This window comes from Pseudoalteromonas sp. SR41-4 (assembly GCF_014163985.1).
Lineage (GTDB): Bacteria > Pseudomonadota > Gammaproteobacteria > Enterobacterales > Alteromonadaceae > Pseudoalteromonas > Pseudoalteromonas rhizosphaerae.
In genome coordinates, this window is the sequence record NZ_JACJEI010000001.1 from 377742 (window position 1) to 435412 (window position 57671).

Genomic DNA, 57671 nt, shown 5'->3' on the forward strand with positions numbered 1-57671 from the left:
GTTCATGGTTTCTGATTCATAGTTATCATAATCTTGAATCAAAAATTGGATTGGTAAGAAATCAAAAGATTGTGCACTTGCCGCACCGCTATCAGCAGCTACAACATTGTCGCGATCTGCACGTGGGCGAAATGCGGTAACATCTTGTTCGGCGTAGCTGGCACTCAATACCACACCAAATTCACCACCTGAGTCTAATTCCCAGTTATCCCCCCAAGCAGCTGATACACGAGGTTTAATTCCATCAGTTGATAAGCTGCTATCTTCACCTTGAATACGAAACGATCCTAGCGTGTCATCTAATTGCAGTGGGCGAATTGTACGTAAATTAATAGTTCCACCAACAGAGCCTTCGATTGTTTTTGCTTGTGGTGATTTAATCACCTCAACCGCAGAGATCATCGATGCAGAAACATCTTCAAAACTAATACCTGTACGTCCTGAACCTGAACCAACAGTCGATACCCCATTTATTTCTGTACGGTTGGCATTGGTACCACGAATTTGAACGCCTGTACCAACACCCGCTTCACGGGTGATCTGTACGCCTGTAATGTTTTCTAATACCTCTGCTAAGTTTTGATCTGGCATTTTACCAATATCAACAGCTTGTATAACCTCAACAAGGCTATCTGCTGAACGCTTCTCTGCTAATGCATTGGTGAGTGATTGTCTAATCCCTGATACTTCAATTATTTCGACATCATCTGCAACTTGTTTTTCTGTTTCTTGTGCTGATGCAACATTTAATGCCGTAGCTGAAAGTATCGCTAATGTAACGCTAGATAATTTGTGCTTCATAGTTTTTCCTGTGTGATCGAATGCTATGTTTATTTACTTGTTGTCTTGTTACCGCTTGCCTTCACAAAAGGTTAACCAAATAATTACACTTGAATGAAAAAAGATCAACCCCGTTGGTAATAACATTTTTAAATAAATATTAACCAGTAGTTATTACCAATGACAGAGTGGAGCAAGGAAAGCCAATAACCAGCTGATTATTAAAAGTAAACTAAAGTTTGTTTTTTCGTGGTGTAGGAAAAGTTTTCTATTATTAGACTAATGTAGCGGTTATAAAGGCTTCACCCTAAAAATTGGCTAACCAATTTTTTAGTTGTAAAAAAAAGGCGGTTACCCGCCTTTATTGTTTACTTTCAATTAATTAAAACTTGAAAGATACCCCAGCAAATAAGCGCGGGCCATAATCATTAACTTCACCTAGGTTACCTTCAGTAAAGTAGTCTTGAGATTTGGGCTGGCTAAATAAGTTAATTGCTTCGAGTTTAACTCTTACATGCTCGTTAACTTTATATGATGCACGCGCCTCCCATACACCAACCGCATCTACGTAACGCAAGCGCGTTGAGTTACTGGTGTAAGGTTGAAAGTATTCACTACGATATTTATAAATAACCGCAGTATCAAAGTCACCAATTTGATAGTACAACTGGCTGCTAAATACATGCTTTGAAAATCCAGGCACAGACGCTGGTTCAACAATACCAGCGGTTAACTGAGTTGTCTTGCCGTCTAAATCTGTAATGTAGGTATCGCCGTATAAGCTATCTTCGTATTCCATATCTGTATCGGCATAGTTATAACCAAGCTTAATACCAATACCACTATCCCAACGATAGGTGATTGAAGTTTCAATACCAAATAGGTCACTTTCTTCATCTGTGGTTACAGAGTTAGTAATTGGTAAAGTCACCGTTTCACCTTCAACAATAAAATCTTCTAAGACTGTTTGCTGCTGGAAACCACCTTGAAATTGCTTGTAGTATACGCCAAATGCAAAGATAGCATCTTCATTAGGGTACCATTCAAAAGCGGCGTCATAGTTCCAAGACATTAGCGGTTGCGTATCAGGGTTACCTGAACCATTAACACCGATAAACAAATCACCGAGTGTCGTTGGCGCTACTTCATCATCAGTTTGGAAAGTACGGCTGTAACCTAAGTTACCGGGATCAGGTCGTGACATACCACGGTATATACCACCACGAAGTAAGATGTCTTCACTATAATCTACAACAAGATTGAAGCTTGGTAACACTTCAGTATAACCACCACCGCCTTCAATCTTCTCAAGCGATTCACCAGTCACTAAAGTAAGTGTGCCATCATCATTAGTTACAACATTAAAGGTGTTTCTAAAACCTAGTGATGTTACATCAGTATCGACAACACGCACACCAAAGTTACCGCGAATGTATTTACCGAACATTTCTGTGTCATAATTCGCCATTAAGTAAACTGAAGTGGTTTTTTCGGTTACATCAATAGTACCTGCATTTTCATAATCAAGTTCTGGGTAAGCAAACGCACCGCTATTAGATGCTGCCAATGCTTGTGAAAAACAGACGTTGTCATAGGTTGCCCATGATGAACCTGTGCCGCTTGCAACTACGTTACCATCGCTGTCCACATGAGTCAGAATATCACCATCTGACACGCTTGATAAAAAAGCTGATTCAGGGAAATCAATTTGGCAGCTTTGTAGTACATCTAACGCAGGAGTGACACTCTCATCCAGTGTATATTCAGTACGAGAACCATTCCCTTGATTACCGCCATATTGTACAAACGTAAGCTCTGAGGTTCTTACACCACCTTGGATACTGGTAAATACGTCGTTACCTAATGTATATTCAAAATCAACGCGTGCACCGATGACTTCATTTTCACGCGCATTTTCGCGGTCAAGACGTGTACGTAGGCTATCAGTGTAATTTGAAATATCCGTTACATCAAAATCAGTAAGTGTGAAATGAGGAATATTTTCCCCCATATCCCAGCTAAAGAATGGACGGTCAACGGTTCTACCTCTATTTGATATTTGTAGCTCTTCACGTTTAGTTTGTGAGTAAGAAACATCAAAATTCAAATTTAGGTTATCTGTCGCTTGATAATCTACATTCAAGCCATAGCCTCGGTAATTTTCTTCACGAGAAAATTGCTCGCCTGCAGATTCAATTCGCTCTTCACCTTCCCAATGTAAAATACCGCCCGCTTGGTTAGTCACCAGCGAAGGGCCAGTTATGCCAGGTGTCGCACGTTTTTGTAAGAAAAGTAAATCATGGCGAGCTTCTGCTTGAGTTCTATCAGAAATCTGCGCATCTAAATTGATATCTAAAGCAGCTGACGGTTGGAACTGAACCGCCATAAAGATTGCATCACGTTCGTCTGATGTTTCATTTTGACGGAAGCTGCGGCTACTGCCGGTCCACGCGTAAGGTGTACCATCGCTTTCTGCTTTGCCTGTATCTGGATCAATCGCGGTCTGATAGCCTTGATTGCTACTTCCACTTACCTGATCTTCACAATCACCAGCACTACTGCGATAAAAACCTTCATTGGTATTGGTTGGATCGTTTAAACACGCCCATAATGAAGAGCCAGTTGGGCTTGAACTTCTGTATTCCGCTTCTGGTTGACTGATGTCTTGACGTTGCAAACCAAACGACACACCCACAGCTTGACCGTTATCAAACTCAAACTGGTCTACATAACTAAAAGTACCGCGAAAACCAACATCACTTTGTAATGAGTTATCAACATTGCTTTCATCAGGGTTATAGTTAACTTTAACTTCACCTTGAATACGCTGCTTACCAAAATCAAGTGGTTGTACTGTCTCAAGTGCAATAACACCTGCTACGCCACCTTCAATCATTGATGCATCTTGGGTTTTATAAATCGCTATTTTTTTTACTAACTCTGATGGAAACTGTGAGAAGTTTACTGAGCGATCACCACTACCATTAGTCGCTTCACGGCCGTTAATATGTGTTGCACTTAGAAATGGTCCTAAACCACGAATCGTAATTTCAGTCGCACCACCATTTTCACGATGCGATGCAGCCCCTGTGATTGACTCAAGTGCTTCACCGATAGAAAGCGCTGGTAAATCACCAATGTCATCAGCAGACAGACCATCTACTACGGTGGTTGCTTCACGTTTAATCGCGATTTGATTTTGAATCGTTCTACGTGAACCCGTTACACTAATAATTTCAATACCATCATCTTCAGTGGCCATGTTTTGTGCAGGCGCTTCCTGTGCATGAGCGCTAAATGCTAGCGAACCTGCCACACCGGCAAACATAGTGGCTTTAACTAACTTGGCTACCGGACAAAGTGCAAACCGAGTGCGTTCCTGTATTTGTAATTCAGTAATCTTTGTGTGTTCTTTGTTCAACGACATGTCGAGATCTCCGTTGTTATTATATAAGGTAGCTTGTCGCTACCTTTTTATGTTGTCTAAAAATAAGTGCGGAGCTTACTTAGGTTGTACTTTCCAAGTAGAACCAACACCCACTTCTGAGGCTTGAATATAGTGTAGGCCTTTAGCACCAGCTATTGCTTGAGCACCATTAGGGTCTGTTTCAGTTAGAGTGTTTGCTGCTGAAATTAGCTCTGGTGCTTCTTTACCGTTGGCAGCTGGGCCTTGATCTACTGCACCATCAGAATCAAAATTACCATTGCCATTTTCTTTTCTAAAATCCACCCAAAAATCGTCTTCAACATCACCTGAAGCATAACTATCAGTAAAACCATAGTTATTTGAGAAGTTAGAAACGGTGTGATTAATTAAGTCACAATCATATTCAAATGCATGGGCTGAGCTACTATCACCATTTGCTAAGAAGTATCCATTTTTAAGCACATCTTCATTGCTATCATCCACACCAACACCATTAGCAATTAAGTTCGCGTCAAAATTAATTTTAAAGAAGTTCTTCGATAGACCGTATAATGTAGGGTTGTCGGCTGCGGTTAAGTTGTCGCAATCCTCTGCGTTGGTTACTTTTTTATCAAGCTCAGTACTAAATACAATAGGTTGAATTGAGTTTAAAACCGTATTATTTTTAACATTCAGCGTTAAGTCTCCAGCATTATTGAGGATCGCTTGGTTGCCAGCATTTGGCACAATTCCATCATTTTGCGAAAAAGTATTTGAAGAAAATACAATGCCACCCGCTTCTTTATTCTCTGCGCGTGTGCCTGCAATATAGTTATTTGTTACACTGTGGCCAAGTGGTGTCAGGATAACGCCGCTTGGCCTGTCGTCTGAACTCTCTATTTTAGTAGTGCGTATGATGATGTTGTCAGTAACAGTATTAAAACCGCCATCCTCTAATGCAATTCCGCCTTTTGCGTTAATAATTGTATTTCCATGAATTTTCGCGCCAGATGTTTGCACGCGCATTAAACGTCGGCCAGATACAAAGTTATCAATTAAATTATACTGCACAGTGAAATTTGCGTTTTTAGCGGCGTCCGTACCGGTGGTACTACCTACATTTAATAACAATAAGCTAGAATCAGCATAATTAGGGTTAATACTCTCACCAAACAAATTGTACTGAACAATATGATTTGTACTCGATGAAGCCATTTTAATCACTGACCCTTTAACCGCATTATTACGATTACTAAAGGTATTACGCTCTACGAGTGCTGAGTTACCTTTTAACACAAGCCAATGATACTCAGTTTTATTTAAATCAGCTTGGTCGCCATCCATGGTGTTTTCAGAGAAAACAAAGTTATCACCTTCTGAATAGATAACCGCATTTTCTTCGTTAGAACAAAATGAGCTTGCTTTTGTATCTATGTTTTTAAAAGTAAGGCCAGTCACTGCGGCACCATCAACCCCCGCAGCTACATGGATACACGCTTCACCTAAAATAACCGGAGTTTGCCCTTCAACAGCACGAATAGTAACAGCGTTTGTTAATAGTATTTCAGCTGGATCGGCATATTGATTTGAGTTCAAACCAATCACTGCACCCGCTACCACACCATTTAATGCGGTAGCTAACTCAGCAGCGTTATTAACCACTTGCGTATAAACTAATGAGTCAAGTGAGCCTGTCACTGTTTCTGGGTAGCCATCATTATCAGTATAGCTTGCAGTTACAGATATTATCGCTCCTGCATAATCAGTGGGTGTAAACGTTTTACTGTTGCTGTTGGCAATCTCAACACCGTCAGCGGACCATGTATAAGTGACACTCGCTTCATCAAAACCATTTTGCTCAACTAATTCTGCGGTTAACACTGCGTTTGACAAATATGGTACGGAGCCAATAATATTGAGAGTCCCATCGATATTAACTGCATCAGCTGATACCGGTAATGATGGTGCTGATACATTTTCTTCTGTAAAACCATTGTCATCGGTATAGCTAACTTTTACCGTAATGACCTGGTCTTCCTGTGCTGCTAAAACAACATATTCGCTTGCTGTTTCACCACTAATAGCAACATCATCCGCGAACCATTGGTAAGTGATTGTGCCACTTGCACCATCTTCATCGCTAACTACTGCAACCATTGTATTACCAATAGTTGGTGTGCCATTAATTGTTACTATTCCTTGAGAGTTAACTCGCTCAACCGCATTGGTAGCAGCAGATGTTGCTGACTCACTGAACCCGCGATCATCTACAAATGTTGCAGTTACCGTGATCACGGCACCAATATGTGCTTCGGTTAATACCAGCTCAGGTAACACTTCGCCATCAATTTGCACACCATCAGCAAACCAGGCATAAGCAATTGTTTCACTATCAAAACCGTTTTGGTCACTGACTGTGGCTGTAAGGGTAGAACCAATCAATGCATTACCAGTAATGGCTACTGCTGCATCATAAGCAATTGCGGCAACCTCTGCGGTAGCGTTACTAACGCGCGATTCATTCGTGCCGCCATTATCGGTGTAGCTTGCCTGAACTGAAATCGCAAAGCCAACTTGTTCATCAGTAAGTGTGAATGATGCGCTGTTCGCACCTGCAATTAATTGACCATCTGCATACCAGTAATAATTGATATCTCCTGAGATACCATCAGCATCAGTAACAGACGTGTTTAACGTTTCGCCAGACAGGGGAGTACCAGTTAGAGCAATAGAGCCCAAAGTGTTATCATTATTTTTCGAGTCTGAATTACAACCTACAATCGCCAGCGCGACGGCACAAAGTGCAAAGTTTTTTAAGTTCATATGGCTCTATTCTCCAAATTCATGGTTTTATCTCTAATAGTTATTGTGTGTTATTACCAAAATACAGATTTAAATTATTACCAAAAAGTCAATTTTATAATCAATTGTTAACTTGTTTGGTAATATAACCATAATCAAAAAGAATTTACCACTATATCCACTCAAAAAACATAACATTTAATTCACACCACTGCTAAGAGTCAGAAAACTACTACAACAGCGGGAATAACCAATAAGCAGTTACAACTCACCAACAAGGTAAGCACACTGTTATTACCAATTAATATTAACCAGAATGTAATTTTAATAATGGGATAAAACACTTTTTGAACGGGTAGCTAAAAGGTAAACAGCGCACTCTGTACTTTGTTTACCTTTAGGAGGGCTTTTAGTGTTGGTTACTTAAATGATAAAAAGTAGCTTGAACATAATCTTGGGGGTTGCCTGTGTTGTTTTGGTTATAAACACCGGCTTTAAAGTACATATATTGATTGTTTTTGCTATACCCGCTATCACTCATATCCATAGATTTAGTAATGTTAGGCTTTCCTTGACGGATCAAGGTTACAAACAAAACATCATTTTCCACAGTAATTTTATAACTAAATTTTTCATTTAATTTAATACCGTCAGTGGGATCAGCCAAAGTATGGGAGCGGCTGCCAACAAGATCTACCCATACATCATCGCCGTCGTTGATCTCATGAGCAAAATAAATAGCGCCATGCTCATTGTCAGGTAGCTTGCGATAGTATAAGCGGATTGGTTCATCATCAGTCGCATGTATTTGACCAATAATAACGCGCCCTACTTTTTTTATGTCTCCAGTTACAGATACACGGTTAACAGCGAGCGTTGCTTCCAAGCTGCCTTCGATTGCCCCAGCTTTTCTTTTTATTGAGCTAAGAGCTGAACTAAATACCCAATTATTTTCGGTGATCCCTTGAGTTTTTACTCGCGTGTTACCTCGTCTGAGCATTTCACGTAATTCAGTACGGGCATACTTAGTGTTTTTAGAGGTTTTGGCACCTTGGTTAGGACAGGCAAATACCATTCCACCATCTGCAGCCGTGTAAAATAATGGCTCTAGTTTAAAACCATCACTTAATGGCTTTTCCCAAACGATATCGGCTTTTTGATCTTTATTAAGATCTGTGGGTAAAGTTAAATACCAATTAAGTAAATCAAAGTTTTCGCTTGGTGTTCTACTTGCATCTAACTTAGTGAAATCACCTAACAATACACCTGCAGTTAATTGCTGGTGCGACTGTGGAATAGCAGCTTCTTGCTGTTGTGCATTCACACCACAATGCCAAGCAACCGTCGCTAATAATGTTAATGCAGGTAGAAATATATTGTGTTTTATCATTGCATTCTCCGCGCGAATAAGCTGCTTTTGTTATTGCTCAAAAACAGCGTTATTGAAAACACTCACACTCGCAGGTGAGCCCATTACAACGGGTACACGCTGATGAAGGCTGGTCGGCTCTATGGTTAAAATTCGCTGACCGCGAGAGCTTGCTTGCCCACCGGCGTTTTCAATCAACATCGACAAAGGGTTGGCTTCATAGAGCAATCTTATTTTGCCATTTTCATTACCTTGTCGTTTATCTTCAGGGTAAAGAAATGTACCGCCTCTTGATAAGATTCGATGAACATCCCCCACCATAGCTGCACTCCACCGCACTGAACTTTTTTCAAATTCAGGGCTAGCATAAAGTACTTCATCAAAGAAAGTCTGGATCGTTGCATGCCAATAGCGGTAGTTCGCCATATTGACTGCAAACTCTTTGCTATCGGGCGCGACTGACATTTTTTCTGTTGTAAGTAAAAACCCACCGTGAGTTAAATCCAACGTATAACAACGAGTCGGGCCACCGGTACTCATCACTAGTAAAGTTGCAGGACCGTAAAGTACATAACCGGCACATAACTGCTTACTACCTGCTTGCGCAAACTGCTCATCACTGTCATAAGGCACATCATCACGTTTTTCGTAGATAGTAAAAATAGTCCCTATCTGACCATTTATATCAATGTTTGAGGAACCATCTAGCGGATCAAACGCGACAATATACTTACCGGCAGGGTTACCAGGAACAGCATGATCTTCTTCTTCAGATGCAACTGCTGCCACACAGCCCTCTTCAAGTAACATGTCTTTAAGTAGCTGATTGGCGATCACATCGAGCTTTTTTTGCACCTCACCTTGGATATTTTCATCCAAAGTCGACCCTAAAACCCCAGCAAGCTCACCTTGGCTTACTCGAAATGCAATTTCTTTACTGGTTGCTAAAATGGTGCGGATCAACATAATTAAATCGATTTCCACACCATCGCTTTTTAACACTGGAATTAGTCGTTTCATGATGAGTACCTGTTAACACAATTAAGATCAGTAAAACACTGCAATAATCGCATCGTCATGTTTTGCTCTGCGTGACTTAGCCAAACTCGCGGATCATAATATTTTTTATTCGGCTTATCGTCACCGTCGGGATTACCTATTTGCCCCTGTAAGTACTCTTTATTGTTTTGGTAATAATTCAGCACACCATCCCAACACGCCCATTGCGTATCAGTATCAATGTTCATTTTCACTACGCCATAGGTTAATGACTCTGCAATTTTATCTTGCTCTGAGCCACTGCCACCATGGAAAACAAAATTTAAACTATTGTGAGGTAAACCAAACTTCTGTGAAACATAAGCTTGGGAGTCTTTCAAAATGCTAGGGGTCAACACAACGTTACCTGGCTTATAAACACCATGAACGTTGCCAAATGAAGCTGCAATAATAAAATTCGGGCTAATTTTTCTCAATTTTTCATATGCATAGGCAACTTCTTCTGGTTGGGTATAGAGAGAAGAACTATCGAGGTGGCTGTTATCCACACCATCTTCCTCACCACCTGTGCAACCTAACTCAATCTCCAAGGTCATGCCTATTTTTGCCATACGTGCTAAATAACGTTCACAAATAGCTATATTTTCTTCTAATGGCTCTTCAGAAAGGTCGATCATATGCGAACTAAAAAGCGGCTTCCCTGTTTGCTGAAAATAACGTTCGCCTTCATCTAACAAGCCATCAATCCACGGCAGTAACTTTTTCGCTGCATGGTCCGTATGCAACATAACTGGCACGCCATAATGCTCGGCAACAGTATGAACATACTTAGCCGCACTTACAGCACCAAGCACAGCACTTTGTTGCTCAGGTAAGACAAGACCTTTGCCACAAAAAAACTGTGCGCCACCGTTCGAAAGCTGAATAATAACGGGGGACTGTACTTTTTTTGCCGCTTGTAAAGTTGCATTAATCGAAGATGTGCCGATCACGTTAACTGCAGGTAATGCATATTGATGCTCACGGGCATGTTCATACACCTTTGTGACATCATCACCAACAATGACTCCTGGTTTTACTTGTGCTAGTAGATAACCCATTCTGCATAGACCCTTACGCTTTATTCGCCTCAACACAGGCATCAGCGATCGCCTGCCAATTCTCTTGTTCAACCCACTCTTTAGGTGCTATCCACGTACCACCTACAGCAATGACATTATCCAAAACAAGATATTCGTGTTTATTTTGTGCATTTACGCCGCCAGTCGGACAAAAACTAACACTTTGGAACACAGTTGAAACTGCTTTTAAAAATGGTGCGCCGCCTGATAGTGAAGCCGGAAATAACTTTTGCTCTGTAAAGCCAGCTTCTAACGCCAGTAAAATATCAGCCGTATTTGATACACCTGGAACAACCGGTACAGGGCATTCTTTTAGCGCTGCTAGTAACGAAGGAGAAACAGCTGGTGTAACAATGAAGTCAGAACCTGCGTCAAGTGCTTGCTGTAAAATTTCTGCATTGATCACTGTGCCCGCACCAACTTTTAACGATGGTACGGCTTCTTTTATAGCTTTAATTGCAGCTAAAGATGCATCGGTACGCAGCACAACTTCAACCAACCCTAATCCTGCTGCTGCCATTGCTTTGGCTATATTAACGCCTTGCTCAGCAGTATCAGCTTGAATTAAAGGAAGAAGTGTTTGTCCTGACATGAGTTCAGAAAAGCGAGTCATAGCTATATCTCTCTTAATATTTATTATGTGTTGAGACGAAAAGGCCCCCCATTGAAGCCTTTTCGTTTAAATTCTATTACTGTGAGTCAACCATTGCCCGATTGAAAATATCTTTTGCGGTAATTGCGCCAGGTTGCTGAATAACAATGGCGGCGGCTTTAGCAGCTTTCCTTACAGCATCACTAACACAAGCTCCAGATAGTCGCGCACCTAAGTAAACGCCATTAAATGCATCCCCTGCCGATGTTGTATCTACTACATTTTCCACCGGTGTGATCTGATGACTTTGGAGTTGACCATCAACCAAGGTTAATACTGATTCGGGGCCATTTTTTACAACAATTTCGTTGATATCGAATTGACTCATCTGGGCTAACACATCGTCTACCGAGTTCATCCCATACAAAACCTGTAAGTCTTCAACGCCCGGCAAAGTGATATCTGCAGACTTAAATGCAAGCTCATATTGTTGCTTTGTTTCTTCTACAGATTGCCACAGCCTTGCTCTATAGTTGGGATCAAAAACTACTGTGACACCTGCCGCTTTTAAATCTTGAACGGTTTGCCAAAATATATCTCGTGCTCTAGGTTCAATCACGGCAAGAGAAATACCAGAGAAGAACAACATGTCACCAGAGGCGAGTTCATCAATGACTGCAGGATTGAAAAAATCAACAACTTTACGCGCTGCAGAATCGCCTCTCCAATAGGTAAAGCTGCGCTCTCCAAGTTCGTCGGTTTCGATATAATACATACCAGGCACTTTCTCTGGGTGAGCAAAAACTAATTGCGTTCCCAGCTGCTCAGCGGCAAAACAATGTCGCATTTTCTCACTGAGTACATCTTTACCCAGTGCAGTAACAATGACTGAATTAATTTTATTAAAACAACGTTTTAGGTATACAGCAGAGTTATACACATCACCAGCAAATGCTTGATTGAGAGTCGTATTATCAACCGCTCTCAGCTCGACCATACACTCACCTAAAAAGAATATTTTTTTCATTTTTTAACTTACCTTTGTTGTAAGTAAGCGGCAGGGTTTTGGTTGCTCTGCCGCTAAACGAACCGTTACTTAGGTTCTTTTAATGGTTCAATTTTTGGAATTAAAATCCACACAGCCAACATTGCTGTAATAGCTAATGAAGCACCAATAACAAACGCAGGGGTATAGTTTCCGCCAGCAGTTAAATAAGGAACTAATGACGTTAAACCAACAGCACCAAGCTTCGCTGCCATCCCAGAGAAACCAGACAGCGTACCGACCGCTTTCTTACCAAGTAGATCACTTGGTAAAGTCTGCACATTACCAATTGCGGTTTGGAAACCAAATAGAATCACAGCCATAATTAAAACCGCTACAACAGGTGCACCAGGGTTTGCCATAGCCAGTAAGGCTGGCAACATAATTAAACAACCAAGCGTAATCGTTAGCTTACGGGTTTTATCTGTACTCCAACCGGCTTTTAGACGGTTTTGCGCTAATAAGCCGCCAAACCACGCACCAAACATTGCACCAACATAGGGAACCCAGCCATAGATACCAATGGACTTAACATCCATGCCATACACTTCATTTAAGTAAATAGGGATCCAGAACACGAATAACCACCAAATAGGGTCAATAGCTGCCGATGCGATGATCACACCCCAACTTTGCTTACGGCTTAAGAGTTCTTTGGTTGAAGGGTTATATTCTTCTTCTTCCTGTCCTTCCTCATTTATTTCACGACGTTGGCCAGATAAAATATAGTGCTTTTCTTCTTCAGTAAGCCAAGGATGAGAGCCCGGTGGTGCTTTAACTAATACTAACCAAGGTACTAACCACAAAAAACCCATTGCCCCCACAACCACAAAAACCATTTGCCAGCTAAAATACACCGTTAAATAGGCAATGAGAGGAATAGCAATAATGCCGCCAATCGCAGCACCAGAGTTAAAAATCCCCTGTGCTAAAGCACGCTCTTTAGTTGGAAACCACTCTGCATTCCCTTTTGCAGCACCAGGCCAGTTACCTGCTTCAGCAACACCAAGAATAGCGCGGAATATACTTAAACTTAGTATCCCTTGTGCAAACGCATGAGCAACAGTAGCAAGTGACCACACACCTATTGATAATACAAAACCAAAGCGTGTACCGACCCAATCAAATATTTTGCCAAAAATAGCTTGGCCAAATGCATAGGCAAACACAAACACAATAGAGATATTGGCATAAATTTGTTTACGCTCTAATGCGGATTCGTCCGGAAATAAATCTTCTACAATATCAGGCCATAGAACACTTAAAGCCTGGCGATCGATGTAGTTAATGATGGTTGCAAGTGCAATTAATGCAATCACCCACCAACGTAATCCTTGAAGCTTCATGCTATTCATCCTCTAGAAAATCTTCACGAGCAGGACTAAACGTATCAATTAAAATCCCGCCCGTAGGACACGTTGCACCATGATCAGCATACGGTGGAATAAAACAACTGTCTCCAGGTTTTAAAATTTTAGTCACACCATCAATATTAAAGTGAAATTCACCTTCAACTACATAAGTAACTTGTGAATGACGGTGTGCATGGTTATAGCCAATCGCACCTTCTGCAAACCAAATTTTTACCGCCATTAGCTCTTCGTTATAGCCTAGCATTTGGCGCTTTAAACCATTACCTAGATCTTTAATTTCGGCTTCATTGGCAAATGTAAAATGCTCACTTTGCTTGCTCATCGCAACTACTCCTAAATGTTGTTAATCAAATAAACGCCTAAACGGCCGTTTAATGAATATGATTTATTTTGATATTTAAATGATTTCTTACTTGCAAGCTCAGCCTTGTTAATAGCGATCAAATAGTCCTTGTCGGCAATTTCCAGCTCAACAAATACCAGCTTACCTTGCTGTGAGTGTTTTAAGTTTGTCACTCTGCTTTGGGCCACTAAGGTATACTCTTTACTTGGGTTATATTCCCCATGCGGTTCAAGCACTGAAATAAACTGATGTTGCTTTGTATCTGACAGACGGCGGATGAAACTATGCTCATTACGTAAATTAAAATTAGGATCGTCAGCACCCAGTTGCGTGAATAAAAATGCTTCATCACCTTTAACTAAGCTGGTTAAAGTATAAAAACGGCCGTTGTCGTTAAGCCAAGACACGCGAGCAAGCCCTTGTTCTGGTTTTGCTGTGGCTTTTAACCAAAGATGCTGGTAACCATTTCTGTCACCCAGCGCCGATAACTGTTTAGTGTTGGCTTTGAGCTTAAAATTGGTATCAATAAGCTGCCCTTTATAATGAAGCGGTAAATCAAGTTGATGCGCTTTATCTGCAGCTACACTAAATAAATCTAGAACGACTGTGCTGTTCAACTCTTTTAGATTCACTAGTGCTAATGTACGCTCAAGCTCAACACTTTTATAAGCGGTGCTAATTTCACCACTTGATACTGTGCCGTACTCAGATGTTTCAAAGAAATTAAGTGTTGGTGCATTTTTATTGCCTACTTCTACGTCACCATTGAAGTGGCTTGTTTCATCAACCACCACGGTATTATGAGCAACTGTTTGCTTAGCGTAGCTATTATTCTCTGGCAGATATCGACCACCAAACTTAGCTTCAACATTTAAAAACCGCGCTGCGCCGTAGTCAGAAACAATCTCTTCGCCTTTATCATAAAATTGCCATGTTAATTTATCGAAATGGCCATGCCCTAAACCTTGTGCTGCAGGCTTAAATAACAGTGCTTGGTCACCATCAAGTTGGCTACGCATAATAACTAATGCGCCTTCTTTACCATCACTACCGTCACCAAATGCTACAGATTTAAACTTGTAAGGTGTTCCTAAACCTTTATCTAGCGCCTGAGCTACTTTTAACCCATCACCCGATAAAATAATTTGTCCTTGTTGTTTGGCAATATCTAAGTAACCAGTGTCATTCGTTAAGCTATACGCAACCGTAACACCATGAACAAGCTCAATGGTATCAATACCTTTACTCTTAATAGCATCATTAATTGGGAAGAATAAACCGTTGTAGCTAAGTTGAATGGTTGTATCAATTGCTTTTAGCAATACACCGTCACGGTGTTCTGCAATTTTTCGTTCTGGCTCATTGTGTGCAATCGCTTGTGCAAAAGTCACAAATGGTAGCAACGCAAAACGTTGATAATATGGACCTTCGTTATAATAACCTTGTGGTGAAAACAACATATCCAGTTGCTTTAAGAAACCACCTTCACCTGACTTATCTAAATCATATAACGCTTTTTCAACCCACTCAGGTTCATTCATAACGTAACCTGCCATGCCCACGCCAGCCGTAGCCCACGTACCATGGTTATGTACTTTATTGAACGTTGTTGGCTGCCCTTCCGATAAGAATAAAGCGACTGGACGAAGCAACTGCTTCTCAATGGTAGCACTTTGCTGATCTGTCAATGCATCATGGATCAGATCATACGCTTGAATGGTGTATACCAACCACATTGCCTCATTCAAGCTTTGCCAAAATAACTTACCTGGGTTTTGAGATTTTACTTTACGTTTAGGGTGAACATCTAAACTTGGGTAAAGCGCCGCATATTCAAGTAACATATCGCGAACATAATCAGCGTATTTTTGCTCTTGGCTAAGTTGATAAATGATCCCCGCACGATACATCAGTTGGTAATTTTTTTTATGACGTTCGTGAGTGTAACCGCCGCCACCATCTTTCGGCACAGGGACTACGATAGGAAAGGCAATTTCTTGATCAACTTGCGCTTTTAAACTGTGATAGCGTGCACTAAATAAACCTTTGCTATCAAGTGCGCCACGCATTTTGACAACATCATCTTCAGTGATCACTAAATTTGGGTGCACAGCTAAAGAACTAAACGTTGTAGCAGCAAGCGCAATTGATATTACACCTGCTTTTAATTTCGTTTGTAGGCTAGAGAATGACATCAACAACACTCCACTAATTCTTAATTATTTTATTGTTTTTTAACGTGGCCGTGTGCGGCCCTGCAGCTCTAAGCTCAGTAACACTTGGCTCATCAGTGCTATCGAAGGTATTGTTAATTATCATAGTGTTTGGCTCACCCACGGTATGCTCAATCACAATAGGTGCTGATTTAACAAAAGTATTGCTATCTATGTTAGTAACTTGAACACCATGTAGATAAACACTGGCATTACTTTTATTACGTTTTCCAAGTCCCACATTAGTCAAAGTATTGTTTGTCATTGTAAGGTGCGGACCAAACGTACTCTCGTCTGTACCACCGCGATAAAGTTTGATTAAGCTGCCACTTACATTACTGAAGTTATTATCAGTAAACGTGACGTAATCAGCATTGTAGATCCCTAGATCTTCAATCTCGCTATCAAGTCGTAAAATATCCCCAGAGACTTTGTTAAACTTATTATTGATGAGAGTAATTTCATCAGCGAGAGCACCTTTACCCGTAGTAAAAAAGTCAAAGGTATGATTAATATCTAAATCAACTAACTGACTATTCATCATTACTAAACGATAGTTATCAACCATTCCCCACTTCTTTGCTCTAACAACACTATTACCAGCAGAATCAGGGCTGCTTTCTCCAGAGATTAATAACCCATCAAGCTTTAAGCTTCCGCCATCATGAATTTCAAATAATGATGAGCGTTGAAAGGTAAGCGTTACCTTAGCTTGTTGGCGTGCTTTGATAGTGAGGACTTTATCGATAATGATCAGTTTAGACACATCGTACTGGCCAGCAGCAAGTTCTAACACATCCCCTGACGCTGCATTTTCAATAGCACTTAATAAAGCCTGTGCAGAACCCTTAACGGTATGAGTTTTACCAGAATCAAAAGCTATAATCGCAGGAACTTTTGGATACCAAGCAACACCGGTTTCAGCCTTACTAATAACTGTTAAGTCAGTTTTTGCGCCCGCTTTTACTTTATTTGAGGTCGGTAACAGTAATCCTACATCGTTACGCTTTAGAGATACTGCTTGCTGCTTAACACCATAACTAACATTACTCAACACCTTAGTATTGGCAACATTATTAGAGAATTTGATCCCACTTACATCGTCAAAAACAGTAAAAGGCTGCTGGTTGTTTTCATTAATAATTAAGTTGTTTTTCATTACGCTGTTAATTGGCACAGCACTTCGCTCAGCATCGCTGCCTGCTGCTAACTGGATATGACGTACATTAACAAACGTATTATTTTCTATCTGTGCGTTTTCTACTTGATGATAACGGTTAATTGATGAGTTAGGCACGCCATTCATCACTGTAAAACCACTGCCAAAGCGAAACCCAGTTAATCCCTCAAGGTAGTTGTTACGAATAATTTGATCTTTATTGATAACACGAATACCACCGGTATGTTCCACACCGTTACCAAAAAATACGTTTTCTTCAATTAAATTACCGTTACCATGGCGCATGGTAAGTGTGCCACGAGCTTCAAAAAACACGTTATTACGAATGATGTTTTTACCAGACTTAATTGAAATAATTTCGACTTCACCGTTGGTTTGCTCAAAATAATTATTTTCAACCAGAGTATGAGAATCCGTTAGAGAGTAATGGCTTGTACCAATACGCAGTGTTTCACCGCCATTAGAGCCAAAAGTAGGTCTGTAACCAAAGTAATTGTGATCAATCTGATGATAATTTTGCTGACTCTGCTCACTATTCAAGCGAACAGCTACTGTTACACCTTTGTTACGTTTACCTACTAAATGATTGTGATCAAAACGGTTACGTTGGCCATATAAAGCGACCCAGTAGTCAGATTCACGCTTGTCAGGATTGTTGTAATTATCAATAACTATTTCAGAAACACGTGAGTGATATGCAAGATCACTCTTATTACGACGAAACTCAATCACTGCTGAAGTTGGGGTATAGCCGTTTTTAAATACCAAACCGCTCGCATGAAGATAGTGTCCAGCAAGACGTAAATTAGACTGCCCAGATAAAATAACTTTACCTTTCGTTTCTGCAATTAATTGTATAGGAGATTTTTCTGTACCTTGGCCTTGTAATAAAATTTCAAAATCGGTCCAAGTACCATTTTTCAGAATAACTTTATCGCCGGCTTTTAGGTTGCTGGCAATGTCAATATAGGCTTGTTTACTGTCAACAAAGTAGTCTTTGGCTATTGTCGCTGTTGAAATACAACCAAGGATGATTAGACTAAGCTTTATTATAGTTAAATTTATTAATCGCATAGTTAACTCTTTTTTACTGAATCGAACAGATACCCACTGTGAGAGCTCCTGCTGTACCAGCTTTTATAATGTGTGTGCTTAAGCGCTAAGTAGGTTGTTTAGCGCTTAAAATTTACAAGATTTACTTGTTTAGTTTTTTAAAGTAATCAAATATTTCTGGAACATTACCTTGACCCATACCCGCATCAAATGCAGCTTGTAGGTTTGCTGATGAACCTTCAGCAATTTTCGATTCTGTACCAAGGTCAGAAACCATTTGCAGGAAGTAACCAAGATCTTTATTTGCATTAGCAATTGAGAAGCCTAAATCACTAACATTATCTACAGCGTAGTTTTTACAGAAATGCATAAACGGTGAATTAGAAGGACCGGTAGACATGATGTCGAACAACTGTTGACGGTCAACGCCGGCACGATCTGCTACAGCAAAGGCTTGCGACATTGCACACACAGTAGTCATACCCATAAAGTTATTGATTAACTTTGTTGTATGGCCAGCACCAAGCTCACCTAAATGAAATACATTTTCGCCTTGATCGTCTAACACCGGCTTTATTTTATTAAAGGTTTCTAAATCACCCGCAGCCATAATATTAAGCAAGCCATCTTTGGCATGCGCTGGAGTACGGCCCAATGGCGCATCAATCATACCAACACCTTTTGCAGCTAGATCTGCACCAATTTTTTTGGTCGAAGCAGGAATTGATGTACCAAAATCAATAAGTACTGAGCCCGCTTTAAAGCCAGCGAGCAAACCATCGTCTGCATAAACAACTTTTTCAACAATTGCTGATGTTGTTAAACAAAGCATAACGATATCAGCAGATGTAGCGAGCTCTTTAGCTGTTGTAACTGTTTTAGCTCCACGCTCAACACATTTAGCAACGGCATCTTTATTAAGATCCATCACAACCAGCTCATAGCCTCTATTTTGTAAATTTTCGACCATATTGCCGCCCATAAGGCCTAGCCCGATGAAACCGATAGTTGGTTTAGACATGAATAACTCCTAAATTATTGAGCGCTTATTCCAACGCTATTAATCAGCTTAGTGACTGTGACACAGCTTCGCTTTATTAAACTTCTTTGAGTTGTCCCTTAACACGGCGCAACTTTAAATTTTACTGCTAGGTAACACACCTTGAAACAATGACCTTACCAATCAGCGTGTAAAAACAGTATTACCTAGCAACTTAATTGTCAACCAATTTATTTAAAACCCATTGGGAGTAGGTAATGTAAAAGTTAAAAACTTAACCATACCTTGAATAAATACCGATTATAAAAAGCTAGAAAAGCGAGCGAACAACAAGTACAAGCGAATGATTTAAAACAATTAAATTAACGAAAGTCAATTTTAAGACCAATATAAAAAGAAAGCACCGAATTGGTAATAACAAAAGAAAAATAGACGGTCACAACTCTAAGTTTTGGTTTTCCAATTAAAACTAAACTTAGCAAGGCTAACCAGATTTAAGAAAGTAAGCGGTATGCTATTAACTAAAACACGGTAAGAAGAGGAGAATAAAAGATAGGCGCACTGAGCCAATTACTAAAGCGAACCTCAGTGCTTTTTAGTATTATGGTTAAACCACGGCTTGCTTAAACGGATTGCGGGTGTCTTGGTTTTCATCCAAGTTGCGCATAAGTATGGCGTGCTCTAAATCGATAGTATCAGGCAGTGGAATTTTTACTATGTGGCCTGAACCTTTAGCATCGGTAATACTTTCGCCTTTTTTGTTTTCCATGCATTCAAGGGTAAAGCTAATATTACCTTTAGGGGTCATCAGCTCTAATGAATGACCCACACAGAATTTGTTTTTAACATCAATCTCAACTAAACCAGTGGCATTTCGCCCTAATACTTCGCCAACAAATTGTTGCTTGGTAGAAACTGAATGGCCGTATTCGTAGTTTTGATAGTCTTGATGGGCGTGGCGCTTTAAAAAGCCTTCGGTGTAACCGCGATGGGCTAGGTTTTCTAATGTTTTAAATAAATCAGCGTCGAATGGTTTTCCTGCTGCGGCATCGTCGATTGCTTTACGATAAACCTGTGCTGTACGCGCAACATAATAAAACGATTTAGTGCGGCCTTCTATTTTTAAGCTATGCACGCCCATTTTTGTAAGCTGCTCTACGTATTGTACGGCGCGTAAATCTTTTGAGTTCATAATGTAAGTGCCGTGTTCGTCTTCAAACGCTGGCATGTATTCACCCGGGCGGCCTTGCTCTTCAAGCATTACAATATCATTACTTGGTGCGCCGTCGCCAAGAGTAGGAATAATCTGCTGAGGATCAAATTTATGTACCATTTCACCGGTTTCGTTTTCAACACCCGGTTTTACATCGTATTCCCAGCGGCATGCATTGGTACAGGTGCCTTGATTTGGATCGCGTTTATTAATATAACCTGACAACAAACAACGGCCAGAATACGCCATGCATAATGCGCCATGTACAAATACTTCTAGCTCTGTTTCTGGGCAAAGCGTGCGAATTTCACTTATTTCTTCAAGTGATAGCTCGCGGGACAAAATCACCCGTTCAATACCTTGCTTCGCCCAAAACTGTACGCTTGCGTAGTTAACTGCGTTTGCTTGTACTGATAAATGAATAGCCATATCAGGCCATTTTTCACGTACTAGCATGATTAAACCCGGATCTGACATGATCAGCGCATCTGGCCCCATAGCAATTACCGGTTCAATATCGCGTAAATACGATTTCACTTTGGCATTGTGCGGGGCAATGTTTGATACTACATAAAACTTTTTATTCAGCGCATGCGCTTCATCAATGCCTATTTTTAACGTTTCCAGATCAAATTCATTATTACGCACTCGCAAGCTATAACGAGGTTGCCCGGCATACACCGCATCAGCCCCATAAGCAAAGGCATAACGCATGTTTTTTAAACTGCCAGCTGGTGAAAGTAACTCTGGGGTAAACGAGGTAATAATTGACGACATGCGCGCTCCATACATAAAACTGGGATCAAGCCAGTGGCATGAAAATAACCTGAAAATCAGATCAAGTAATAAAGCGCGGCAGTATATGGTACGTTAAATTAAGATGTTTTGATCGAAATCATAAAACTCACTTTAATTGATTGGCAAACTGGCTCACTGCATCAACGACTTGCTGGGCACCTTTTTTAATATTGCTCATCACAATGCCAGACTCGTTTGACAGCTCTAACCCTTCTTGTGCTTTATCTTCACCTTGCTTAATTGCTTTTACACTTGACTGCGTTAAGCTTTGATTTTTTTGTACCACTTCAACAATTTCTTCTGTGGCTTTACTGGTTCGAGATGCTAATTGACGCACTTCATCGGCGACTACCGCAAAACCTCGCCCTTGCTCACCAGCTCTTGCTGCTTCAATCGCCGCATTTAAGGCTAGCAAATTAGTTTGATCAGCAATGCTGCTAATACTTTGCACTATGCTGGCAATTAACTGTGATTGTTTATCCAATGCTGATATTTCATCCCCTGCTTGCGACATTTGCACCGCCAGCTCATTCATTACTTTAACCGCTTGCTCAATGACAGCAGCACCTTGATCTGCAAGGTGGTCAGTTTCAGTTGAAGTGCTATAGGCAATATCTGCCGCCTCTGCGATTGCGAGCTCCCGCTCAACTTGCTCAGTAATAACAGTAGCGAATTTAACCACTTTATACAGTTCGTTTTGCTCATTGAAAATTGGGTTATAAGAAGCTTCAAGCCAAACCACTCGCCCATAACTATCTATGCGTTTAAAACGGCTTGAAACGTATTCGCCTCTTTTGAGCTGTTTCCAAAAGGCTTCATATTCTGGTGAATTAGCCTCTTCTGGTTCACAAAAAATACGATGATGTTGGCCAACAATCTCTTTAAGTGAATATCCCATTCCCGCCAAAAAGTTTTCGTTTGCTGTCAATACAATGCCATTAGTATCAAATTCAATAACGGCCATGGCACGATGTAATGCTTTAATTAAATCTTGATGCTCACGGGAGGTTTCAATCGTACGCGTTAACACATTAGAATGCAGAGTAAACTCAACTAGCTTACCTTGCTCATCAATGATCGGCTGTAAAATACTTCTTAGCCAGTCTTGTTCACCATTAACATGAACAAACTGCAATGCACCAGCCCAGTGTTCATGCTTCTCTAATGCTTTTTTTAAGCTTTTAAAATGCCCTGTCTGTCTGGCGTTACTTGGCACAAAATCTAGTAACTTTTTTCCAATCAGTTGCTGATCAGGGTAACCAAGCTCGTTTGCAAAGTTTTTATTTTGCGATGAAATAAGCCCAGTCTTATCAATGATTAAAACTAGCATTTCTTCGTCTAAGCTTTTTCTTACTTGATTCTGCACAAAAAGCTGACTTTTTAATTTAGCATTCTCACTTTTTATAGTGTTATTAAAAAACATAGCAACCTACTATCAATGAAATGGATGAAATGAAGCACGAAGATATTAAAACCTTTTATTTATTCCATGGTTATAACTTGAGTGTAAACCAAGTCCCCAAATTTAGTAGAATTTAACTAAAATAATCATTTTAAGCTAAAAGTGGATTTTCTATTGTGCATCTTATAGCAGTTTAAATGGCAAAAGCTCGAATGATACAAAAGCGCCTATCAATAATTTTAAAATAAATAATTAAAACATAAGGTTAATAAAATTTAAGGTAATTTTTAATAGTGCAGTTACAGATAAGGGCCTAAACGTTATAGTCACTGAGCACTATTTTGTACTAAAAACAACCTTCTTTGTACTAAAAATAACCTTCGAAAAATATTTCAGCTTATTATTGGCTAAATTAATTAATACGTAGTCCCATGCAATGTTAGATCATTAATTAATTCACAGCATCATGCTTTTCTATGCGTGGTGATTGCCTAACATTTAAATATCGCACAATTGTCATCAAGCTAGTTTTTAATAAAACTAGGCATTGCCTACTAAAACGCGTATAATTCGCGCCCGTTAATATTCACACTTTTACTTAAAAATTATTGGAGCATAAAGATGGCTTTAGAGCGTACTTTCTCAATCGTAAAACCTGATGCAGTTGCTAAAAACCACATCGGCGCTATCTACAACCGTTTCGAAACTGCTGGCCTTAAAATCGTTGCAGCTAAAATGGTTCACCTTTCACAAGAGAAAGCGGAAGGTTTCTACGCAGAACACAGCGAGCGTCCTTTCTTTGGTGCTTTAGTATCTTTCATGACATCTGGTCCAGTAATGGTTACAGTTCTTGAAGGCGAAAACGCTGTTCTTAAAAACCGCGAAATCATGGGTGCTACTAACCCTGCTGAAGCACTAGCTGGTACTTTACGTGCTGACTACGCTGATAGCATCGACGAAAATGCTGTTCACGGTTCAGACGCTGTTGAATCTGCTGCTCGCGAAATCGCGTACTTCTTCGCAGACGAAGAGCTTTGCCCACGTACTCGTTAATTCGAACGCGCTAAGCAAAAGTAAAAAGGGCTTTCGAGCCCTTTTTTAGTCATTAGTTAAAGTATTAATTATCTAATTTATGATGTTTTACTTAATGATTAAAGTGAGTGAATTGTGTACAATTCGCCTTTGTAAATTTTTATCACCACCGTCACTGATTAAGGTTGTTTCATGACCACTGAGCAAAAAAAGATTAACTTATTAGATTTAAACCGAGATGCAATGCGCGAGTTATTTGTATCGTTCGGTGAAAAGCCATTCCGTGGCGATCAGGTGATGAAATGGATTTATCATTTTGGCGTTGATAACTTTGACGAAATGAGCAACGTTAACAAAAAGCTGAAAGAAAAACTAAAAGCAGAATGTGAAATTGTCGCGCCTGAAATCACCGTACGCCAACAAGCCAGTGACGGTACAATCAAGTACGCGCTGATACTTGAAGGCGGCCAAGAAGTTGAAGCCGTGTGGATCCCAGAAAAAGAACGTGCCACCTTGTGTGTATCATCGCAAGTTGGTTGTGCGCTTGAATGTACATTTTGCTCAACAGCGCAGCAAGGGTTTAACCGTAACTTAAAAGTATCTGAAATTATCGGCCAAGTTTGGCGTGTGGCCAAAGACATAGGCCTTGATGGCAACAGTGAAAAGCGTCCGGTCACCAACGTGGTAATGATGGGCATGGGCGAGCCATTGCTTAATCTTAAAAACGTAGTTCCGGCAATGGAATTAATGATGGACGATTGGGGTTTTGGTTTATCTAAACGCCGCGTTACTTTAAGTACCTCTGGTGTGGTGCCTGCACTTGATTTATTGAAAGAAAAAATCGACGTTGCATTGGCTATTTCTCTACACGCACCTGATAACGCATTACGTGATATTTTAGTGCCAATCAATAAAAAATACCCAATTGAAGAGTTTTTAGCGGCGTGTCGTCGTTACATTGATGGCTCTAAAGCCAATAAAGATGTGACCATTGAGTATGTGATGCTAAATGGTATTAATGACAGCACAGATCAAGCCCATGAATTAGTTAAAACACTCAAAGGCACACCATCTAAAGTGAACCTTATCCCGTTTAACCCATTCCCGGGTAACGAATATACACGCTCTAGTAACAGCCGTATTGACCGCTTTTCAAAAGTGCTACAAGCAGCAGGTATTACCTGTATTGTTCGTCGTACTCGCGGTGATGATATTGATGCAGCCTGCGGCCAGTTAGTTGGTGATGTAGTTGACCGTACAAAACGTTTAGCGAAAAAGAAAATGCGCGACGATAATGCGATTGCGGTTAATATCCACCAAGCATAATCTGTTGTCGTGAATCAAAAGCCCTTAGCGCTGCTTTATTTTTAAATAAATGATGCAAGATAAGGGCTTTTCGGTAATATAGGTGCATGGACAATAATAAAGAGAAGAAGTAATGCGATCTTTACTTGCTTTAACTATCAGTGCACTCGCTTTAACTGGGTGTGTAACTGAAAATAGTTATGATGGCAATGACAAACCAGTCGTTGAAAATAAAATCAATAATACCGGCGCAGCACGTACCCGAATAGCCTTAGCATTAGAATATTTAAGCACTGGTAATAGCTCGCAAGCAAAGTATAACCTCGAACGCGCCGCGTCTTTCTCTCCTGATCTTCCTGAAGTCCATTATTCATTTGCTTATTATTACCAACAAGTCGGCGAAAACGTACAAGCCGATAAAGCCTATCAAAAAGCAATAAAAATTGATCCCAATGATCCTAATACCCGAAATAACTACGGGGTATTTTTATGCGGTATTGACGAGTACGACCGCGCCACAGAACAACTACTCAAAGCCATTGCCATCCCAAGTTATATACGAGTAGCAGAAAGTTATGAAAATTTAGCTCTGTGCGCCATTGAGTTTGATGATTTTGATAACGCTGAAAAATATTTCAAATCGGCCATTAATCACAGTTCAATGCGTGCCTCATCACTGATCAGTTTAGCCGCTTTGTATTACGCTAAAAGTGATTTACATAGAGCAAAAGAAATACTTGAGCGTTATGAGAATAGTGGTCAAGTATCGTCTCGCTCATTGCTATTAAGCTATTTAGTTGAGCAGCGTATGGGCCACATTGAAAAAGCCGAAACCACTGCGGCAATGATATTGCAAACCTACCCAACCTCAAGTGAAGCGGGGATCATTCGCGAGCAAAAAATCAAACGTAGTGAGTTTGAAATACTGCGCTCGCAATACCGCCAAGCAAAATTAGATGAGCTACAAGCAAATAGCCCTGCGGGAGAGGTGATTTCGGCACCCAAAATACGCATTGTAAAAAAGAAAAAAGCGCCAGCAACTAGTACGTCGGCGCAAAGTATCACAACGCCAACAATGGCCGTTAAAAATAACAATGCAAGCAGCAATGAATTAACTGCCGCGTTGCTAACCTCACCGGTTACGCCAACGCAAAGCACCGCATCACAAAGTAGCCAGCAAAGCCAAGCAACAGTATCAACACCTGTCGATAGGAGTGGTATTTTGGCGGCTTTAAGTACCACAGCAATAACAACGCCAGTGCAAACAAACGTTGATACTACCGCTGTACAGATCAGTGCTCCAGCAAACAATAATGATCCTGCCGCAGTAATGTCTGCTCTGGTGGTCGCACAAACACCAAACAATCCAGCTGTAAATTCAACTCAAGCGACGGACATTGCATCATTAGCCTCTGAGGAGGCAGTTACTAAAGCATTAGCAATACCAACTGTGCATTTAGCAACAGCGCCCACAGCGACTGCCGCAACGCCTCCCCAAACGCTTGCTCGCAGCAACAAAGCACAAGATGGTGTAAAAATTGTTTCTTTTGGTGCGCCCACTGATAGCCAAGCCGTTGCAAATAACAGCCAGGCTTCAACCCCAAGCCAAGCACAATTTAGTGATCAATTAACGGATGAAGAAAAGGTGGTTTTTTACCAGCCAAAACGCAACGCCGCCGTCTTCGCAGAGTCAGGATATAGCTCTACACCTGAAATCCGTTTTCAAGATCCGCAACAAAATACTCACGCACCGTTGCTAAATTCGCGGATCCCACAATTAACGACGCCTTACCATGTTTTGCAAGATGGTGAAAACCTATTTAGCATTTCAGTACGATACAATGTTAAACTACAGAAATTACTCCAATGGAATGGTCTGAAAGAATCTGATCGGGTGGTCAATGGGACGAAAATTTATCTCAACGATCCCAACATTTATTACGAAATTAACGTCGGTGATACTTTGTATAGTATTGCCACCAAGCGTCGCTTGTTAATTGATCAGTTAATGCGATGGAATAAATTAAGCCCGGATGTTGCACTTAAACCTGGGCATAGACTGTTACTAGTGGACCCTGAATCATACTCATTATGAATGATGAAAATACGGAATCAACAACGCTCACTCTTGGCCAAACTTTAAAAAGTAGCCGCGAGCAAGCGAATGTCAGCTTAGAAGAGTTGGCAAAAAATTTAAAATTATCGGTGTTGCAATTACAACGTCTTGAGAATGACGAACACCAATTAATCGGCCCTGCAACCTTTGTTAAAGGTTATGCAAAAAGTTATTGTCGCGCCTTTAATTTAGATACTGCGGCCGTTTTAGCGCTGTTCCCTGAACCTCAGGAAACCGTTAAAAAAACCAACATGCAAAGCTTTTCTAGACGAACAGAAAAAGAAGCCCATGATAGTCGGTTGATGCTGGTGAGTTACGTTATTCTGGCAATTGTTATTGGTTCATCCGCATTATGGTGGTGGCAAAATTCAACCCCTCTTGACGAACAAGTTGTAACGCAATCTTTAAATAGCTTTGCCGAAGAGACAGTTGCAGTCGCACAAGCAGAGCCTGACGTGGCGTCAATCAGCCAGCTAGAACAAGCTGGCCCTGATGAATCGATTGATGACCCCACTGCGGCGCAAATTATGGAGCAACAAGCCGATACCACCGAACTAGACGTTGTCCCGAGCGAAGCGTCAAGCGAGCCACAAAATGATGGCCTTGGCACCATAGTTATGCATTTCAATGAAGAAAGTTGGGTTGAAATTCATGACGGTAAAGGTGATAAAGTGGCATTTGGTGTTAAAAAAGCGGGTTATGATATGACTGTATCAGGTCATCTGCCTTTTTCTATCGTGCTTGGTAAGCATCAAGCTGTTGATATCACTCTTGACGGTGAAAAGATTGATATTTCCAGTTTCCCAAAAAATCGTTTAGCTAAATTTAATTTACCGTTAACAGAGTAGTCACTATGTTTTCAGAATCTCCTATTAAACGCAGAAAATCTACCCGCATCAATGTGGGTAACGTACCGATCGGTGATGGCGCCCCTATTGCAGTGCAATCAATGACCAACACCGATACCATGGATGTTGATGCAACTGTTGCACAAATTCAAGCTATTCAAGATGCCGGCGCCGATATAGTGCGTGTTTCCGTGCCGACTATGGACGCCGCCGAAGCATTTAGAAGCATAAAAGAACAAGTCACCATTCCACTGGTTGCAGATATTCACTTTGATTATCGTATTGCTTTGCAAGTAGCAAAGTATGGTGTTGATTGTTTACGTATTAATCCTGGCAACATTGGCAGTGAAGAGCGTATTCGCGCGGTAGTCGATGCTGCCCGTGAGCGCAACATTCCAATTCGTATTGGTGTTAATGGCGGCTCATTAGAGCGTGATTTACAAGAAAAGTACGGCGAACCAACGCCCGAAGCGTTACTTGAATCAGCTATGCGCCATGTGAATATTTTGCGCCGTTTAGATTTTGATCAATTTAAAATATCAGTAAAAGCTTCTGATGTGTTTTTAGCTGTAGGAGCATATCGCTTACTTGCTAAAGAAATCGACCAACCTCTGCACTTAGGGATCACAGAAGCAGGCGGTATGCGTTCAGGCTCAGTGAAATCAGCTGTAGGCTTAGGTATGTTACTTGCCGAAGGTATCGGCGATACGCTGCGAGTATCGTTGGCGGCTGATCCAGTGCAAGAGATCAAAGTCGGTTTTGATATTTTAAAATCACTGCGCATTCGCTCTCGCGGGATTAACTTTATTGCCTGTCCGAGCTGTTCACGTCAAGAGTTTGATGTGGTTAGTACCATGAACCAACTTGAAGAGCGTTTGGAAGATATCATCGAACCGGTATCAGTATCGGTTATTGGTTGTGTGGTCAATGGCCCTGGCGAAGCGTTAGTGAGTGATATTGGTTTAGCTGGTGCAAATCGCCGCTCGGGCCTTTATATTAATGGCGAACGTCAAAAAGCCCGAATTGATAACAACAATATTGTTGATCAACTCGAAGGCTATGTACGCGACTTTATCGCACAAAAAGAAAAACAGACCCCTATCGACATTAAAATCGTCGAATAAATACAATATAGTCGGCAAACAAAGCCGTTTGCCGTTTACCTTTATAGCTAGAACGCTATAATGACGGGTCAATTTTTAGCATTCTTGTTGTGTAGTCATCTTTTATTACGCAAAAAACAGTTTTTAGGATTTAGCAGTGGCAAAACAAATTCAGGCAATACGTGGAATGAACGATTGTCTGCCGGGCGATACCCAAGTTTGGCAGAAAGTAGAAAACATCTTACGCGAGACAGTAGCATCGTTCGGTTATCAAGAAATTCGTTTTCCAATTGTAGAATCAACCGATCTTTTTAAACGCTCAATTGGTGAAGTCACCGATATCGTTGAAAAAGAAATGTACACCTTTGCCGACAATAATGGCGACAGCTTAACACTTCGTCCTGAAGGTACAGCTGTATGTGTACGTGCTGGTAATCAAAACGGCTTACTGTATAACCAAGAGCAACGCCTTTGGTATATGGGCCCAATGTTTCGTCATGAACGTCCGCAAAAAGGTCGCTATCGTCAGTTTCACCAATTTGGTTTAGAAACCTTTGGTGTTGCCAGTGCTGATATTGACGCTGAAGTGATTTTACTGACGGCGCAATTATGGCAACAATTTGGCATCAGCGAACATGTTCGTTTAGAGCTTAATTCTTTAGGTTCAAACGAAGCTCGCGCGCAATACCGTGATGCACTTGTGGCATATCTTGAGCAACATATTGATGCACTAGACGAAGACTCAAAACGTCGTATGTACAGCAACCCACTGCGCGTGCTAGATAGCAAAAACCCTGATGTACAAGCGGTTTTAGTTGATGCACCAAAACTGTCTGAACACTTAGATGCTGAATCAAAAGAACATTTTGAAAATTTATGTGAACGTTTAGACGCCGCAGGCGTCATATACACGGTTAATGAAAAGTTAGTCCGTGGCCTTGATTACTATAACCGTACTGTTTTTGAGTGGGTTACAGATAGCCTCGGCTCACAAGGTACTGTATGTGCAGGTGGCCGCTATGATGGCTTAGTTGAGCAATTAGGTGGCAAAGCAACGCCAGCTGTGGGCTTTGCTATGGGTCTGGAACGTTTAGTGTTAATGTTACAAGCATTGGAATGTGTTGGTGACATTCGTCGCAACGCTGATGTATATTTGGCAGCGATGGGTGACAAAGCAAGCATTCAAGCCCCTATTATCGCAGCTAAATTACGTGCTGAAGTACCTGGCTTACGTATCATGGTCCATGCCGGTGGCGGTAACTTTAAGAAACAACTTAAACGCGCAGATAAAAGCGATGCACTCGTTGCACTGATTATCGGCGAAGATGAATTAGAACAAGGCGTAGTGACAGTTAAGTATTTACGTGAGCGTAAAGAACAGGTCACCTTAGAATTAGAACAAATTAAAACGCTTTTAGCTGAGCTAATAAACAGCTAAAAAAGACGAGGTAGTAATGGATATTTATTCAACAGAAGAACAACAAGCTGAAGCGATCAAACGTTTTTTTCGTGAAAATGGCGTATCACTGGCGCTAGGTGTAGTGCTTGGTTTAGGTGGCCTGTATGGCTGGAAAGCATATAACCAAAATCAAATTACAACTGCTGAAAGTGCCTCTGATGCATATACTCAGCTGGTTGAAGGTGGTGAAGTATTAGGTTCGGCAGATACATTTATCGCAGAGCACAAAGATACTAACTACAGCGCACTTGCAGCCTTTGTTGCTGCTAAAGAAGCCGTAGAAAAAGGTCAACTTGATGTAGCCAGTGAAAAGCTCAGCTGGATAATGACTAATGTTACCAATGCAGATTTAAAAGCAACGGCGACCACCCGTTTAGCTCGCGTGCAAATAGCACAGCAGCAATACGACCAAGCTTTAACAACGCTTAACGCTAAACTTGCAGATTCATTCACTGCAACAGTCGCTGAGCTTAAAGGTGATATATACACAGCTCAAGGCGATGCAAATCAAGCTCGCACCGCTTATCAGACTGCTGCAGATGCGGGCGGTCTGGAGAATAACCCATTATTGCAAATCAAACTTGATGACTTAGCAGTAACTAGCCCAACGGCGTAAGGGGTTACCATGAAAAAATTAACAGCGGCAACCATAGCGCTATGTATGGCAACCTTAGTCGGTTGTTCATCAAGCGATGACGAAGACGAACTGGTATTGCCTGAAATCGTTAATCAGTTTGAAACCAAAGTAATTTGGCAAGAAAGCATTGGTGACGGTGTTGAACATTACTTTTCTCGGCTAACACCGGCGGTATATAAAGACCGTGTTTTTGTAGCAAGCCGCGCTGGTAAAGTCGAAGCGCTATCGCTTGAAAACGGTAATACTCTTTGGGAGACGGATGTTCGCGAAAATTTGACCTTTTGGCCATGGCAAAGCGACATTAGTGCAAAATTATCCGGTGGTATTTTACAAGCTTATGGTAAAATTTTTATCGGCTCTGAGCATGGTTATTTAGTTGCCCTTGACCGTGAAACGGGTGATGTTGTTTGGCGCAAAAAAGTTCCCGGTGAAGTGTTATCAAAACCAGCTGCCGGTGATGGCCTTATATATGTTAACCTAGGCTCAGGTAAATTATTAGCTCTTCACCCTGATACCGGTGAAGAGCGTTGGAGTCATGAGCAAGAAGTACCCGCATTAACACTACGCGGACAAAGCTCTCCGACCGTTGCTAACGGCGGTGTATTAGTTGGCCTTGAAACAGGCAAGTTAAGTGTACTTATCTCTGATAGTGGTTACTCTGCGTGGAGTGCTGAAATTGCTACAGCAAAAGGCGCATCAGAATTCGAACGTTTAGTCGATGTTGATACACAACCTCTGATCAGTGGTCCTTATGCGTATGCTATTGCCTATAATGGTAACTTAGCAGCTGTAGATATTCGCTCTGGTAATGTTGTCTGGAAACGCGAATACAGCAGTTACCGTGAAATTGCCATGGATACCCAAACTATTTACGTAGTAGATAGTAATGGTGTTGTTTATGGATTAGATAAAACCTCTGGCATTGAACGCTGGAGTCAGCCAGCCCTTCGTGGTTGGTACTTAACAGGGCCTGCGGTAGCAGGAAATTACTTAGCCATGGGTGACCAAGAAGGTAATCTACATTGGCTGAATAAAGAATCAGGCGAACTTGTATCGCGTGAAGACTTCGACAGTTCAGGCTTTTTTATTGAGCCAATTGTTGCTGACGACAAACTGATTTTATACACCCGAGATGGTGAAGTTAGTGCGGTAAAAATACCGGACTAATTTGCTAAATAACTATAAGTTATTAATAGTTAATTTATTTTTTTAAGGCTTCGCTATGCGAAGCCTTTTGTTGTTTTTTTAAGAGGTAGTTTATGCTTCCCGTGATCGCTCTAGTTGGGCGACCCAATGTGGGCAAATCCACATTATTTAACCGTTTAACACGTACGCGTGATGCACTCGTTGCCGATTTTCCAGGCTTAACGCGAGATCGAAAATATGGCCAAGCTAATTACGATGGCTATGAATTTATCGTGGTAGACACGGGCGGTATTGATGGCTCTGAAGAAGGCATCGAAATCGAAATGGCTGATCAATCGCTACTGGCGATTGAAGAAGCCGACATCGTATTATTCTTAGTTGATGCACGCGTAGGTATGACAGTAGCTGATCAAGCTATTGCCAACCATTTACGTAAACAAGAAAAGAAAAGCTTTGTTGTTGCCAATAAAACTGATGGTATTGATGCTGACTCAAATTGTGCTGAGTTTTACCAATTGTCACTGGGTGAAGTACATCATATTGCAGCCGCTCATGGCCGTGGTATTACCTTGTTACTTGAACACACCTTACAGCCTTTGCTTGCAGAGCTGAGTGCACAAAATGATGATGGTAAAGGCGATGACGACGAGTTAATCGATTTATATTCTGAAGATGATGAAGATTCTACAGCGCATGAAGCATTTGCAGATAAGCCAGTAAAACTCGCTATTATCGGTCGTCCTAACGTAGGTAAGTCAACACTGACTAACCGTATATTAGGTGAAGAACGCGTTATTGTTTATGATATGCCGGGCACAACCCGCGATTCTATTTATATTCCAATGACTCGTAACGAAAAAGAATACGTGTTGATCGACACCGCTGGTGTACGTAAACGCAAAAAAGTCAGTGATGTGGTTGAGAAGTTCTCAGTGATCAAAACCCTCCAAGCAATCGAAGATTGTAACGTGGTGCTATTGGTTGTAGATGCCCGCGCTGGCATTTCGGATCAAGATTTAAGCTTACTTGGTTTTGCCTTAAATTCTGGCCGCTCACTGGTTATTGCTGTGAATAAATGGGATGGCCTTGATGATTACGTGAAAGATCGTATTAAATCGGAGCTTGACCGTCGCTTAGGCTTTATTGACTTTGCACGCTTACACTTTATCTCAGCTTTACATGGTACAGGTGTTGGTCATTTGTTTGAGTCAATTGACGAAGCTTATGAATCAGCAACTAAGCGTATTAGCACTGCTATGCTGCGCCGTATCATGGATATGGCACAAGCTGATCACCAGCCGCCACTGGTTCGTGGTCGCCGCGTTAAGCTTAAATACGCGCACGCGGGTGGTTATAACCCACCACGTATCGTAATTCACGGTAACCAAGTACATGATTTACCAGATAGCTATAAACGCTACTTAATGAATTACTATCGTAAAGCATTAAAAATTATGGGCACGCCTATCAAAATCGAATTTAGAGAAGGTGATAACCCATTTGCAGGACGTACTAATAAAGTGACTCTTTCGCAAAAACGTAAGATCCGCGCATTTAGTAAAGAAAACCGCAATAAATAACAGAGCTGAAAGCTGAAAGCTAAAAGCTAAAAGCTAAAAGCTGAAAGCTGAAAGCTGAAAGCTGAAAAATTGAACCTTGTTGGGCACACCCTTACAAGGTTTTTTGTTTAGCTTTCAGATAAAAATGAAAAATGAGGTCCATTTGCAGGATGGGCTGTGATTGAGTGCAAGAATGTCTCTAACGCCATTTTTTCATCTTGTGTTAGCGCCAAAGGCTTTAATAAAGTTGATGTTTCTGGCGAAAACACATCATTTTCATCTTTTAATATTCTGACCCCACCAGCATTATAAATATTTATTACACCTGCCATGCTGATAAATAAACCATTGTGCATCCAAGGCTTTGTATTCATCACGCCACGTAAACTCGGTGTTTTAAATTTGCCAACATCAGCGGGGTTTCCAGTATAGTTAAATAAACCTAAATCTTCATATTCCCTTTTATAGTATGTCAGGCCTATATTATGAAATTTATTATCCGAAAACAAAGAGCCTGAGTGACAGTTTATACATCTCGCTTTGGTTCTAAACAAATGCATCCCCCACAAAGCTTGATCTGTTAACTTTTGCGATAAAACACGCTTACGTTTAGGGTCTGATTGTTTTGCTGCAAGCAAGAAAAAATCAAAATCAGATTTTCGTGAACGAATAGTGCGCTGAAATGTCGCTAATGCTTTAGCAACATCTTCAGCAGAAATGTATTCCTTAGCAAAAGCTTGTTTAAACTTCTGTTTATATTGATAAGTGCTATTTAATTTCAATTCCAACTCATAAATAGTCAAACTCATCTCATTACCAGCTTGAATAGGGATTAACGCTTGTTGTTCCAACGACCTAGCCCTACCATCCCAAAACAAGCTTTGCCATAAAGCAGCATTCTCAATACTAGGTGCATTTCGCTGACCTACTTGACGATCATGACCAAACGAAACTCTCCTTCCATCTGCCCAACCTAAATCAGGGTCATGACAACTTGCACATGCTATTTGTCCAGATCGAGATAAAATAGGATCAAAGAATAGAGCTTCACCTAACCTCATTTTAGCTATGGTAAAGGGGTTTTCAAATGGAAATATCACCTCAGTTAATGCACCTATTTCACTATGTTCCACTCCCTCTTCAAGCCAAGGCTCAGGCCAGTTTTCTGAGGTTTGTTCATACTGTGCACGTAATTGTAAAAAGTTAATAGGTTCAGCATGTAAATTAAAAACCAAACCTACAATAAAAACTATAAATAGTTGCCGTGCTTTTGTCATTTGTTACTTTCAACAATTGAAAAAACACGCTCATCAGTTGCAACTAGTCGTTTTGCGCTTACTAATTGATGACTTTTAAGGTCAATACAGAGGTCTTTTTCTTCTTGGCGCGCCACTTGTAATTCGGTAGCACCTTCAAAAAATTCTTCAAATTTAATTGCGTGTGTATCAGCACTTGCGTCATAACATAGTTGCGTTGTTATAAGCGCTAAAGCATAAATGGTTGTCATAATTGTATCCTCTTAATAATCAAGTTGTAGGCCTAACCAAAAACGCCGTCCTAGCTCCACCCCTGTACTATAAGGGCTCACTTGATACGTACGTTTATTTAAAATATTTTCGCCTTCAAAGCTTAAAGTGACTCGATAATCACGTGCGACTGCCAGTGTGTACTTTACACTGCCACTTAATAACCAGAAACTAGGCCTTTTCTCTATGCGGTAAACTGGATATTCTCGACGATTTGGTGAGCAGCCATCACAAATAGATGTCGCCTCTTTTATCGATTGAGTTGTTCCTGTGGCGTAAATAGCATCTTGCTCACCATTAAAGCGGGCATAAGCTGATAGTTGCCAATTATCAAAACGCCCACCCCAACTCAAATTGGCAATAATTGGGCGATTAAAGTCTTGCTTTTCTAGCTCCATATCATGTCGTGTCATTAAGTTATATGTCGAATCGTTTTCACGGCTATTTAAGTCATAATTATCACCTCTAATATAAACTAACTCATTATCGTCATAGGAAAAATTTAAGAAGTAATCAGTGCTGTTGACATAGGTTTGCGTACTACCATCAAATTGCTCTGCACTTGTTGTATTACTGGCGTGAGAAACATTAAACTCAACGTGCTGAGTATCAAAAGTAGCCATCCAGGATAAGCTAAGACGCTGATATTCACTACTTCCAGAGTTTGCACCATATAAAATTGCTTCCCCTAACTCATTTGTTCCTTTTACGCGGTTAATACTTTCATGCTGTTCACGGTATAACCATTTTAACTCTAACGTCCCACCTAGTACTTGGTGACGATATACTGCTGAAAGCTCATCACTGTATGGTGTTTTTAAATCTTTATAAACATAACGGTAACCACGATTAGATAACTCGGCCTGCCATTGTTGTGGGCGGTGCTGATAAATCGCTCTCACCTCTGTAAACGTAGGTACCATAGCTTCATTAAGCTTATAATTGATTGCATCGCTTGCGTAATATCGATTTGCACCAAAAATAAATTTACCGGTATTTTCAAACAACGAGATACTACCTCGTAATCTTGGAGCCACATTATGGTTTTCAAAAAAGTCGTTATAATCATACCGGGCACCAATTGTTAATGAATATTGTTGCCATTCAAATTCATTTTCTACATAAGCTGAAAAGTTATTCACACTGGCTTCAGCTCGTGCTTTTGGTGTAGTTTGTCGATATTGAAAATACTGCCCAGTCTGACTTATGTTGCTTTGATACAATAAAAAATCATCTCCGTTTGACAAATCCAAAGGGCGACCTAATTCAGCTTCAATATCAGCTATCGGCTGGTTGAAAACAGTTTCAACACAGTCAATTTGATACCCGGCACAATCGATCATAGGTGACACGATAGCGCCGTTATAAATAGTCGCGTTTTCTAAACGATCAAAGACTGAAACCTGATGATCTATTGCATAACCCAGTGATAACTGAGAGTCTGCAAACAATACTTCCCCTAATGGGAGTTCGAAATCTTGCTTTGCTGTATAGGTTTCTTGTGTTTTGGTAATATCACCGAAACCACCTTCATTGCTCGTCATTGAGCCATCATAATCACCCCAGTTTTTACCAGGAATATTTATCCAGTTATACCAAGCTGAACTAGCATCTTTTGAGTTTCTACTGCTACGCCAACTAATTTGCGAGTCCATGTAGCCCCAATGACGATTAGCTTGCCAGGTTAAAATGGCGGTACTTCCCCCACCTTTCACTGTGTAATCACTATTTATGGCATTAACATCAAAGTAATTTCCTTCGTAAGGTGCATATAAATAATTAAATGAAATATCGTCATTGGTGGTTACAGCATAATCAAACTTAACCATGCCGTTATAATTAGTTTGCTCTTGTAAACGTAAATGACCTAATTGTTCGAGTGACTCTTGGGACTTTAAATATTGAAATTGCGCAATCACTCCAAGCTTATCTGTCAGAGGTGCCGCGATATGAGTACTAAAACTACGCTTTTGAAACACGGCATTATCTAAGGTGTCTGAGCCATCAAAATCTGGAGCATAAAAATTATGATAATCCACCCAGTCGTCAGCTGTTTGCCGGTAGCTAATCCCAAGCGAAACCTCATCCCTTGCTTTACGCGTTTGTGCCTGCACTAAACCACCATTAAAATTGCCATACTTAGCGGGAATATTGCTATCGTAAACCTCAATACTCTCAACTAAATCAAGATTAAGAAATAACTCTTGGCTATGCCCCGACACATCTTGCAGCAAGTTTCTATCGGTATTCCCTAGTTGATTGTTTAAATTAGAGTTATTCGATACACCATCAATTAAATAAGCGGTTGCCTTACCTTCAGTTCCAGAAATAGACACTTCAGATGGTTTAATATTACTTACTTGCTCGGCTGAGTAAGCAGCTTCGCCATACTGAACTCCTGGCAAAATCCCCAACAAATCATTTAAATTACCGTTACCAAAACGATAATCTTCAATCATTTTTCTATTTAAGGTATACACACCTTGACTACTCACTGAAATTGGATTTGGCTGCTGCCCCCTCACTTCTATTACTTCAATGTTTTTAATACAATCTGGCTCTTTTTTCTCACAAGTTTCATAACGACTCTTTGTGATTTCTTTCTCAAGCTGTTCACTTGGTTCGGCTGAGGATACAGGCGTACTCAGCATTATGCTGAGCAGCCCAAAAGTAAAATATCGTATATTCATTTTACTGACGAGTCTCATCCAAAGGATAAGTGTCAGCGTCATCATTTACACCGTCACCATCACTGTCTAAATCAAGTTCGATGCCAGACTGAGCAATCATTTCATCACTAGCATAAGGTGCAAAGAAGTTAGCCTTACCGTCATTATCAGTATCAACTGTCGCGATAGTCACCCTTGTAAAAGCATCATATTGACTCAGATAATTAATGACATCTGTAACTATAGAGTCATGCTCTACCACTCCTAATGCGGCTTTATCTTTTAATGCTAATGCCGCATCAAATTGACCTAACATTAAATATTGATTAGCGAATTCAGGGTAATACTGTAATTGTAATTGTAGCGAAGCTTCATCCAACCGATTGATGTTCCAATTAATCAAATCAACCCAAATTGCCGTTGCATCACTAATAAGTTGCTGGTAATTATTGATTCTTCCGGCTTGTGATTTTAGCGTTCGGTAATACTGCGAAAAGTTGTAAGTGCTTCGGCTTGATGCATCAAAAAAATCTTGTGTCACTGCAAACTGGCTGTCTACTGTCACCGCCTCTTCAACTTGTTTAATTAGATTTGCGTAGTCTGAATAGTATTGGTTTGCTAATTCAAATTGGCCACCTTTACCAAACGCAGCAGCTAATTGGCCTGTATCTGAAACCTTTCGTGCAAGATCTTCTTCACCATAAGTTGCTAAAAAGCTTTTAGCTACTTCGATAAGTGGCGTGGCGGCTTCATTTTGTCCCAATGGGTTGTGGTATTTAATAAGATCAACACTCGAAGCAACGACATCCTCTTTTGTTACTTCTGTGCCATTGACTTGTGCATAGTTATTTAGTGATATTTCACGACATGTAGTCAGTGTTTTATTCGCTTGCTCTCGATAGCTTTGTTCGCCAGTTAAACGAATAACTTCGAACAGTTGCTCAAGCAATAGCTGGCACCCAGTAGTACCTGTTACGAAAACTTGATCCCCAATGTTTTGCGCTATATATTGCTCAGAACTCAATAATTTCAAGCCTTCCGCGATATACTTTGCAGCACCAGCATAGCGCCCCTGGTCGATTAAAATACGTGAGCCACCAGGATTTGAACTATTAAACGCAATGATATTAGTAAATAATCGTCTTAGATCGCTATCATCTTTTGCGGCCAAAATTAACGCTAAGCTTTCATCTGCATCTTCAATATTTCTAACGTACGCAAATAACCGCGCGTCTTCAGCATCTTCCTTAGCCCAATCGTAATATGTACTTCCTTGTTCAAATGGGGTTAAAAAGCTCGTTTCTAAGTCTAAATTTGGGTATAAGTTTACAAAGGACCCTGCAAAGTTTATCAAGCCAAATGGATATTCGACCATTGTAACGTCAGCATATTCATCTTTTTCGCGGGTATAAGCTTCGTCATAATTGACTACACCATGAAGCGCCAGTGCATCAGCAAGCGCACTTTTAGCTTTATCAAGTTGCCCTAGTAAACGATAGTTTTCAACCACATCACCTAATGCAACTTGGCGGGTACTAAAATAAGGTTTTCCTTCATTACCATTTCGGTCATTCGATACGTATCGGTAACCTATCATGTTAGCAAATTCATAAAGCCTGTCGGCCATGCTAAGCGCATAGTCAAAATCAGCTTGCTCTCGACTGGTTTGCCATGTTGCTATCACTTCATCAACTGAGTTTCTAAAACCAAAGAACAGCCGTAATGCTTGTGTTGTTTGCTCGGCTTTAAGGGCTGAACTTAATAATATATCTAAAACATTATAGCTTTGTAGTGCAAGTGCAGGCTCACCGGCATTTAAATAAGAATCAGCAAGCTCATAAAAGAAATCTTGATCTTCAACCGCAAATGCAGAAATGCCTTTGGCAGCGATGTATTGCGAATACAAATTACTCGCTTCTAAGCGGAGCTCATTTGCTCGCTCAAGTTTACCTTGCAAATTGTACTGATTTGCAACATTAACAAGTGCAACAGCACGTAGGTCATCACGAATAATACTGTCAGCAGTGATGAAACGTTCAACTTCATTATCTAACCCTGCTTCAGCGTATCCGGTAGCTAAAGCTGTATAGATACCACCAAGATTAATATCATTTTCGATATTGGCAGTAAGAACTTCAGAACGTTTAAGATGAGATTGTTCAGAAGCATAATAATAGTAAGCACGGTCAGCATTAGTTGCCAAGTTAGTGGCTATTTCTAGCGTTTTTGCTACAACACCATTATTTCCATCATTTACGGTCAATTCAAAGCTATCAATGGCATTTGTTAATGTTGAAGGGGTATAAGTTAATTCTCCACTTTGCGCGTCTATAACGAGCTCGCCATTAAATGGTTGTTTTGTTATAGAATAAGTGAGTGTATCGCCGTCAACATCACTGGCGCTAACTTGACCAACTTTAACTTCTCCACCACTAACCTGAACTTTATCCATGGTAATGACAGGGAAGTCATTGATCGCTGCAACAGTTGCACTGACAGTTGTAGTCGCTGTATCTTCGCCATCAGATACCGTTATTGCAAAAAAGTCCTCTCCATTAAAGTTTGTATCAGGCGTATAAATCACTTCGCCTGAACTAGCACTTACTGAGACCGAACCGTTACTCGCAGCATTTGCTAGAGAGTAAGTCAAACTATCATTGTCTTTATCAGAGGCGTTCACTAATAAACTTGCACTAGCATCTTCATTTAAAAATACAGAATACTGAGCTTGTGAAAATGTTGGTGCTGAGTTCGATTCACCGCTAGAGCCACAGCCAGCGAGCACTACTGCACTAATCGCAATAGATAAAAGTTTTAATTTCATGTCAATTCCCCGTTAATAATTACCGGGATCATAATGCAAAGAATTATCATTTGCAATATGATTAACAATTGAAATTCCAAAAACTATTCAAGCTATTAAATAAATTATTAAGTGTTAACAAAATAATCATCTATTATTAGGTTAAATATATTCAAAGAGGTGTTAATGGAATACATAAGCCAAATAATCTACGTTGATAACGTTGAAGAAACCTTAGACTTTTATTATCAAGCATTTGGCTTGAGTACCTCATCAATCAGTGATAATGCCGAATATGGTGAGCTTGCAACAGGTGCTGTCAAAATAGCGTTTGCAAATCACCCATCTGCTCAAGCCCATTTTAAACAAGGTTATATACGCGCTCACCCAAAGCAACCAGCGCTAGGTTTTGAGCTGCGCTTTAGCTGTACTAATCTCAGTGAAAGTTACGATAAAGCGGTGCTTGCTGGCGCAGAGCCTCTTTGCCCCCCTAGCTGTAGAGGAACTCAATATTATGCCTACGTACGAGCCATTGAAGGTACTTTGATCTGCTTAGTACAAGCCTAGCTCTTCATCAAAACAGCATTAAAGTTTAACTTTGTAGCAATATAAGCCACACGCAACTGTCATCTAATTTCCTTATCTTAGCGGTAATTTAAATAAGGAGATTAATATGAATACATTACTACTAACATTGATGCTACTAAGCCCAACTGAAGCGCTAGTGACTGAACAAGTAAAATTACAAACCGCTGAAACACTTAAAGTTATGCAAATTGAACAGCAGACACAGTTGAAAACACAAGTCATCGCCACATTAGAAAATATAGAATTGGTATTGCCTGTGGTTGTTGATAAGCAAACTTTAGCGAAAGTACAAAACGTAAAACAACAACTTAACCAAGATTAAGTTGCTCTGCAGAGTTAGTCCAAAAACGAAGCTAAAGCGATTTCAACTAAACTCTCGGTATTTTTGTTGTGGTTTTTCTTAATACCTCGCTGGCTAAATCGATTAGTCGGTATTTCAAAATGTATAAAACCATGATTATTGGCTTGCTGGTTCACTAGTAATTGTTTTTCTTTCGCTGTTAAGTGATTGTCGTGAATTTTATTAAGTTCTTTTGGATCTAGCCAAATACCCGCACAACTTGGGCACTCATCAATTTCGACCACATGAAGAGGTGTAAAAAAGCGCCGCATCATCACGATACTCGGGCACTTAGGACAATTAATTCGTGCCGTTAAATCAACGTCTGTGTCAGGTAAAGCAGCCAAGTGCTCAGCAAGCACCAGCGCTCTTTTTAAAGATGGATCACTAAAATTAAAAATCTGGCGATTATCAAAAAATACCCCGCCATTGGCGGATGAGAAAACCTCGATCCCCCCGACCATTAGTTTAGTGAGTTCTATATTTGTCCTTGGGCAGCGCATATCCAGTTCCTTTGCATTTTATTACTCATCGCAGTGAGATATTAACTCGGTGCAAGCGCCTTTTCAATTAGCGGTACTAACGGCGCTGGTAAAGTAATATTACCCGCCAACACAAAGTCATGTGCCTCAGTAGACATTTTTTGCCACGTACGTTGCAAAATCCCAATCCACTTTTGCTCATCGTAGTCTGGTTTTGTTTGCACAAATGCCAACATGTAATACTCAATAAACACTAAACTTGCGATATCTTCCACCAATTGACTATCAGGATTACGCTTGATTTGTTTTTTCGCAACCGCTGCATATACTCGTTGCTTATCAACATCAGAACAACCAGCTTGCTGCATTAATTCAACCACAGTACTGGCATGAAAAACATACAACGCACTGCGCCACTGATGATAGCCTTGTTTATCCATTGGAAAGTGACTTCGCGGCGAACACCAACGCTTTATGTGCTGTGCTCTCACAGCAATATGCATTAGCTCATCAGCATCAGATTTAAAACGGTTTAACATCTGCGTCATACGATCTGAATATAAACGCTCTTTAGGCCACACTTTACCTGCATAGTATTCTTGATTAGGATCCTGGCTATTTGCTTCATCAATTAACGCTATTACATGCTCAAACATTTGGCTAGTCGCTACAATTAAATTTGTAAGCTATTTTAATCAGCTCAATAGTAATTAGCTAGTTGAAAGAAAGACAAAAGCAAACCTAGCTTGGTACAATTAGCCAAAAATGCTCTCATGATAAAAAAGGACTTTTATGCTATACGCCCTTATGACTTTGCTACTCTTTTTTGGTTTTAGTTTTAACGCTGATGCCACCTGTTTTGACCTTGCATATTTCGTTGAAGGGGTTCGTATTGGCTCGTGCAGTGAAGATAACGCAAAGGATGTGCCCGTTACTCTTTACCTTCTAGTATGGCTATTAATAAACACGGCTTTCGCTCAGCTAATATTAGCGCCGCGATGTCACCTTGTCGTGAAGTGTGTGCTTTTCATTTTAGCGCTTCCATTAAGCCCACTTGTGCTAGGGGTAACCTACCTAGGACTGGGTATTAATAAAGGATTAGAAACGTTACGCGAACGCAATAAACCGACGATACCCACTGCAGACACAACCACAGCGTTACCACCAACAACTGCATCAGCGCAAACATCGGCAGCATTACCACAATTACTCATCGGTCAATTTCAATTTAATCAAACAGAACAAAGTTTGTGTAATGGCCAACACAGCACCATTTTAGAGCCCAAGTGCTTACAAGTTCTAAGCTATTTAATTGAGCAACAACCGCGCATTGTTAGCTTAGAGGAATTACACAACAATATTTGGCAAAATCAGATAGTAACTGATACGGCAGTGCGCCGGATGATCAGCAAACTGCGTCTAGCGTTTGATGATGCTGATACAAAAAACCCTAAATATATAAAATCAATTATGAAACGCGGTTATCAGCTTATTGCCGATGTTAAACAACAAGGCACTGAATAATAACAAATTATATTTTACACACTTAGTTATAATCATAGTTATAACCATGATTATAACTAAGTCATGATTAATGAATGACTTAGTTATCGTGCTTTTTCTCACTTAAACGTACTTTGAATTGGTCAGGTGCAAAGCGCCCTATTCAAACTTACAAATTTAAAAAGGAAAAACCATGAAACAATTAATTCTGATCAGCGTCGTTTTAATTTTAGTTATTTGTAGTGTATTACTGAGCCTAAATGAGCAGTGTATGATACTGGGTGAACAATTGTCATTTAGTTTACAAGTAGGACACTGTGATTTATCAACCGCAACTAATGTGCCTGTTTCGCCTATGGCACTAGTCTTTTGGATAATAATGAATGTGCTCTTTGCCTACCTTTACCCAAAACAAAATGTGGAAAATGGCTATAAAGTTGCAACGTTTGTACTTGGGTTTCCGGGCACTTTATTTGTTTATTTAATTGCGCAAATAGCTCGTTCAACCCAAAAGCAAAAAGCTTAAAGGGCGCCCGTAGCGGTGTAATAACAATGAAACCGCTACGGGTTATTTATTGTGACTTTATTACTCAGGATTAGCGAATTAGGTACTAAATGACGACAGCCATCGATCTGTAAAGTAATATATCTGAGGTTTAAATCGACCACGACACCTTTACAGCTGGCGACCTCGATGTTGTCGCCTAATTTAATTGGACGGTAAAGCACAATCATTATCCCTGCAACGAGATTTGAAATTGCATCTTTAAGCGCAAACCCTAACGCAAACCCTGTTAAACCCAAGCCAGCTACTAAACCAGTTACATCAAAATCAAGCTTAGAGAGCGCTAATATAGTGCCAATAAAAATCAAAATCGCTTTTTGTGAGTTTGAAATTAAACGAAACGATTCCGCGGCATGGCCATCAAAACGACGTTCAACCTTCTTCAGTGCCAAGTGAAAAACTAAACTTAAAACAATACAGCCAACAAATACCAAAATAGCAGCAATAATTTTTTCATTCATAGATAAGCGCCATATTAAATAAACCAGCTCTTTAGTTAATAGATTTACTAAAAGATTAATTCATTGAGCAAAGCTGTGTCTAAATTAGTTAAACTGAGTGAGATCAACTGCTAATGAATGCTTGGGCTTTTCAATCATGCGGGCAAGTTCTATATCACCCTCTTTTACTATAATTGTCGCGGTGTACTTTAACTGATGTGCTTTTGCAATGCCTTTATCATCTTGCTTATCGAATCCTACCGCCACTAATTTTAAACTTTTTAATGTTAACTGAGATTGCTTAATCAGCTTTAACAATCTTGGTACTTCACGTTCGCTGTCATGGCACCAAGTACCAAACAGCACTAGTATATCTTTACCAGCTAGTTTTTTGATTGTATTTAATTCGTGTTGAGACGGTTTAAAACTATCGTACTGCTGCTCGAAGCCGTTGTAATTTTTTAATAAATTAGCAGCACTGATCTGCCCGACTAAAGGCTCTTGTGCGGCAAAACTAACACTGCATAGCAACAAAAACCCTATCATTACAACCTGTTTCAACATACTTTTCTCTTATTGATTGAGCACTTAAAAATTGACTAAATTTTCAGAGATGTGGATAAATTAGCAACTAAGATACCGTTATTGAAAACCTAATCACGCAGCATAACGATGCTTGAGTAATATTAGCACTTTACTGCGAGTAATTGCTTTAAACTATCGGGAACAAATTTACGCTGTGCTGTAATGGCATAAAAATGCTCGTAAGCATCAGGTAAGCGCTGGTACTCAATTAATACCCCTTGCTCTATTTCATCTTTTACGACCACCGATGGTAATACCGATAATGCCCCACTATCACGTGCCAGTAATCGCAGCATCGCCATATCATCGGCTTCTGCTTTAATTTCTGGTTTGTATTGCCAGCGAGCACACAATGCATTAAATGAGTCCCTTATTGCCGACGTTTTACTGGGTAATACCCATTGTGCGTTTTCATAGCCAATTGGAAACTCACTACTGATTTTACCATCAGCAGGCCCTACGATAGCCAACGGTTGACGCGAAACTAACTGGCTTTGCCATAACTCATTATGATGCTCTGTTCCTACGGGTTTATTTGTCAGTACTAAATCTAATTCATGCTCCGCCAAACCATTTAGCAAACCATCCATACGCCGTGCGGTTAAAGAAAAAGTGACCGAGGAAGAGCTTAACAATGGATTGATAAATTCTTCAATAAAATTTCGCGATAGCGTATTTAAGACTCCAATAGAAAGGTGTTGTTTTTCAGCAATTGCACCTTTGCTCAAAAACGAAGATAACTCTTCACCAGTGCTAAAAATGTCGTTGGCATAGGCTAATACACGTTTACCCATATCTGTAAGCTCTAAGCTTCGGCCTTTTCGCTCAAACAAATTAACGTTAATCGTGTGCTCAAGTTGCTTTATTTGGGTTGATAGAGCCGATTGCGAAATATGCAGCTCTTTAGCAGCTTGCGTTAGATTACCTAGCAACGCGACTCGCCAAAAATAATAAAGATGATGATAATTAAGTCGGCTCATGAATAGTTAACTTAAATAGAACGTTTAGATAGATTATATCTATTTTTTTTCGCCTTTCAACTTTGTCATACTAGGTCCTGTTGACCTTTCAGGATTGAAATTTGTTCTATCAGGGCAGAATCCTTCGGGCAGCGGGTGTTTGGCATTTACGCTGCGTTATCAACTATTTATGGGGAATAACCACACGAGATAGGTTCTGCCTTGCCTAAAAGTTAAACATACGGCTGCAAAAGTAACCTCGAAAAATAAACAGCCCCTAATTGCATCAATTAAAAGGAGCAGTAAATGAGTGAGTTAATTATTTCACTGTTAATGTTGGCTATCCCCCTTAGCATGCTGCTAACGGCTTACATTATCGGTAACAAAACCACGGCCAATAATGGCAAGGCCATCTTTTATGTACTAATCGCAAATGCTCTGTTACTTATAGGTGCGTTAACTGCTCAGACCACTTTCTCCCTGTCGTTAATATCAGCCCTTTCTTTCACAACCACTCGAATCATTATGCTGGCGCTAATCGTGTTTATCGGCATTTGCTTGGTAAGGTTTTGTCAAAACTATATGGCTGGTGAGCCACGTATTAATTACTTTTGGCGATGGTTATTGACGACCTTATCGGCTGTTACTCTGGTTGTATTAAGTAATCATTTAATTCTATTTTGGCTGGGCTGGCTATCAATTAGTCTCGCGCTACACAAGTTATTAATGTTTTATCCTAACAGGCCACGTGCAGCACTGGCCGCACATAAAAAATTCATTGTCGCCCGTTTAGCTGAAACATGTTTGTTCATCGCTTTTGCACTGCTATATAACGTACACGATACCTGGTTGATCACTGAGATCACTGCGGCCTACATAAATAATACCGTCGAGCTAACATTGAGTGAACAACTCGCTGGCAGTCTTATTGCACTGGCTGCGCTGATCAAGTGCGCACAGCTTCCGTTACATGGTTGGCTTATCCAAGTTGTTGAAGCGCCAACTCCTGTCAGTGCGCTTTTACATGCAGGGGTGATTAACCTAGGTGGTTTTTTATTAATTTTATTTGCGCCACTGTTTATGCAAGCAACAATTGCCCAGTGGTTAGTGCTGGTCGTAGCAGGGTTAACCACTGTAATTAGCGCCTTAGTCATGACGACTCGGGTCAGTGTTAAAGTTCGACTCGCATGGTCAACCAGCGCACAAATGGGTTTAATGCTCTTAGAATGTGCATTAGGACTTTTCGAACTGGCGCTCATGCATCTAGTGACACATTCTATGTATAAAGCATACGCATTTTTAAATGCAGGTAACGCAATTAATGAAGATATTAATCGCCGTCATGCACCAAAACATACTCCCTCATTAGCTGATTGGCTCAGAGGCATGATTATTTCAACAGTTATTGTTTCTTCGGCATGGTTTATCAGTGGTTACAGTGGCGCTATCAGTGTTTGGTTACTACTAACATTAGCACTCACAATACTGATTGCTACAAAGCACGGTATTGCAGGGAGGAGTATGCTAATACCCATCACTTTTATCGCTCTTATTGCGACCTTAAGCTACGTCGGATTAAAAACACTATTTGGCTTAGCTGTCGATACCACAGCATGGCGTGAAGCGGCATTTAGCATCGCTGATATCTGGGCTATCGTACTGATTACAACATTAATGGCATTAAGTTACTTTCTTCGCAATCAAAGCCAACACCCTAAAGTAAAAGCACTCTCAACCATGTTATTTGCAGGGCTGTATCTTGATGAATGGTTCACTCGGTTAACCTTAAAACTTTGGCCTATTCGCCTTCCCGTTGATAAGCAAACAAATACGAAGCACCACAACCAGACGTTTATTGCAAAGGAGTCACAATTATGAATACCGCTACCTCCTGTAACACTGAGCAAGCACTTAACAATACAGAAAAAGCGATATTAGCAAAAGTATGTGACTACATTGCACCCAGTTGGCCACTTGATCAAATGATTGCTGTGAATCCCTTTTGGCACATGCGCGATATGCCCATCGAGCAAGTCAGTGCTCGCATAAGCGTATTGACCAATGCCAAACTACAAATGCCTAAAGCTTATTATCAAGCAAAATATCAACAACAAGCAATCACCGATGAAAACTTACGTGATGCAACCCATATATTAGGAGTTGTTTTAACACTTGAACAGCTAAAAGAGTCACTGAAAATTGATTTACCACTGATGCACTGGCATAACATTTCTGACTTGCTTGATACTCAACGAGATCCACATAAGATGGCTTGGCACGATGAAATTATTCATCAAATCAGTCAATTTTGTGCGGCACATTATCAACAGCTTGGCCCTATGCTACATCGTAACGATATTTCTCAAGTCAGTGATCTCTACCATCATTGGTTAACAGTGATCAAAGCAGACAAAGGGGTTAGTATCATCATGGATGAAAAACACCTCAACAGCTATTTTGCTCAGTTACCTGACTCAGCTGACCAATTAATTGTAGAAACAATCAATACGTTAGGAATTGACGAGGACTGCTTAGAGTATTATGCCCATGCCCTGTTACTCGATATTAATGGCTGGGCTTCGTGGCTGGCGTATTTACGTTGGCAAGGGGACTTATATCAACAGCCCCACGATGAAATGTACCAATTATTAGCGATACGTATGGCGTGGGATTTAGTTATTTGGCGTTACCTTAAGGACCATGATAAGCCAAGTTATGCGTTGTTAAGCAGTCAATGGCAGCAAGAAAAAGCACAAATATCCGAGCGTTTAAATAACCATAAAATTGCTCAGCGTCCAATATGGGTGTGGGCTAAAGCAGCAGAACTAAATTATCAACAAACACTGCAACAAAAGCTCATTAATGCTGATAAAAAAACCGTTACTAAGACACAATTACAGGCGATATTTTGTATTGATGTTCGCTCAGAAGTGATGCGCCGAGCATTAGAATCACAAAGCCAAACCATTGAAACATTCGGCTTTGCAGGCTTTTTTGGCCTGCCTATTGAATACCAAGCCCATTCTAGTGCCCTTAAGCGGCCACAACTTCCTGGGTTATTAAAACCGATAATTCAGGTCAGTGAACAACATACAAACAATAAAACGTTATCAAAGCGAAAGCTTACAGCGGCTTGGCAGAGCTGGTCTAAAGCCGCACCAGCTGCGTTTTCAATGGTTGAATCCGCGGGTTGGTTATACGCGTTTAAACTGCTAAAAAATACTTTTTTAGCAAGCCGTGATGGCATACAGTCAAGCCATAACGAGCAATGGCAATTAAACAAAAATGATCAGCAACTTAATGTTCAAGATAAAGCAGAACTTGCATATACGGTATTAAATGCCATGGCGATAGAACACTATGCTGAGACTATATTGTTGGTCGGTCACGGTAGCCATACTACCAATAATTTACATGCAGCTGGCCTTGATTGCGGAGCCTGCGGAGGACAAACAGGCGAAGTTAATGTGCGTGTGTTAGCGTCATTACTAAATGATCAGCAGGTTCGCCAAGCATTAAAAAAACGCGGAGCCACTGTCCCCACAAACTGCCAATTTGTTGCCGCGCTACACAACACCACAACCGACCACATTACAATTTTTGATGAACCACTGAACGACACAACTAAGCAATGGTTATCAGCGGCGACTCAACAAGCTCAGCGCGAAAGAATACAGCATATCGAACCAAGCCTAGCATTGAAGTCACACCAAGAAATAAACAAAGCCTATCAGCAGCGAGCAAATGACTGGTCACAAGTTCGTCCTGAGTGGGGGTTAGCTAATAATGCCGCATTTATTGTTGCTCCGCGAAGCTGGACTCGCGAGGTGGATCTACAAGGCCGCAGCTTTTTACATGATTACCAGTGGCAACATGATACTGATTTTAGTTTATTAGAGCTCATTATGACTGCACCGATGATCGTCACCAACTGGATTAATACCCAATACAATATCTCGGTCACAGATAACTTTAAATATGGTAGTGGTAACAAAGTACTGCATAATGCAGTGGGAGGAAATATAGGCATCTTTGAAGGTAATGGCGGTGATTTGCGCATTGGCCTTGCTATGCAATCATTACATAATGGTGAAAAATGGATGCATGAACCACTAAGATTAAGCGTCTATATTGCCGCTCCACAACAGGCAATTGCATCGATATATGAAAAACATAGCATGATCAAAAACCTGGTAGATAACGACTGGCTAAGCTTATTTCGGTGGGGTGATAACAATGAAATCGAGCGCTTTTTTAAAGGAAGGTGGCATAACTGTATTCATGCCAATGAAGGTTAACAACAATGCCACACATCGTTCTTGCGACTAAGCATCAAAAATCACGCTGGATTGCTCCTTATCTTGAGCCTTTAGGCTATCAGATTAGAGAGTCTGACGCATTTGATACCGATTCATTGGGCACCTTTAGTGGTGAAATTGCTCGTACATGCTCACCTGAACAAGCAGCATTAACTAAAGCAAAACAAGCGTGTGAATACAGTAATGCTGCATTTGGCTTAGGCAGCGAAGGAAGTTTTGGTGGTGGTCCTTATTTTGGCTTAGTTAACTTCAATACTGAATTACTTTGCCTGTATCAGCGTGATACAAACACAGCTATTTATGGCCATGCTGCTGGGCCATTTTCACCCATTAGCTTACCCATTGAACATCATACAACCGCACAAACAATAGCCGAAAAGCTAGCCAAGTTTGAACAGCAACATTGGATATTAACATTGCCGCATACGCTTGAAAAAGGCCTAAGCCTAGATGAATTGCTAGCAAGGTTTACTTATCATTTACCATCTTCGGGGAAAATCACCCCCGATTTAAGAGCCATGCATAGCCCTGAACGGCAAACTATGATCGCAAACGCAGCGAAAGATTTAGCAAGACGCTTAACGTCATTTTGCCTCCAGTGTAAGGCAGCTAATTTTGTGATTAAAAAGGCAATAGCCGGGCTAATTTGTAGCCAATGTTCATTACCAACCAAGCAAGTTAAGCATCATCTAATCGCTTGTGATCATTGCCAACATAGCTGTGTTGTTCCAAGCAACAACGCGTTGGCTGATCCAACTTATTGTCAAATTTGTAACCCATGAGACTAACACTAAATGACACCATTTAATTCAACTAAAATGTTATCAGGCGAGCAAGGTATCGTAGATGCGATCAGCTTGCTTAAGTCGGGGCAATGTGTCGCACTGCCAACCGAAACAGTATATGGGCTTGCCGCAGATGCAACAATTCCTAGTGCCGTATTAAAAATTTTTGCTGCTAAAAAACGACCTGAAAGCCATCCCCTGATTGTACATATTCCTGATCAAAGTCATTTAACCCGATGGGCAGAGCAATTACCGGCCTGTGTAAAACCACTTGCAGATGCATTTTGGCCAGGCCCCTTAACGATGATCCTTAAAGCAAAAACAGGATTAAATAATCCTGTTACAGGTGGTTTGCATACTATTGGTTTACGAGTACCAGCAAATGCTTTATTTTTAAAAATATTAACCGAACTTGATACCGGTTTAGCCGCGCCGTCAGCAAATAGCTACAAACAATTGAGTCCAATAGCACCAGAGCAAGTTATCAACGACCTAAATGGTCGTATTGCGGCGGTGTTAGATGGCGGGAAATGTTCCTATGGCATTGAATCAACCATACTGGAAGTTACTGATCAAACTCTGCGTATTTTGAGGCCAGGTCCTATTAGCGCAGTAGAAATTGAGCAGGTAACAGGACTAACCGTGGCAGTACCTTTAAAACATAACGAAATAGTGCCAGGCAATGTCAGCGCCCACTATCAACCGAATACTCCTACAACATTGATATCGCTTGAACAATTAATCACTGAGATTAATGAGCATGACAACGATAAAACACATTATTTAGTGTATTCAAAAGCTGCCATCGATGCGCTGCTATTTAAACATGTGCCTATTAACAACATCACATGTTTAGCAGAAGAACCTCATGATTACGCAAAAAATCTCTATGATTCGCTGCATCAAATCGATAAACACTCATGTTTAACTATTCTGGTAGAGCAACCACCACAAGAGCAAGCATGGTCAGCAGTAAACGACAGACTCTCACGTGCAGCATCGACGTATATCGGCTAAGTAAATATTTAACTTAAAACTTTGCAAGTCATTTGATTTAACCCTAGGCTTGCAAATCACAGTCACTATCCATTGTTTTATCCTATTTATGAGACCCAAAACCTTGCTTAAATTATGATAAATATCGATAACACTGAACATGTAGAATCACAATATATTATTTTTAATCACACCTAAGATTTCGCCACAGTAGCAAGACTATTTGATCAGTAAATGTTTGATAGCAAGTTGAGCCGCCAAAAAATTAGTTAAGAGTAAAATACCAAGCCAAAAACTTAACATCCTCCCATCTAAGCACGTATGACTCTCTATCCCTTATGAATGGGGAAACAATTTGAAACGAAATGAGAAAGTACATTGTTTTAGCACGGCTAAGTTGAAAATGATGAAAATACGTTCAATTAGTCATAAATCTGCAATTAAACTATAGGATAATTTCCATTCGATTTAATTAACCTAGAAAAGACGACAGACCTCAATGACCACTCCTTTAGTGCGCTTGAACTTTGCACTGCAATCTTTTGAAGATCCGCTATCAGCTGCCATGGCACATACTATGGAGTACGATACGCTGCATCTAAATGCAAACGCAGAGCATGAAATTAGACTGCTTTGTGTATTACCAGAAGATGCGCATGAAGGCGACACTATTTCGTTAAGTGCAACACATATAGCAGCGCGTGATGCACGTTACTTTATGCAATACACACTGCGTCTGAGCGATATAGAAGCCGGTACGGTAACGCTGACACTTGAAAAAATAACTCTCAGTGATGAAAGTGACGAATATGTGCTGCAATTAATGTTGCATGGTTTACATGCCACCCTCAAAGACAGTGCTGAATTTGATGTCGCAATCAAGGAATATGGCGCAGGTTATATACCACAATACGAGCCGGCTCTAGTTTCTAAAAGTCATTCACTGCGCCAATATATGACAAGTTTTAGTAGTTCATTTTTATCATTATTTTAATCCACAAAGCTGACTTTACCCATAGTAATGGTGGGTATGCCCTGCGCTTGATTACCAAAACGTTGCTGGCCACCCGCTAAACATTCGTTCGCTAAAATCGCAAACAAAACTGCTTCTTTCGCATCTGGGTCGATACCTAGAGCATGGGTATTTTTAATCTCATGTAACTGTGGACACAAAGATAAAATATGCTTCATCAACAGTGGATTATGTATTCCCCCACCACTGGCATAAACTGTAACATCGGCTAATTTTTCACTGCATTGATTAATAGCCTGTGCAATCATCATCGCCGAAAATCGATTTAGTGTTGCCATCACATCTTCGTGGCTTAGCTGTAGGGTGTTGGTTGTCGTTTGTGCTTGGTGTAAATAAGCCAAATTGAAAACTTCAGGGCCTGTCGTCTTAGGAAAGTCCAAATTAAAAAATTCATCTTGGCATAACTCATCCAACAGCGGCTGATTTATCTGGCCTCGGTTGGCAATTAAACTATCTTTGTCATAATGAAGCGGCGCAAAATAACGTTGTATATAAGCGTCCATGATTGTATTACCTGGTCCAATATCAGAGCTAAATACAGCGCTCGCATCAGCAGATTGTGGTAAAAAAGTCAGGTTAGCAATGCCGCCCATATTCAGTAATATACGATTTTCAGTTAAGCTGCTAAAAAATAAATAGTCGCCATATACTGCAAGTGGTGCGCCTTCTCCGCCCGCTGCAATGTGCTTTTGTCTAAAATCGCCAATCGTGGTAATACCAGTCGTAACCGCTAAATGGTCGCTATCACCTATTTGCAAAGTACCATGATTAAAATCGCTCTGGTTATGCTGACTTTTAGGGCAGTGATAAATAGTTTGCCCGTGACTTGCAATCACATCAATATCAGCTGCAGCAACTTCCCATTTAGCTAAACACTGCAATACCATTTTGCCATGTAATTGCCCCACCCAAGGATGAAGTAAAGTAACTAACTCCAAATCACATTCGCGTTTGGCAAATACTGTTTTTATTTTTTGTTTATAGTCATCATCATAATCAACAGTGTCAAAGGCTAACACATCAATTTGGGTGTTCATGCCATGACCTGAGACTTTGCACAATGCAACATCTAACCCATCTAATGACGTTCCACTCATCAGACCAATTATTAATCTGTGTTGTTTTTTAGCGCTGTTATACAGTTGTAATATATGCTGATGCATTCTTTTTACCCTTAAAAATCAAAATACTAATTAATGTATATGCATTTCAAACTCAAGAATACTTTATACCTTAACTTTAAATATTGAAAGAATAATTATTGCAAACAAGTTAAAAATGCTTTAAAACTTACCAACACACTGAGTGTACCGACAACGATAAAATTCATAATAGCAAAAAATACATAACCACGGGAACTGACCATGAAACACTGCAAACCTAACTCAATGCGCCCACTCCACCTGCTATCTCCAATTGCACTGGCAATTATTGCTACTACTAGCCCTGTTTTATTGGCCGCTGAACAGCAAGAAGTGCAGCAAAAAAAACCTGAAGTAATTACTGTTACTGGCTCTCGAATTCAGCGAACGGAATTAGTTTCAAGTAGCCCAGTAGTGAGTGTTGACGAAGCACAAATACACCTAGATCGCGCGGTGAATGTAGAAGATATTACCGCAAAGTTACCACAAGCTGCAGCGGGAGCTAATAGTACAGGTGCAACGGTAGGTGACTCATTTGGCTCATCGACTATTGATTTACGTGGCCTTGGTCAAAACCGAACTTTGGTATTAATTGACGGTACGCGCGCTGTGCCATTTAGTTTTCGTAACTCAGTTGATGTCAATACAATTCCTGCCGGTTTGATCAAACGTGTTGATGTTTTAACAGGCGGTGCAGCTGCTGTTTATGGCGCCGATGCAGTAGCTGGCGTGGTTAACTTTGTGCTTGATGATGACTTTACCGGCGCTGAGTTTTCAAGTAGTTATGAAACAGCTGATGGTGGCAATGAAAAACTTAATTTTGAAGCCATTTTTGGTGGCGATATAGCTGATGGTAGTGGCCATATTACTGGCTACCTTGGTTATTCTGAACGTAAAGAGTTACTTGCTGGTGAACGTGATTATGCCTTAGAGAATGGCGCGACTATGATTAATAGCGGCGGGTTATACACCGATGTTGCCAGTGGTAATAGTTTAGCGATTAATGATGCAGGCCAAGTCGTGAGCGATCGTCAAACCAATGACTTTACCGGCGACCGCTATTTAACTCAGCCTATGGACAGATTTTCTGCTGGTTTATTATTTGATGTGGATGCCAGCGACAGCGCAATCATTTATGGCCGTGCGATGTATTCTAAAGTAACCGTTAATGGCGCCGGAGCCAGCGGCCAAACACCTATTTTTGTTAATGAGCAAGTAACTCTCACACAAGATAACCAATACATTCCTGATGAACTTCGCCAACAACTCACCTTTGATGCTGATGGTAATGCGCTAGTCAATGTTGAACGTAATTTAGGCCTTGGCGTACAGCATACTGAAGCCGTGCGAGATTCATTGCAATTTCAACTGGGTTTAAAAGGCGATATTAACGATTATTTACGTTACGATATTTATGGTCAGTATGGTCAAACCGATGAAGTAGCAACGATCTATAAAAATGCTTACAAAACCGATAAAAGTGGCAATAGTCGCTTTGCCAGTATAGCCAATACCATGGATATTTTTGATCCTAATTTAGATCTAGGCGAATTTAGCGACCCACTACTTTATACCACTCGCGAGCGAACGCAGAGCGTGTTTGCTGCCACCTTATCAGGTGATTCAAGTGCCATATTTGAACTACCTGCCGGTTATGTCGATTTTGCAATTGGTTATGAATACCGCAAAGAAACGGGCAAGCAAACACCGGGAGATGCATTTAGAAATGGCACTAGTTTTGCCGCTGTTAGCGCCTTTGATATGGATGCCAGTTTTGACAGTAGTGAGTTCTATGCAGAACTATTAGTGCCGATCTTAGTTGATATGCCATTTGCAAAAGAGCTTAGTTTTGAGGGCGCGTATCGTATTTCTGATTACTCAAACACTGAAGCAGAAGACACCTATAAACTGGGCATAAACTGGGCAATTAACGATGATATCCGTATCCGTGCGAATAAACTTACGGCATTTAGAGCACCTAACTTAGGTGAATTTGCCAGCCCAATCACCTCTCTTTCACTGGCATTGTTTGATCAAGATAGCGACCAATTCGTGCCACGTTTAGCAGGTCGTTTTAATGGTGATCCATGTTTGCTAGGTACGGGTGACGCAGCACAATGTGCCGCATTTGGCGCACCTGCAGTTGGTACTGAATTTGATAGCAGCTCTGCCGCTTATACTTACGGTGGTAACCCAGATATAAAACCAGAACAAGCTGAATCAGATACTTTAGGCGTGGTTTACACACCCAGTTATATCGATGGCTTCGATGTATCTATAGATTATTACAGCATTCGCGTAACTGATGCAGTAAGCCAAATCCAGCCAGGTGCAGCATTACAGAGCTGTTATATTGACGATCCAAATCCTAATAACCCATTGTGTGGCGCAGTATTACGCGATCCAAACACAGGCTTTATTAGCACCGCGATCGTAAATGACTTTAACCTTGCTGCGATTGAACAAGCTGGTATCGATTTAGCAGCCAACTATGTATTTGATGCACCAATGGATTTAGGCGGTCGCTTTAGGCTCTCATACCAAGGTAACTTTGTAACAAAACAAACTCGCCAAAATAATAGCACCGTAGCAGAAGTTGATTGTAAAGGTACTTATGGTAGTGCTTGTTCAGGCGATTTTGCGAGTATCTTACAAGCCGATTATAAACACCGCGCCACCTTTGATTGGCAGCTAGATACCATGAACTTCCAATTAGGCTGGCGCAGAATCGGTGAAGTAGACTACGCTGTAGATAGAACAGAAACAATTTCAGCACAAGACTACATGGACTTTGCTGCATCGTGGCAAGCAACCGAGACTATCGCGGTTAACTTTGGCATCGATAACCTGTTTGACAAAGCACCACCAACACCTGACATTGGCGCTAATCACTTTAATACTGTGAGTGATTACAGCGTTATTGGCCGTACACTAGGGGTTGCAGTTCGTTACTCACCGAGTTTTTAGTTAATCCCCTATTGCCTATAGCAGCACAGGATTAAACCCTTAAAGCGCACCCTGCCCGGTGCGCTTTTTCTTGGT

General features: G+C 40.6%; 44 protein-coding genes (1 of these 44 only partly in view). 19 read left to right on the top strand and 25 right to left on the bottom strand.

Going from position 1 to position 57671, the window contains the following annotated elements; all coding sequences use genetic code 11:
- The 15 genes from H5180_RS01455 to H5180_RS01525 all read right to left on the bottom strand — a co-directional run.
- Positions 1 to 801: the 5' end (the start) of a TonB-dependent receptor gene (locus tag H5180_RS01455; protein WP_182757514.1), read on the bottom strand. Its footprint begins 2154 nt before the window's first position; the window shows 801 of its 2955 coding nt (coding positions 1-801); its start codon is at positions 799 to 801; the stop codon falls past the left edge of the window.
- A 361-nt stretch (positions 802 to 1162) separates the two neighbouring features.
- Positions 1163 to 4207, bottom strand: a complete 3045-nt coding sequence (locus H5180_RS01460) for a TonB-dependent receptor (protein ID WP_182757515.1) — start codon at positions 4205 to 4207, stop codon at positions 1163 to 1165.
- Positions 4208 to 4282: 75 nt separating this feature from the next.
- Positions 4283 to 7009: a poly(beta-D-mannuronate) lyase gene (locus H5180_RS01465; RefSeq protein ID WP_182757516.1), complete on the bottom strand. Its 2727-nt coding sequence runs from the start codon at positions 7007 to 7009 to the stop codon at positions 4283 to 4285.
- A 388-nt stretch (positions 7010 to 7397) separates the two neighbouring features.
- On the bottom strand, positions 7398 to 8378 hold the full coding sequence (locus H5180_RS01470; RefSeq protein WP_182757517.1) for a polysaccharide lyase family 7 protein: 981 nt from the start codon (positions 8376 to 8378) through the stop codon (positions 7398 to 7400).
- A gap of 30 nt (positions 8379 to 8408) precedes the next feature.
- Entirely contained in the window at positions 8409 to 9377 is a 969-nt protein-coding gene (locus H5180_RS01475; protein WP_182757518.1) for a class 1 fructose-bisphosphatase, read from the bottom strand.
- Positions 9374 to 10456: a class II fructose-bisphosphate aldolase gene (gene fbaA / locus H5180_RS01480; RefSeq protein WP_016706355.1), complete on the bottom strand. Its 1083-nt coding sequence runs from the start codon at positions 10454 to 10456 to the stop codon at positions 9374 to 9376. The genes H5180_RS01475 and fbaA overlap by 4 nt, the downstream gene beginning before the upstream one ends.
- Before the next feature lie 13 nt (positions 10457 to 10469).
- Complete coding sequence (gene eda, locus H5180_RS01485) at positions 10470 to 11090, bottom strand: bifunctional 4-hydroxy-2-oxoglutarate aldolase/2-dehydro-3-deoxy-phosphogluconate aldolase (RefSeq protein ID WP_182757519.1); 621 nt, start codon at positions 11088 to 11090, stop codon at positions 10470 to 10472.
- A gap of 76 nt (positions 11091 to 11166) precedes the next feature.
- On the bottom strand, positions 11167 to 12096 hold the full coding sequence (locus H5180_RS01490; protein ID WP_182757520.1) for a sugar kinase: 930 nt from the start codon (positions 12094 to 12096) through the stop codon (positions 11167 to 11169).
- 65 nt (positions 12097 to 12161) lie between these two features.
- The gene (locus H5180_RS01495; RefSeq protein WP_182757521.1) at positions 12162 to 13460 is read right to left on the bottom strand and encodes an MFS transporter; all 1299 of its coding nucleotides are present in this window, start codon (positions 13458 to 13460) and stop codon (positions 12162 to 12164) included.
- 1 nt (position 13461) lies between these two features.
- Entirely contained in the window at positions 13462 to 13809 is a 348-nt protein-coding gene (locus H5180_RS01500) for a cupin domain-containing protein (protein ID WP_182757522.1), read from the bottom strand.
- Positions 13810 to 13820: 11 nt separating this feature from the next.
- Positions 13821 to 16025 (bottom strand): heparinase II/III family protein, encoded by a 2205-nt coding sequence (locus tag H5180_RS01505; RefSeq protein WP_182757523.1) that lies wholly within the window; start codon positions 16023 to 16025, stop codon positions 13821 to 13823.
- A gap of 13 nt (positions 16026 to 16038) precedes the next feature.
- On the bottom strand, positions 16039 to 18297 hold the full coding sequence (locus H5180_RS01510; protein ID WP_182757524.1) for a polysaccharide lyase 6 family protein: 2259 nt from the start codon (positions 18295 to 18297) through the stop codon (positions 16039 to 16041).
- 121 nt (positions 18298 to 18418) lie between these two features.
- A complete protein-coding gene (locus H5180_RS01515) occupies positions 18419 to 19297 on the bottom strand; it encodes an NAD(P)-dependent oxidoreductase (protein ID WP_145239675.1) in 879 nt (292 codons plus the stop codon).
- Between the two features lie 586 nt (positions 19298 to 19883).
- Positions 19884 to 21266: a tRNA 5-hydroxyuridine modification protein YegQ gene (gene yegQ / locus H5180_RS01520; protein WP_182757525.1), complete on the bottom strand. Its 1383-nt coding sequence runs from the start codon at positions 21264 to 21266 to the stop codon at positions 19884 to 19886.
- 127 nt (positions 21267 to 21393) lie between these two features.
- Positions 21394 to 22710 carry a PAS domain-containing methyl-accepting chemotaxis protein gene (locus tag H5180_RS01525; RefSeq protein WP_182718274.1) on the bottom strand — a complete coding sequence of 439 codons (1317 nt, stop codon included), beginning with the start codon at positions 22708 to 22710 and terminating at the stop codon, positions 21394 to 21396.
- 600 nt (positions 22711 to 23310) lie between these two features.
- Here H5180_RS01525 and ndk point away from each other — a divergent pair.
- The 9 genes from ndk to der all read left to right on the top strand — a co-directional run bounded on the left by ndk (position 23311) and on the right by der (position 33915).
- Positions 23311 to 23742, top strand: a complete 432-nt coding sequence (gene ndk, locus H5180_RS01530) for a nucleoside-diphosphate kinase (RefSeq protein WP_008111339.1) — start codon at positions 23311 to 23313, stop codon at positions 23740 to 23742.
- 171 nt (positions 23743 to 23913) lie between these two features.
- Positions 23914 to 25047, top strand: a complete 1134-nt coding sequence (locus H5180_RS01535) for a bifunctional tRNA (adenosine(37)-C2)-methyltransferase TrmG/ribosomal RNA large subunit methyltransferase RlmN (protein ID WP_145239689.1) — start codon at positions 23914 to 23916, stop codon at positions 25045 to 25047.
- Between the two features lie 112 nt (positions 25048 to 25159).
- On the top strand, positions 25160 to 27121 hold the full coding sequence (gene pilW, locus H5180_RS01540) for a type IV pilus biogenesis/stability protein PilW (RefSeq protein WP_182757526.1): 1962 nt from the start codon (positions 25160 to 25162) through the stop codon (positions 27119 to 27121).
- The gene (locus H5180_RS01545; RefSeq protein WP_145239694.1) at positions 27118 to 27990 is read left to right on the top strand and encodes a RodZ domain-containing protein; all 873 of its coding nucleotides are present in this window, start codon (positions 27118 to 27120) and stop codon (positions 27988 to 27990) included. Before pilW ends, H5180_RS01545 begins: the two co-directional genes overlap by 4 nt.
- Before the next feature lie 5 nt (positions 27991 to 27995).
- A complete protein-coding gene (ispG, locus tag H5180_RS01550) occupies positions 27996 to 29114 on the top strand; it encodes a flavodoxin-dependent (E)-4-hydroxy-3-methylbut-2-enyl-diphosphate synthase (protein ID WP_182757527.1) in 1119 nt (372 codons plus the stop codon).
- A 136-nt stretch (positions 29115 to 29250) separates the two neighbouring features.
- A complete protein-coding gene (gene hisS, locus H5180_RS01555; protein ID WP_182718271.1) occupies positions 29251 to 30531 on the top strand; it encodes a histidine--tRNA ligase in 1281 nt (426 codons plus the stop codon).
- Between the two features lie 16 nt (positions 30532 to 30547).
- Positions 30548 to 31168 (top strand): tetratricopeptide repeat protein, encoded by a 621-nt coding sequence (locus H5180_RS01560; protein ID WP_182757528.1) that lies wholly within the window; start codon positions 30548 to 30550, stop codon positions 31166 to 31168.
- Between the two features lie 9 nt (positions 31169 to 31177).
- A complete protein-coding gene (gene bamB, locus H5180_RS01565) occupies positions 31178 to 32356 on the top strand; it encodes an outer membrane protein assembly factor BamB (RefSeq protein ID WP_182757529.1) in 1179 nt (392 codons plus the stop codon).
- Positions 32357 to 32448: 92 nt separating this feature from the next.
- Positions 32449 to 33915: a ribosome biogenesis GTPase Der gene (der, locus tag H5180_RS01570; protein WP_145239710.1), complete on the top strand. Its 1467-nt coding sequence runs from the start codon at positions 32449 to 32451 to the stop codon at positions 33913 to 33915.
- Between the two features lie 107 nt (positions 33916 to 34022).
- Here the strand turns inward: der and H5180_RS01575 are convergent, their stop codons facing one another.
- From H5180_RS01575 to H5180_RS01590, 4 genes are read right to left on the bottom strand one after another with little or no spacing between them, the layout of a single operon-like run.
- On the bottom strand, positions 34023 to 35129 hold the full coding sequence (locus H5180_RS01575) for a cytochrome-c peroxidase (RefSeq protein WP_259399515.1): 1107 nt from the start codon (positions 35127 to 35129) through the stop codon (positions 34023 to 34025).
- A 38-nt stretch (positions 35130 to 35167) separates the two neighbouring features.
- The gene (locus tag H5180_RS01580; RefSeq protein ID WP_145239716.1) at positions 35168 to 35401 is read right to left on the bottom strand and encodes a hypothetical protein; all 234 of its coding nucleotides are present in this window, start codon (positions 35399 to 35401) and stop codon (positions 35168 to 35170) included.
- A gap of 12 nt (positions 35402 to 35413) precedes the next feature.
- Entirely contained in the window at positions 35414 to 38071 is a 2658-nt protein-coding gene (locus H5180_RS01585; protein WP_182757531.1) for a TonB-dependent siderophore receptor, read from the bottom strand.
- 40 nt (positions 38072 to 38111) lie between these two features.
- On the bottom strand, positions 38112 to 40913 hold the full coding sequence (locus H5180_RS01590) for an Ig-like domain-containing protein (protein ID WP_182757532.1): 2802 nt from the start codon (positions 40911 to 40913) through the stop codon (positions 38112 to 38114).
- A gap of 165 nt (positions 40914 to 41078) precedes the next feature.
- Here H5180_RS01590 and H5180_RS01595 point away from each other — a divergent pair, with 165 nt between their 5' ends.
- Together H5180_RS01595 and H5180_RS01600 are read left to right on the top strand one after the other, a co-directional pair.
- Positions 41079 to 41459 (top strand): VOC family protein, encoded by a 381-nt coding sequence (locus H5180_RS01595; protein ID WP_145239725.1) that lies wholly within the window; start codon positions 41079 to 41081, stop codon positions 41457 to 41459.
- A gap of 106 nt (positions 41460 to 41565) precedes the next feature.
- Positions 41566 to 41802 (top strand): hypothetical protein, encoded by a 237-nt coding sequence (locus tag H5180_RS01600; protein WP_145239728.1) that lies wholly within the window; start codon positions 41566 to 41568, stop codon positions 41800 to 41802.
- A gap of 14 nt (positions 41803 to 41816) precedes the next feature.
- Here H5180_RS01600 and H5180_RS01605 read toward each other — a convergent pair whose 3' ends face one another.
- Positions 41817 to 42323: a zf-TFIIB domain-containing protein gene (locus tag H5180_RS01605; protein ID WP_145239731.1), complete on the bottom strand. Its 507-nt coding sequence runs from the start codon at positions 42321 to 42323 to the stop codon at positions 41817 to 41819.
- Positions 42324 to 42364: 41 nt separating this feature from the next.
- Positions 42365 to 42958, bottom strand: a complete 594-nt coding sequence (locus H5180_RS01610) for a DUF4202 domain-containing protein (RefSeq protein ID WP_182757533.1) — start codon at positions 42956 to 42958, stop codon at positions 42365 to 42367.
- A 136-nt stretch (positions 42959 to 43094) separates the two neighbouring features.
- On the opposite strand from H5180_RS01610, the gene H5180_RS01615 reads away from it, so the two are divergent.
- Both H5180_RS01615 and H5180_RS01620 read left to right on the top strand, forming a co-directional pair.
- On the top strand, positions 43095 to 43826 hold the full coding sequence (locus H5180_RS01615) for a winged helix-turn-helix domain-containing protein (protein ID WP_259399516.1): 732 nt from the start codon (positions 43095 to 43097) through the stop codon (positions 43824 to 43826).
- 172 nt (positions 43827 to 43998) lie between these two features.
- On the top strand, positions 43999 to 44331 hold the full coding sequence (locus H5180_RS01620; protein ID WP_182757534.1) for a hypothetical protein: 333 nt from the start codon (positions 43999 to 44001) through the stop codon (positions 44329 to 44331).
- A gap of 35 nt (positions 44332 to 44366) precedes the next feature.
- On the opposite strand, the gene H5180_RS01625 is transcribed toward H5180_RS01620, so the two are convergent.
- The 3 genes from H5180_RS01625 to H5180_RS01635 all read right to left on the bottom strand — a co-directional run bounded on the left by H5180_RS01625 (position 44367) and on the right by H5180_RS01635 (position 46375).
- Complete coding sequence (locus H5180_RS01625; RefSeq protein ID WP_182757535.1) at positions 44367 to 44831, bottom strand: mechanosensitive ion channel family protein; 465 nt, start codon at positions 44829 to 44831, stop codon at positions 44367 to 44369.
- Positions 44832 to 44915: 84 nt separating this feature from the next.
- Complete coding sequence (locus H5180_RS01630; protein ID WP_182732410.1) at positions 44916 to 45374, bottom strand: thioredoxin; 459 nt, start codon at positions 45372 to 45374, stop codon at positions 44916 to 44918.
- A gap of 122 nt (positions 45375 to 45496) precedes the next feature.
- Complete coding sequence (locus tag H5180_RS01635) at positions 45497 to 46375, bottom strand: LysR family transcriptional regulator (RefSeq protein ID WP_182732409.1); 879 nt, start codon at positions 46373 to 46375, stop codon at positions 45497 to 45499.
- Positions 46376 to 46660: 285 nt separating this feature from the next.
- Here H5180_RS01635 and H5180_RS01640 point away from each other — a divergent pair, with 285 nt between their 5' ends.
- The 5 genes from H5180_RS01640 to H5180_RS01660 all read left to right on the top strand — a co-directional run bounded on the left by H5180_RS01640 (position 46661) and on the right by H5180_RS01660 (position 53448).
- The gene (locus H5180_RS01640) at positions 46661 to 48232 is read left to right on the top strand and encodes an NADH-quinone oxidoreductase subunit L (RefSeq protein ID WP_182732408.1); all 1572 of its coding nucleotides are present in this window, start codon (positions 46661 to 46663) and stop codon (positions 48230 to 48232) included.
- Positions 48229 to 50652 carry a YbcC family protein gene (locus tag H5180_RS01645; RefSeq protein WP_182757536.1) on the top strand — a complete coding sequence of 808 codons (2424 nt, stop codon included), beginning with the start codon at positions 48229 to 48231 and terminating at the stop codon, positions 50650 to 50652. Before H5180_RS01640 ends, H5180_RS01645 begins: the two co-directional genes overlap by 4 nt.
- A gap of 5 nt (positions 50653 to 50657) precedes the next feature.
- Positions 50658 to 51455: a DUF6671 family protein gene (locus tag H5180_RS01650; RefSeq protein ID WP_182757537.1), complete on the top strand. Its 798-nt coding sequence runs from the start codon at positions 50658 to 50660 to the stop codon at positions 51453 to 51455.
- A gap of 12 nt (positions 51456 to 51467) precedes the next feature.
- Positions 51468 to 52475: an L-threonylcarbamoyladenylate synthase gene (locus H5180_RS01655; protein WP_182732405.1), complete on the top strand. Its 1008-nt coding sequence runs from the start codon at positions 51468 to 51470 to the stop codon at positions 52473 to 52475.
- Between the two features lie 478 nt (positions 52476 to 52953).
- Positions 52954 to 53448, top strand: coding sequence for a hypothetical protein (locus H5180_RS01660; protein ID WP_182757538.1), 495 nt, complete (start codon positions 52954 to 52956; stop codon positions 53446 to 53448).
- Here H5180_RS01660 and H5180_RS01665 read toward each other — a convergent pair.
- Positions 53445 to 54650: an anhydro-N-acetylmuramic acid kinase gene (locus H5180_RS01665; protein WP_182757539.1), complete on the bottom strand. Its 1206-nt coding sequence runs from the start codon at positions 54648 to 54650 to the stop codon at positions 53445 to 53447. The genes H5180_RS01660 and H5180_RS01665 overlap by 4 nt on opposite strands.
- Before the next feature lie 201 nt (positions 54651 to 54851).
- On the opposite strand from H5180_RS01665, the gene H5180_RS01670 reads away from it, so the two are divergent.
- Positions 54852 to 57596: a TonB-dependent receptor domain-containing protein gene (locus tag H5180_RS01670; protein ID WP_182757540.1), complete on the top strand. Its 2745-nt coding sequence runs from the start codon at positions 54852 to 54854 to the stop codon at positions 57594 to 57596.
- Positions 57597 to 57671 lie beyond the last annotated feature (75 nt).

Bases quoted from the DNA above. Each gene is read 5' to 3' on its own strand.
- H5180_RS01505 (WP_182757523.1), bottom strand. From the start codon at position 16,025: ATGTCATTCTCTAGCCTACAAACGAAATTAAAAGCAGGTGTAATATCA.
- H5180_RS01535 (WP_145239689.1), top strand. From the start codon at position 23,914: ATGACCACTGAGCAAAAAAAGATTAACTTATTAGATTTAAACCGAGAT.
- H5180_RS01660 (WP_182757538.1), top strand. From the start codon at position 52,954: ATGACCACTCCTTTAGTGCGCTTGAACTTTGCACTGCAATCTTTTGAA.
- ispG (WP_182757527.1), top strand. From the start codon at position 27,996: ATGTTTTCAGAATCTCCTATTAAACGCAGAAAATCTACCCGCATCAAT.
- H5180_RS01650 (WP_182757537.1), top strand. From the start codon at position 50,658: ATGCCACACATCGTTCTTGCGACTAAGCATCAAAAATCACGCTGGATT.
- H5180_RS01545 (WP_145239694.1), top strand. From the start codon at position 27,118: ATGAATGATGAAAATACGGAATCAACAACGCTCACTCTTGGCCAAACT.
- H5180_RS01580 (WP_145239716.1), bottom strand. From the start codon at position 35,401: ATGACAACCATTTATGCTTTAGCGCTTATAACAACGCAACTATGTTAT.
- H5180_RS01670 (WP_182757540.1), top strand. From the start codon at position 54,852: ATGAAACACTGCAAACCTAACTCAATGCGCCCACTCCACCTGCTATCT.
- H5180_RS01630 (WP_182732410.1), bottom strand. From the start codon at position 45,374: ATGTTGAAACAGGTTGTAATGATAGGGTTTTTGTTGCTATGCAGTGTT.
- H5180_RS01665 (WP_182757539.1), bottom strand. From the start codon at position 54,650: ATGCATCAGCATATATTACAACTGTATAACAGCGCTAAAAAACAACAC.
- H5180_RS01475 (WP_182757518.1), bottom strand. From the start codon at position 9,377: ATGAAACGACTAATTCCAGTGTTAAAAAGCGATGGTGTGGAAATCGAT.
- H5180_RS01500 (WP_182757522.1), bottom strand. From the start codon at position 13,809: ATGAGCAAGCAAAGTGAGCATTTTACATTTGCCAATGAAGCCGAAATT.
- H5180_RS01615 (WP_259399516.1), top strand. From the start codon at position 43,095: ATGCTATACGCCCTTATGACTTTGCTACTCTTTTTTGGTTTTAGTTTT.
- H5180_RS01465 (WP_182757516.1), bottom strand. From the start codon at position 7,009: ATGAACTTAAAAAACTTTGCACTTTGTGCCGTCGCGCTGGCGATTGTA.
- H5180_RS01625 (WP_182757535.1), bottom strand. From the start codon at position 44,831: ATGAATGAAAAAATTATTGCTGCTATTTTGGTATTTGTTGGCTGTATT.
- H5180_RS01620 (WP_182757534.1), top strand. From the start codon at position 43,999: ATGAAACAATTAATTCTGATCAGCGTCGTTTTAATTTTAGTTATTTGT.
- H5180_RS01640 (WP_182732408.1), top strand. From the start codon at position 46,661: ATGAGTGAGTTAATTATTTCACTGTTAATGTTGGCTATCCCCCTTAGC.
- H5180_RS01600 (WP_145239728.1), top strand. From the start codon at position 41,566: ATGAATACATTACTACTAACATTGATGCTACTAAGCCCAACTGAAGCG.
- H5180_RS01525 (WP_182718274.1), bottom strand. From the start codon at position 22,710: ATGTTTTTTAATAACACTATAAAAAGTGAGAATGCTAAATTAAAAAGT.
- H5180_RS01560 (WP_182757528.1), top strand. From the start codon at position 30,548: ATGGATATTTATTCAACAGAAGAACAACAAGCTGAAGCGATCAAACGT.
- H5180_RS01490 (WP_182757520.1), bottom strand. From the start codon at position 12,096: ATGAAAAAAATATTCTTTTTAGGTGAGTGTATGGTCGAGCTGAGAGCG.
- H5180_RS01635 (WP_182732409.1), bottom strand. From the start codon at position 46,375: ATGAGCCGACTTAATTATCATCATCTTTATTATTTTTGGCGAGTCGCG.
- H5180_RS01510 (WP_182757524.1), bottom strand. From the start codon at position 18,297: ATGCGATTAATAAATTTAACTATAATAAAGCTTAGTCTAATCATCCTT.
- H5180_RS01585 (WP_182757531.1), bottom strand. From the start codon at position 38,071: ATGCTGAGTACGCCTGTATCCTCAGCCGAACCAAGTGAACAGCTTGAG.
- H5180_RS01645 (WP_182757536.1), top strand. From the start codon at position 48,229: ATGAATACCGCTACCTCCTGTAACACTGAGCAAGCACTTAACAATACA.
- H5180_RS01595 (WP_145239725.1), top strand. From the start codon at position 41,079: ATGGAATACATAAGCCAAATAATCTACGTTGATAACGTTGAAGAAACC.
- H5180_RS01590 (WP_182757532.1), bottom strand. From the start codon at position 40,913: ATGAAATTAAAACTTTTATCTATTGCGATTAGTGCAGTAGTGCTCGCT.
- der (WP_145239710.1), top strand. From the start codon at position 32,449: ATGCTTCCCGTGATCGCTCTAGTTGGGCGACCCAATGTGGGCAAATCC.
- H5180_RS01655 (WP_182732405.1), top strand. From the start codon at position 51,468: ATGACACCATTTAATTCAACTAAAATGTTATCAGGCGAGCAAGGTATC.
- bamB (WP_182757529.1), top strand. From the start codon at position 31,178: ATGAAAAAATTAACAGCGGCAACCATAGCGCTATGTATGGCAACCTTA.
- H5180_RS01495 (WP_182757521.1), bottom strand. From the start codon at position 13,460: ATGAAGCTTCAAGGATTACGTTGGTGGGTGATTGCATTAATTGCACTT.
- ndk (WP_008111339.1), top strand. From the start codon at position 23,311: ATGGCTTTAGAGCGTACTTTCTCAATCGTAAAACCTGATGCAGTTGCT.
- H5180_RS01610 (WP_182757533.1), bottom strand. From the start codon at position 42,958: ATGTTTGAGCATGTAATAGCGTTAATTGATGAAGCAAATAGCCAGGAT.
- H5180_RS01460 (WP_182757515.1), bottom strand. From the start codon at position 4,207: ATGTCGTTGAACAAAGAACACACAAAGATTACTGAATTACAAATACAG.
- H5180_RS01515 (WP_145239675.1), bottom strand. From the start codon at position 19,297: ATGTCTAAACCAACTATCGGTTTCATCGGGCTAGGCCTTATGGGCGGC.
- H5180_RS01470 (WP_182757517.1), bottom strand. From the start codon at position 8,378: ATGATAAAACACAATATATTTCTACCTGCATTAACATTATTAGCGACG.
- eda (WP_182757519.1), bottom strand. From the start codon at position 11,090: ATGACTCGCTTTTCTGAACTCATGTCAGGACAAACACTTCTTCCTTTA.
- H5180_RS01605 (WP_145239731.1), bottom strand. From the start codon at position 42,323: ATGCGCTGCCCAAGGACAAATATAGAACTCACTAAACTAATGGTCGGG.
- pilW (WP_182757526.1), top strand. From the start codon at position 25,160: ATGCGATCTTTACTTGCTTTAACTATCAGTGCACTCGCTTTAACTGGG.
- yegQ (WP_182757525.1), bottom strand. From the start codon at position 21,266: ATGTCGTCAATTATTACCTCGTTTACCCCAGAGTTACTTTCACCAGCT.
- fbaA (WP_016706355.1), bottom strand. From the start codon at position 10,456: ATGGGTTATCTACTAGCACAAGTAAAACCAGGAGTCATTGTTGGTGAT.